This is a genomic window from Demequina aurantiaca (assembly GCF_050598105.1).
In the GTDB taxonomy this organism is placed as follows: Bacteria; Actinomycetota; Actinomycetes; order Actinomycetales; family Demequinaceae; genus Demequina; species Demequina aurantiaca_A.
Genome location: NZ_CP192436.1, coordinates 2,514,294 through 2,569,887, shown reverse-complemented (window position 1 = coordinate 2,569,887; position 55,594 = coordinate 2,514,294). Strand labels below are relative to the sequence as shown.

Annotated in this window: 66 protein-coding genes, 1 tRNA gene and 1 pseudogene (2 of these 68 only partly in view); 58 read left to right on the top strand and 10 right to left on the bottom strand. The window is 63.1% G+C overall.

The genetic code is table 11. The annotated features are described in order from the left end of the window. The 8 genes from ACQU6B_RS11805 to ACQU6B_RS11770 all read right to left on the bottom strand — a co-directional run. Nucleotides 1-1,060, bottom strand: the start of a protein-coding gene (locus ACQU6B_RS11805; protein ID WP_430867742.1) for an ABC transporter permease. It extends 1,445 nt beyond the left edge of the window; the window shows 1,060 of its 2,505 coding nt (coding positions 1-1,060); the start codon lies at nt 1,058-1,060; its stop codon lies beyond the left edge, outside the window. Between the two features lie 3 nt (nt 1,061-1,063). Beyond that, nucleotides 1,064-1,807, bottom strand: coding sequence for an ABC transporter ATP-binding protein (locus ACQU6B_RS11800; protein WP_430867741.1), 744 nt, complete (start codon nt 1,805-1,807; stop codon nt 1,064-1,066). A 180-nt stretch (nt 1,808-1,987) separates the two neighbouring features. Beyond that, nucleotides 1,988-2,689 (bottom strand): response regulator, encoded by a 702-nt coding sequence (locus ACQU6B_RS11795; RefSeq protein WP_430867740.1) that lies wholly within the window; start codon nt 2,687-2,689, stop codon nt 1,988-1,990. Then, entirely contained in the window at nt 2,686-4,065 is a 1,380-nt protein-coding gene (locus ACQU6B_RS11790) for a sensor histidine kinase (protein ID WP_430867739.1), read from the bottom strand. Before ACQU6B_RS11790 ends, ACQU6B_RS11795 begins: the two co-directional genes overlap by 4 nt. Nucleotides 4,066-4,227: 162 nt before the next feature. Next, nucleotides 4,228-5,073 (bottom strand): ABC transporter permease, encoded by an 846-nt coding sequence (locus ACQU6B_RS11785; RefSeq protein WP_430867738.1) that lies wholly within the window; start codon nt 5,071-5,073, stop codon nt 4,228-4,230. After that, entirely contained in the window at nt 5,070-6,026 is a 957-nt protein-coding gene (locus ACQU6B_RS11780; RefSeq protein WP_430867737.1) for an ABC transporter ATP-binding protein, read from the bottom strand. Before ACQU6B_RS11780 ends, ACQU6B_RS11785 begins: the two co-directional genes overlap by 4 nt. A gap of 12 nt (nt 6,027-6,038) precedes the next feature. Beyond that, nucleotides 6,039-6,449, bottom strand: coding sequence for a hypothetical protein (locus ACQU6B_RS11775; protein WP_430867736.1), 411 nt, complete (start codon nt 6,447-6,449; stop codon nt 6,039-6,041). Nucleotides 6,450-6,558: 109 nt separating this feature from the next. Further along, nucleotides 6,559-7,770: a pyridoxal phosphate-dependent aminotransferase gene (locus ACQU6B_RS11770; RefSeq protein WP_430867735.1), complete on the bottom strand. Its 1,212-nt coding sequence runs from the start codon at nt 7,768-7,770 to the stop codon at nt 6,559-6,561. A 328-nt stretch (nt 7,771-8,098) separates the two neighbouring features. On the opposite strand from ACQU6B_RS11770, the gene ACQU6B_RS11765 reads away from it, so the two are divergent. The 57 genes and pseudogenes from ACQU6B_RS11765 to ACQU6B_RS11485 all read left to right on the top strand — a co-directional run bounded on the left by ACQU6B_RS11765 (nt 8,099) and on the right by ACQU6B_RS11485 (nt 51,569). Continuing rightward, nucleotides 8,099-8,171 (top strand) — tRNA-Trp (locus tag ACQU6B_RS11765). A gap of 66 nt (nt 8,172-8,237) precedes the next feature. After that, the gene (gene secE / locus ACQU6B_RS11760) at nt 8,238-8,495 is read left to right on the top strand and encodes a preprotein translocase subunit SecE (protein ID WP_430867734.1); all 258 of its coding nucleotides are present in this window, start codon (nt 8,238-8,240) and stop codon (nt 8,493-8,495) included. 30 nt (nt 8,496-8,525) lie between these two features. Continuing rightward, the gene (gene nusG, locus ACQU6B_RS11755) at nt 8,526-9,374 is read left to right on the top strand and encodes a transcription termination/antitermination protein NusG (RefSeq protein WP_430867733.1); all 849 of its coding nucleotides are present in this window, start codon (nt 8,526-8,528) and stop codon (nt 9,372-9,374) included. A 61-nt stretch (nt 9,375-9,435) separates the two neighbouring features. Then, entirely contained in the window at nt 9,436-9,870 is a 435-nt protein-coding gene (gene rplK, locus ACQU6B_RS11750) for a 50S ribosomal protein L11 (RefSeq protein ID WP_430867732.1), read from the top strand. Between the two features lie 63 nt (nt 9,871-9,933). Continuing rightward, nucleotides 9,934-10,635 (top strand): 50S ribosomal protein L1, encoded by a 702-nt coding sequence (gene rplA, locus ACQU6B_RS11745; protein ID WP_430867731.1) that lies wholly within the window; start codon nt 9,934-9,936, stop codon nt 10,633-10,635. Between the two features lie 421 nt (nt 10,636-11,056). Further along, nucleotides 11,057-11,578, top strand: a complete 522-nt coding sequence (rplJ, locus tag ACQU6B_RS11740; protein WP_430867730.1) for a 50S ribosomal protein L10 — start codon at nt 11,057-11,059, stop codon at nt 11,576-11,578. Between the two features lie 57 nt (nt 11,579-11,635). Further along, the gene (gene rplL, locus ACQU6B_RS11735; protein ID WP_430867729.1) at nt 11,636-12,013 is read left to right on the top strand and encodes a 50S ribosomal protein L7/L12; all 378 of its coding nucleotides are present in this window, start codon (nt 11,636-11,638) and stop codon (nt 12,011-12,013) included. Between the two features lie 262 nt (nt 12,014-12,275). After that, entirely contained in the window at nt 12,276-12,602 is a 327-nt protein-coding gene (locus ACQU6B_RS11730) for a WXG100 family type VII secretion target (protein WP_430867728.1), read from the top strand. 257 nt (nt 12,603-12,859) lie between these two features. After that, nucleotides 12,860-13,270: a hypothetical protein gene (locus tag ACQU6B_RS11725; protein ID WP_430867727.1), complete on the top strand. Its 411-nt coding sequence runs from the start codon at nt 12,860-12,862 to the stop codon at nt 13,268-13,270. A 399-nt stretch (nt 13,271-13,669) separates the two neighbouring features. After that, nucleotides 13,670-14,437: a hypothetical protein gene (locus ACQU6B_RS11720; RefSeq protein WP_430867726.1), complete on the top strand. Its 768-nt coding sequence runs from the start codon at nt 13,670-13,672 to the stop codon at nt 14,435-14,437. Between the two features lie 187 nt (nt 14,438-14,624). Next, a complete protein-coding gene (locus ACQU6B_RS11715) occupies nt 14,625-15,353 on the top strand; it encodes a hypothetical protein (protein WP_430867725.1) in 729 nt (242 codons plus the stop codon). Nucleotides 15,354-15,581: 228 nt separating this feature from the next. Beyond that, nucleotides 15,582-19,061, top strand: a complete 3,480-nt coding sequence (rpoB, locus tag ACQU6B_RS11710; RefSeq protein ID WP_430867724.1) for a DNA-directed RNA polymerase subunit beta — start codon at nt 15,582-15,584, stop codon at nt 19,059-19,061. 15 nt (nt 19,062-19,076) lie between these two features. Beyond that, entirely contained in the window at nt 19,077-22,952 is a 3,876-nt protein-coding gene (locus tag ACQU6B_RS11705) for a DNA-directed RNA polymerase subunit beta' (protein WP_430867723.1), read from the top strand. 207 nt (nt 22,953-23,159) lie between these two features. Continuing rightward, complete coding sequence (rpsL, locus tag ACQU6B_RS11700) at nt 23,160-23,534, top strand: 30S ribosomal protein S12 (RefSeq protein WP_430867722.1); 375 nt, start codon at nt 23,160-23,162, stop codon at nt 23,532-23,534. Next, nucleotides 23,534-24,004, top strand: coding sequence for a 30S ribosomal protein S7 (gene rpsG / locus ACQU6B_RS11695; protein ID WP_430867721.1), 471 nt, complete (start codon nt 23,534-23,536; stop codon nt 24,002-24,004). Before rpsL ends, rpsG begins: the two co-directional genes overlap by 1 nt. Nucleotides 24,005-24,030: 26 nt before the next feature. Beyond that, nucleotides 24,031-26,133 (top strand): elongation factor G, encoded by a 2,103-nt coding sequence (fusA, locus tag ACQU6B_RS11690; protein WP_430867720.1) that lies wholly within the window; start codon nt 24,031-24,033, stop codon nt 26,131-26,133. 130 nt (nt 26,134-26,263) lie between these two features. Then, entirely contained in the window at nt 26,264-27,454 is a 1,191-nt protein-coding gene (gene tuf / locus ACQU6B_RS11685; protein WP_430867719.1) for an elongation factor Tu, read from the top strand. A 293-nt stretch (nt 27,455-27,747) separates the two neighbouring features. Next, on the top strand, nt 27,748-28,056 hold the full coding sequence (rpsJ, locus tag ACQU6B_RS11680) for a 30S ribosomal protein S10 (RefSeq protein ID WP_042213186.1): 309 nt from the start codon (nt 27,748-27,750) through the stop codon (nt 28,054-28,056). A gap of 25 nt (nt 28,057-28,081) precedes the next feature. Beyond that, the gene (rplC, locus tag ACQU6B_RS11675) at nt 28,082-28,744 is read left to right on the top strand and encodes a 50S ribosomal protein L3 (RefSeq protein ID WP_430867718.1); all 663 of its coding nucleotides are present in this window, start codon (nt 28,082-28,084) and stop codon (nt 28,742-28,744) included. 5 nt (nt 28,745-28,749) lie between these two features. Next, nucleotides 28,750-29,454, top strand: a complete 705-nt coding sequence (rplD, locus tag ACQU6B_RS11670; protein WP_430867717.1) for a 50S ribosomal protein L4 — start codon at nt 28,750-28,752, stop codon at nt 29,452-29,454. Then, nucleotides 29,451-29,756: a 50S ribosomal protein L23 gene (rplW, locus tag ACQU6B_RS11665; protein ID WP_430867716.1), complete on the top strand. Its 306-nt coding sequence runs from the start codon at nt 29,451-29,453 to the stop codon at nt 29,754-29,756. The genes rplD and rplW overlap by 4 nt, the downstream gene beginning before the upstream one ends. Nucleotides 29,757-29,775: 19 nt before the next feature. After that, on the top strand, nt 29,776-30,615 hold the full coding sequence (rplB, locus tag ACQU6B_RS11660; RefSeq protein ID WP_430867715.1) for a 50S ribosomal protein L2: 840 nt from the start codon (nt 29,776-29,778) through the stop codon (nt 30,613-30,615). Between the two features lie 12 nt (nt 30,616-30,627). Then, the gene (rpsS, locus tag ACQU6B_RS11655; protein ID WP_430867714.1) at nt 30,628-30,906 is read left to right on the top strand and encodes a 30S ribosomal protein S19; all 279 of its coding nucleotides are present in this window, start codon (nt 30,628-30,630) and stop codon (nt 30,904-30,906) included. 32 nt (nt 30,907-30,938) lie between these two features. Next, nucleotides 30,939-31,313, top strand: a complete 375-nt coding sequence (gene rplV, locus ACQU6B_RS11650; RefSeq protein WP_430867713.1) for a 50S ribosomal protein L22 — start codon at nt 30,939-30,941, stop codon at nt 31,311-31,313. Then, nucleotides 31,313-32,149 carry a 30S ribosomal protein S3 gene (gene rpsC / locus ACQU6B_RS11645; RefSeq protein ID WP_430867712.1) on the top strand — a complete coding sequence of 279 codons (837 nt, stop codon included), beginning with the start codon at nt 31,313-31,315 and terminating at the stop codon, nt 32,147-32,149. Before rplV ends, rpsC begins: the two co-directional genes overlap by 1 nt. Continuing rightward, a complete protein-coding gene (rplP, locus tag ACQU6B_RS11640; RefSeq protein WP_430867711.1) occupies nt 32,149-32,568 on the top strand; it encodes a 50S ribosomal protein L16 in 420 nt (139 codons plus the stop codon). The genes rpsC and rplP overlap by 1 nt, the downstream gene beginning before the upstream one ends. Continuing rightward, nucleotides 32,568-32,795, top strand: a pseudogene (gene rpmC / locus ACQU6B_RS11635) (50S ribosomal protein L29); the annotation flags it as partial. The gene rplP and the pseudogene rpmC, both read left to right, overlap by 1 nt. 27 nt (nt 32,796-32,822) lie before the next feature. After that, entirely contained in the window at nt 32,823-33,110 is a 288-nt protein-coding gene (gene rpsQ, locus ACQU6B_RS11630; protein ID WP_430867710.1) for a 30S ribosomal protein S17, read from the top strand. A 55-nt stretch (nt 33,111-33,165) separates the two neighbouring features. After that, nucleotides 33,166-33,540, top strand: a complete 375-nt coding sequence (gene rplN, locus ACQU6B_RS11625) for a 50S ribosomal protein L14 (protein WP_430867709.1) — start codon at nt 33,166-33,168, stop codon at nt 33,538-33,540. After that, nucleotides 33,540-33,878 (top strand): 50S ribosomal protein L24, encoded by a 339-nt coding sequence (gene rplX, locus ACQU6B_RS11620; protein ID WP_430867708.1) that lies wholly within the window; start codon nt 33,540-33,542, stop codon nt 33,876-33,878. Before rplN ends, rplX begins: the two co-directional genes overlap by 1 nt. Next, complete coding sequence (gene rplE, locus ACQU6B_RS11615) at nt 33,878-34,438, top strand: 50S ribosomal protein L5 (protein ID WP_430867707.1); 561 nt, start codon at nt 33,878-33,880, stop codon at nt 34,436-34,438. Before rplX ends, rplE begins: the two co-directional genes overlap by 1 nt. A gap of 2 nt (nt 34,439-34,440) precedes the next feature. Next, on the top strand, nt 34,441-34,626 hold the full coding sequence (locus ACQU6B_RS11610; RefSeq protein ID WP_061963574.1) for a type Z 30S ribosomal protein S14: 186 nt from the start codon (nt 34,441-34,443) through the stop codon (nt 34,624-34,626). A 57-nt stretch (nt 34,627-34,683) separates the two neighbouring features. Beyond that, complete coding sequence (rpsH, locus tag ACQU6B_RS11605) at nt 34,684-35,082, top strand: 30S ribosomal protein S8 (RefSeq protein WP_430867706.1); 399 nt, start codon at nt 34,684-34,686, stop codon at nt 35,080-35,082. Nucleotides 35,083-35,100: 18 nt separating this feature from the next. Continuing rightward, complete coding sequence (gene rplF / locus ACQU6B_RS11600) at nt 35,101-35,637, top strand: 50S ribosomal protein L6 (protein ID WP_430867705.1); 537 nt, start codon at nt 35,101-35,103, stop codon at nt 35,635-35,637. 3 nt (nt 35,638-35,640) lie between these two features. Further along, nucleotides 35,641-36,012: a 50S ribosomal protein L18 gene (gene rplR / locus ACQU6B_RS11595; protein WP_430867704.1), complete on the top strand. Its 372-nt coding sequence runs from the start codon at nt 35,641-35,643 to the stop codon at nt 36,010-36,012. 28 nt (nt 36,013-36,040) lie between these two features. After that, nucleotides 36,041-36,610, top strand: a complete 570-nt coding sequence (gene rpsE / locus ACQU6B_RS11590; protein WP_430867703.1) for a 30S ribosomal protein S5 — start codon at nt 36,041-36,043, stop codon at nt 36,608-36,610. Further along, nucleotides 36,610-36,792: a 50S ribosomal protein L30 gene (rpmD, locus tag ACQU6B_RS11585; RefSeq protein ID WP_430867702.1), complete on the top strand. Its 183-nt coding sequence runs from the start codon at nt 36,610-36,612 to the stop codon at nt 36,790-36,792. Before rpsE ends, rpmD begins: the two co-directional genes overlap by 1 nt. Beyond that, complete coding sequence (gene rplO / locus ACQU6B_RS11580) at nt 36,792-37,598, top strand: 50S ribosomal protein L15 (protein ID WP_430867701.1); 807 nt, start codon at nt 36,792-36,794, stop codon at nt 37,596-37,598. The genes rpmD and rplO overlap by 1 nt, the downstream gene beginning before the upstream one ends. An 81-nt stretch (nt 37,599-37,679) precedes the next feature. Beyond that, the gene (gene secY / locus ACQU6B_RS11575) at nt 37,680-38,978 is read left to right on the top strand and encodes a preprotein translocase subunit SecY (RefSeq protein ID WP_430867700.1); all 1,299 of its coding nucleotides are present in this window, start codon (nt 37,680-37,682) and stop codon (nt 38,976-38,978) included. After that, nucleotides 38,978-39,544, top strand: coding sequence for an adenylate kinase (locus ACQU6B_RS11570; protein WP_430867699.1), 567 nt, complete (start codon nt 38,978-38,980; stop codon nt 39,542-39,544). Before secY ends, ACQU6B_RS11570 begins: the two co-directional genes overlap by 1 nt. A 45-nt stretch (nt 39,545-39,589) precedes the next feature. Further along, a complete protein-coding gene (map, locus tag ACQU6B_RS11565) occupies nt 39,590-40,366 on the top strand; it encodes a type I methionyl aminopeptidase (RefSeq protein WP_430869246.1) in 777 nt (258 codons plus the stop codon). Nucleotides 40,367-40,563: 197 nt separating this feature from the next. Continuing rightward, nucleotides 40,564-41,298 carry a hypothetical protein gene (locus ACQU6B_RS11560; RefSeq protein ID WP_430867698.1) on the top strand — a complete coding sequence of 245 codons (735 nt, stop codon included), beginning with the start codon at nt 40,564-40,566 and terminating at the stop codon, nt 41,296-41,298. Between the two features lie 123 nt (nt 41,299-41,421). After that, the gene (locus tag ACQU6B_RS11555) at nt 41,422-42,183 is read left to right on the top strand and encodes a L,D-transpeptidase family protein (protein ID WP_430867697.1); all 762 of its coding nucleotides are present in this window, start codon (nt 41,422-41,424) and stop codon (nt 42,181-42,183) included. 134 nt (nt 42,184-42,317) lie between these two features. Further along, nucleotides 42,318-42,884 (top strand): hypothetical protein, encoded by a 567-nt coding sequence (locus ACQU6B_RS11550; protein ID WP_430867696.1) that lies wholly within the window; start codon nt 42,318-42,320, stop codon nt 42,882-42,884. Between the two features lie 153 nt (nt 42,885-43,037). After that, nucleotides 43,038-43,640, top strand: coding sequence for a hypothetical protein (locus tag ACQU6B_RS11545; RefSeq protein ID WP_430867695.1), 603 nt, complete (start codon nt 43,038-43,040; stop codon nt 43,638-43,640). Between the two features lie 144 nt (nt 43,641-43,784). Next, nucleotides 43,785-44,084 (top strand): hypothetical protein, encoded by a 300-nt coding sequence (locus tag ACQU6B_RS11540; RefSeq protein WP_430867694.1) that lies wholly within the window; start codon nt 43,785-43,787, stop codon nt 44,082-44,084. A 125-nt stretch (nt 44,085-44,209) separates the two neighbouring features. After that, on the top strand, nt 44,210-44,431 hold the full coding sequence (infA, locus tag ACQU6B_RS11535; RefSeq protein ID WP_061963594.1) for a translation initiation factor IF-1: 222 nt from the start codon (nt 44,210-44,212) through the stop codon (nt 44,429-44,431). Nucleotides 44,432-44,486: 55 nt separating this feature from the next. Continuing rightward, the gene (gene rpmJ / locus ACQU6B_RS11530; RefSeq protein WP_026917227.1) at nt 44,487-44,600 is read left to right on the top strand and encodes a 50S ribosomal protein L36; all 114 of its coding nucleotides are present in this window, start codon (nt 44,487-44,489) and stop codon (nt 44,598-44,600) included. A gap of 124 nt (nt 44,601-44,724) precedes the next feature. Then, the gene (gene rpsM, locus ACQU6B_RS11525; RefSeq protein WP_430867693.1) at nt 44,725-45,093 is read left to right on the top strand and encodes a 30S ribosomal protein S13; all 369 of its coding nucleotides are present in this window, start codon (nt 44,725-44,727) and stop codon (nt 45,091-45,093) included. 3 nt (nt 45,094-45,096) lie between these two features. Further along, nucleotides 45,097-45,486: a 30S ribosomal protein S11 gene (gene rpsK / locus ACQU6B_RS11520; protein ID WP_430867692.1), complete on the top strand. Its 390-nt coding sequence runs from the start codon at nt 45,097-45,099 to the stop codon at nt 45,484-45,486. Between the two features lie 185 nt (nt 45,487-45,671). After that, nucleotides 45,672-46,664, top strand: a complete 993-nt coding sequence (locus ACQU6B_RS11515; protein ID WP_430867691.1) for a DNA-directed RNA polymerase subunit alpha — start codon at nt 45,672-45,674, stop codon at nt 46,662-46,664. Nucleotides 46,665-46,682: 18 nt separating this feature from the next. Then, complete coding sequence (gene rplQ, locus ACQU6B_RS11510) at nt 46,683-47,264, top strand: 50S ribosomal protein L17 (protein ID WP_430867690.1); 582 nt, start codon at nt 46,683-46,685, stop codon at nt 47,262-47,264. A gap of 49 nt (nt 47,265-47,313) precedes the next feature. Next, nucleotides 47,314-48,186 (top strand): tRNA pseudouridine(38-40) synthase TruA, encoded by an 873-nt coding sequence (gene truA, locus ACQU6B_RS11505; RefSeq protein WP_430867689.1) that lies wholly within the window; start codon nt 47,314-47,316, stop codon nt 48,184-48,186. Nucleotides 48,187-48,337: 151 nt separating this feature from the next. Further along, nucleotides 48,338-48,781, top strand: coding sequence for a 50S ribosomal protein L13 (rplM, locus tag ACQU6B_RS11500; RefSeq protein ID WP_430867688.1), 444 nt, complete (start codon nt 48,338-48,340; stop codon nt 48,779-48,781). A gap of 22 nt (nt 48,782-48,803) precedes the next feature. Next, nucleotides 48,804-49,310 carry a 30S ribosomal protein S9 gene (gene rpsI / locus ACQU6B_RS11495; protein ID WP_430867687.1) on the top strand — a complete coding sequence of 169 codons (507 nt, stop codon included), beginning with the start codon at nt 48,804-48,806 and terminating at the stop codon, nt 49,308-49,310. 10 nt (nt 49,311-49,320) lie between these two features. After that, on the top strand, nt 49,321-50,682 hold the full coding sequence (gene glmM / locus ACQU6B_RS11490; RefSeq protein ID WP_430867686.1) for a phosphoglucosamine mutase: 1,362 nt from the start codon (nt 49,321-49,323) through the stop codon (nt 50,680-50,682). Beyond that, a complete protein-coding gene (locus ACQU6B_RS11485; protein WP_430867685.1) occupies nt 50,679-51,569 on the top strand; it encodes a DedA family protein in 891 nt (296 codons plus the stop codon). Before glmM ends, ACQU6B_RS11485 begins: the two co-directional genes overlap by 4 nt. Nucleotides 51,570-51,721: 152 nt before the next feature. Here ACQU6B_RS11485 and ACQU6B_RS11480 read toward each other — a convergent pair whose 3' ends face one another. Together ACQU6B_RS11480 and coaA are read right to left on the bottom strand one after the other, a co-directional pair. Next, a complete protein-coding gene (locus tag ACQU6B_RS11480) occupies nt 51,722-53,173 on the bottom strand; it encodes an MFS transporter (RefSeq protein WP_430869245.1) in 1,452 nt (483 codons plus the stop codon). Nucleotides 53,174-53,326: 153 nt separating this feature from the next. Next, nucleotides 53,327-54,280 (bottom strand): type I pantothenate kinase, encoded by a 954-nt coding sequence (gene coaA, locus ACQU6B_RS11475; protein ID WP_430867684.1) that lies wholly within the window; start codon nt 54,278-54,280, stop codon nt 53,327-53,329. Nucleotides 54,281-54,416: 136 nt separating this feature from the next. Here coaA and glmS point away from each other — a divergent pair, with 136 nt between their 5' ends. Continuing rightward, nucleotides 54,417-55,594, top strand: the 5' portion of a protein-coding gene (glmS, locus tag ACQU6B_RS11470) for a glutamine--fructose-6-phosphate transaminase (isomerizing) (protein WP_430867683.1). The gene runs 688 nt beyond the window's last position; the window shows 1,178 of its 1,866 coding nt (coding positions 1-1,178); its start codon is at nt 54,417-54,419; its stop codon lies beyond the right edge, outside the window.

Below are 55,594 nucleotides of genomic sequence, written 5' to 3'. Positions count from 1 at the left end.
GCGTCAGGACGCCAAAGATGTCGCCGACGAACAGCTTGGTAATCCCGGTGATGGCCAGCGCGAGCAGGTAGCCAAGCACCAGGCCGATGGTCGAGGCGACCAGCGCCACCACCAGCGCCTCCATCAGGATCATGCGGCGCACCTGTTTGCCGGTGACTCCCACGGCGCGCAGCAAGCCAAACTCGCGGGTGCGCTGAGTCACGATGATGCGGAACGTGTTGACGATGATGTAAGCGCCAACGAACAGTGAGATGAGCGCGAACGCGATGGCGAAGATGTCGACGTACTGCAGCACGCTGTTGAGGGCGTCGACGGACTCCGCCGCCTTGTCCTCGCCAGAGATGGCGCGGGTGCCGTCGGGAAGCTCCTCCCCGATGGCGGTCGCGACCGCAGCGGGGTCGGCGCCCTCGGCGGCGAACACGTTGATGGTCTCGTAGCCGGGAACGTCGCCGTTGAACGCGTGGACGTCGTCGGTGCTCATCCAGACGAACTTCGCGCCAAACGAGATGCCGCCCTCGAGTTCGACGGATCCCACCACGGTGTAGTCGGACGCGCCGTTCTCTCCGGCGATGGTGACGTCGTCGCCGAGCGCGTAGCCGGAGTCGAAGGTGGCCGAGTCGAGCACCACCTCGCCTGGCTGGGTCGGAGCGGAGCCGGTGAGGACCGCGCCGCCGTCGATGTCGGCGTTGGCGTTCCAGTTCTGCACGAACGTGGGGGGGCCGGGCTGGCTCGCCGTGGCATCGGCGCTGACGAGAGCGCCCTGACCTGTGACGACCCCGAAGGCCTGCGCGACGCCGTCAGTGGCCTCGATGGCCTCGAGGTCGGCGTCGCTGAGGGGCTGCTCGTCCAAGGGGACGAGCACATCGGAGTTCGGGTCGGCCTCGACCACCACGTCGATGCTCGAGTACGCCGAGGAGAACAGGTTGGAGAACCCGGACGACAGCGAGTTGGTGAAGATCTGCGTGGCGGCGACGAGCGAGACGCCCAGCGCGACCGCGACTGCGGTGAGGATCAGCCGCTTGGGGCTGTGTTTAAGTGACTTTAGTGCGAGACGGAACATGGATTAGTGCCCCATCTGCTTCATGCGGTCCAGCACCTTTTCCGACGTGGGGTCGCGCATCTCGTCGACGAACTTGCCGTCTTCGAGAAATAGGATCCGGTCGGCGTACGATGCGGCGGTCGGGTCGTGCGTGACCATCACGATGGTCTGGCCGAACTCCTTCACCGCGCGGCGCATGAAGCCAAGCAGCTCGGCGCCGGAGCGCGAGTCGAGGTTTCCGGAGGGCTCGTCGGCGAAGATAATCTCCGGGCGGGACACGAGGGCGCGCGCAACTGCCACACGCTGCTGCTGGCCGCCCGAGAGCTCGGCGGGCAGGTGGGTCAGGCGGTCGGCAAGCCCCAGGATGCCGATGATCTCGTCGAACCACACCGGGTCCGGCTTGGCTCCCGCGATGTCGATCGGCAGGGTGATGTTCTCCTTGGCCGTGAGCGAGGGGATGAGGTTGAAGGACTGGAACACGAAGCCAATGTTGTTGCGGCGGACCTCCGTGACCTGCGCCTCCGTGAGGCTGGTGATGACGATCTCCGAGATGGAGGACTCGCCCGCGGTGAGGCGGTCCAGGCCGGCGAGGGTGTGCAGCAGGGTCGACTTGCCGGAACCGGAGGGGCCCATGATCGCGGTGAATTCGCTGCGCGCGATGTCGACGCTCACGCCGTCGAGCGCGCGCACAGCGGTGTCGCCGAATCCGTAGTCCTTGTAGCCGTTGCGCATCGACGCGGCGAGCGTAGTCGTGTCAGTGGAGGTCATGGGAAGTGCCTTTCGCGGGTGATATCGGCGGCGCCAGAGCGGCGCGAAGTGCCTGCAGTCCATCGGTTGTCCGTGTCTAGTCTCGCGAAGAACCCTCGCGCGCGCCATCGGCCAAAAGTACGGTTTCTGCCGGCGCGGGCATGGGGGAGTGCCCGTCGGGGCGAGGGGGCGTGATTCCTCCTAGGGGCGGGGGATGACGATGCCCGAGTTATACGCCTCGACGACCGCCTGGACGCGGTCTCGCACCCCGAGCTTGGTCAGGATGTGGCTCACGTGGGTCTTGACGGTGGTGTTGGACACGAACAGTTCGCTCGCGATCTCCTGATTGGAGAACCCCCGGGCCATGAGCAGCAGCACCTCGACCTCTCGCTCCGAGAGGTCGCCTATCGCCTCAGCGGTCGGCACGTGGGCGTCGGGGTCCTCTCCCGGCGCTGCGGCGCCGGCGGAGCCGGGGAGCGAGAAGCCGGCCGCGAACTTCTCGATCACTCGTCGCGTGACCTCGGGCGCCAGCAAGGCCTCGCCGGCGGCGACGATGCGCACGGCGTTGACCAAGGTGTCTCCGTCCGCGCTCTTGAGGAGAAATCCCGAGGCGCCGGCGCGCAGCGCCTCGTACACGTACTCGTCGTCGTCGAACGTGGTGAGGATGACTACTCGCACGTCGGGGTGGGCGGCGAGAACCGCACGGGTCGCGGTGAGCCCGTCCATCCCGGGCATGCGGATGTCCATCAGCACTACCTCGGGCCGCGACTGGGCGACGAGCGCGACTGCCTCGGAGCCGTCGGCGGCCTCCCCGCACACCTCGATGTCTGCCTCGGACTCCAGGATCATCTTGAGCCCAACCCGGACCATGGCCTGGTCGTCGACGAGTCCTACGCGAATCATTCAGTTGCCTCCTGGCGCGCGGGCGCCGTACCGGGGCGCGGTCGTGTGGTGTGCACCTGGTCGTCGCCCGAGGGCAGCACGGCGTGGACGCGGTAGCCGCCTCCCGAGCGGGGCCCCACCTCCAGGACACCGCCCAGAGCCGCGATGCGCTCACGCATTCCGTCGATGCCGTGACCTCCGGAGTGCATCGCCTCCGAGATCACCCCGCGCCCGTCGTCCTCGACGGTGACGGTGACGGCTTTGGACTCGCGCACCACGGTCACGCTGGCGTTGGCGCCGGGTCCCGCGTGCTTCATCGCGTTGGTCAGCGACTCCTGCACTATCCGGAAGGCGCTGAGCTCGACGCCGGCGGGCACGTGGGCGGAGCCGGATACCTCGAGGGACACGGGCAGGCCCGCATCCTCGACCTGTTGGACCAGGTCGGGCAGGGCAGCGAGGGACGGCATCGGGAGGAGGTCGAACGCGGCACGGTTGACGGCGGAGTCTCGTTCGCTCGCGGTTTCCGAAGTCGCGGTCAGGCCACCGTTCGCTGCCCCAACGCGCTGGGGGCGAGAGCCGGGCGGGGTAGCGGGTTCGAGCCCCGCCGCCCCTCGGGCGGGTTCCTGGGCCGCGCCGTCGACGGCATCAGCCTCGGACGCGCGGAGCACGCCGATCATGCGCTGCATCTCCAGCAGCCCGGTTCGGCCCGACTCGCTGATGGTCTGCAGCGCCTCGACCACGCGCGGGTCGCCGTCCTTGGCGAGTCGTGCGGCGCCCTCGGCCTGCAGCGTCATGACCGTGACCTCGTGCGCGACGACGTCGTGGAGTTCCCGGGCGATACGTGCGCGCTCGGCCCGCACCGCATCGGCCGCAGCGTTCTTCCTCGCCTGCTCCTGTCGGGTGTGGGCGATTTCGAGTTCGGTCAGACGGGAGTGGCGGCGGTTGTCGGACAGGCCGATGCCGAGCGCGATGACCAGCGCAACGAGCGTCGAGGCGACGGCGGCGAGATGCACCTCGTCGCTAGTCATCACCCCCACCGCAGTCCAGCCGGCGACGACCACGATCGCGCCGACGCCGTGGGCGAGGGCGGAGCGCCGCGGTAAGTACAGGCCCACGCCGTAGAGCGCGACCACCAGACCGAGGATGCTCGCCCCATTCGGGTGGCCCGAGGCGACAAAGATCATCCACGCCCCGATCGCCACCCACAGGATGGTGCGCGGTGCACGGTGGCGCCACGCGAGCGGAAGGGTCATCAGCGCGATCAGCACGATGGCACTCGCGGGCACTGGCGGCCTGGAATCGGAGCTGTACTCCAGCGCGTATAGGCCGATCAGCCCGATCGAAAACAGGCCGACCGCGATCAGCGCGTCGCCCGCGCGGGGCATCTTTACTCTCACGTCCCCAAGAGTAGGACAGGCGGGCGCTCCCGGCATCGGCCACACGAACGATGCGCCCGGCTGGAGACGTTCATCCCGTGGAATTCAGGTGGAGAAGGTTGTCGCGCAAACGGTGCTGGGGCGCTCCAGGCGGAGTCTGCCTAGGTGATTCGGAGCGGATGCCTACCGGTCGCCAGGACGCTGCCAGCGGAAGGTCTTGATCGTGACGACGAGGCCGACGACGAACCAGATGCTCAGCACGATCGCCGTCGCGGGGTGCTGCCAACTTCCGGCGGCCTCCTGGGCTGCGAAGCTCTCCGGCAGGAACACGGACCGCATGCCCTGGGCGAGCCACTTCAGAGGGAAGATCTCCGCGATGTGCTGGAGCCACGTAGGCAGCTGCGTGAAGACAAAGAACACGCCGGAGATGAACTGCAGTGACAGGACGATGGGCGTGAGCACTGCGGGGGCGGAGCGGCCGCGGCGGGCGAGCGAGCTGAACGCGATGCCCAGCACGGTGGACGCCGCGGTTCCCAGCAGGAACACCCAGGTAAACGTGATCCAGTTACTGGCGGCGGTGGGGATGGGGATGTCGTAGACCAGGCCACCCACCAGCAACAGCAGCGCGATCTGGACGATCGACACCATCACCACGTGGACGATCTTGCCCATGAAGAAGGCCGACGCGGGCAGCGGGCTGCCGTGGATGCGCTTGAGGACGTCGTCGTCGCGGTCGATCGCGAGCGAGATGCCCAGCGACTGGAACCCGGTGTTCATGATGCCCGACGCGATCATTCCGGCCAGGAAGTACTGGCTGAAGTCCACGCCGTCGCCCACCTCGCCGTCGCCCATAATGGACGCGAACAGGACCAGCAGCAGGATGGGGAACGCGAAGATGAAGATCACCTGCTCGCGCGAGCGGCTGAACTCCTTGGTCTCCAGTACTGCCCGTTCCCACACTAGGTACGCGAAGGTGGGGCGGCGGTAGGTGGACGGGGCGGTGGCGGCCGATGCCGTAGGCGAGGTCACGATGCGTCCTCCGTTCCGGTGGTCGGGCCCTTGGGGGTAGTTCCGATGGCCACCGCGTCTGCGCCGCGCAGCGAGTCGCCGGCGTAGCCGGAACCCTCCGCGTCGCGGCCGATGAGGTCCAGGTATACGTCCTCTAGCGACGGGCGACGGATCTCGAGGTCGTTGATCTCGCCGTTGTGCGACGCGAGCAGGTCGCGGAGCGTGGCAGAGGGGGTCTTGGTGATCTGGGTGCGGGGCTTGGCCACGCCGTCGGCGCCGGGCTCGCTCCAGGCGACCACTGCATCGGCCGCGCGGGAACGCAGACCGGCCGGGGTGTCGAGCGCGACCAGCCTGCCGCGCGAGATGACGGCGAGTCGGTCCGCGAGGTACTCGGCCTCGTCTAGGTAATGGGTGGTGAGCACGATGGTGGTGCCGCCGTCCTTGAGGGACTCGATCAGGTGCCAGAACTGGCGGCGAGCTTCGGGGTCGAATCCGGTGGTGGGCTCGTCGAGGAACACCAGGTCGGGTCGGCCCACCACCGCGAGGGCGACGTCCAGGCGGCGGCGCTGGCCACCCGACAGCGTCGTGGAGCGGGCGGTGGCCTTCTCCTCGAGTCCCACCGCGGCGATGGTCTCCTCGACGTCGCGAGGGTTGGGGAAGAGGTGGCTCTGGTGGGTGACGGCTTCGCGCACCGTGAGCGGGGTGTTGGTCGAGGTCGACTGCAGCATGATGCCGAGGCGCTCGCGCCACTCGCGGGTGGGGTGCGCCGGGTCGATGCCCAACACGGTGGCCTCGCCGGACGTGCGCTTGCGGAACCCCTCGAGGATCTCAACTGTGGTGGATTTGCCTGCCCCGTTGGGTCCGAGAATGGCGAAGATCTCGCCGGTCTCGATGGTGAGGTCAAGGCCGTCGACGGCGTTGAGGCCCCCGTAGGTCTTGCGCAGGTCGCGGATAGTGATCGCGGGATCGGTCATGGTGCGACGGTATCAAGCGCCAGGCGTGGCCATCGACACAGTTATCGGTCGCCGCGCCAGGTAAAAACCTGCGACGGAGAGCGCCAGAGTGATGGGGGTGAAGATCAGCGTCTCAGTGAGCGTGGTCGCGGCGAGGTTGCCCACCGTGTTGAGCGCGAATAGCCCACCCATCGCCCACATGAATCCGCGGACAACGCGCGGTGACGGGCGGGATAGCCACTGTGCGCGCGCCGCAGTCATCCAGCCGAAGACCGACACCGTGACGAGTGCTCCGAACTCGCCGATGCGGGCCGCGGTCTCGTCCGGGTAGCGTCCGCCGCCGAGGTACTCAGAGGGGATGCCTCCGGCGAGGGCCACGATGTGGACCGCGCCCACGGCGCCGAGCACGCACGTGGCCGTCTTAGCGACATTTTGAGGATTCATTTCTCTCCCGTGGAATAGTGATTCCACGAGTATGGTCGCGACGCCGCAGGCGCTGCATCGGCCACAAGAACAAGAAGGGTGTCCGCCTAGCGAATGATTTGTACGGGAGTTAACCCTCGGCGAGCAAGCTTTGAATACGGCCGACGCCCTCGACCAGGTCGTCGTCGCCGAGCGCGTAGCTGAGACGCGCGTAGCCGCTGGGGCCGAAGGCCTCGCCCGGGACCACGGCGACCTCGACCTCTTCGAGGATGACGGCGGCCAAGTCGATCGACGAGGTGATCTTGCGGCCGCGGATGGTGCGACCGATCAGGCCCTCGACAGACGGGTAAGCGTAGAAGGCGCCCTTGGGGGTGGGGACCACCAGTCCATCGATCTCGCGGAGCATCGACACCATCGTCTTGCGACGGCGGTCGAAGGCGGTGCGCATCTCGTGGACCTCGTCGAGGCCGCCGTTCAGCGCGGCGATTGCGGCACGCTGCGAGATGTTCGCGACGTTGCTGGTGAGGTGGCTCTGGAAGTTGGTGGCGGCCTTGATGACGTCGGTGGGGCCGACCATCCAGCCCACGCGCCAACCGGTCATCGCGTACGTCTTGGCGACGCCGTTGACAACGATGCAGGTGTCGGCGAGGTCGGGAACTACCGACAGCATCGGCGTGAAGGTGGCGTCGTCATAGACCAGGTGTTCGTAGATCTCGTCGGTGACGACCCAGATGCCGTGCTCGAGGGCCCATTCCCCAATTTCCTTGGTCTGCGCCGCGGAGTAGACCGCACCCGTGGGGTTTGACGGCGAGCAGAACAGCAGCGCCTTGGTGGCGTCGGTGCGCGCGGCCTCGAGCTGATCGACGGTGACGAGGTAGTCCTGGTCGGCTCCGGCAAAGACCTCGACGGTGGTGGCTCCGGTCAGCGCGATGGCCTCGGGGTACGTGGTCCAGTACGGCGCGGGCAGGATGACCTCGTCGCCCGGGTCAAGAATGGACGCGAAGGCCTGGAAGACGGCCTGCTTGCCGCCGTTGGTGACCAGCGTGGTCGCCGGGTCGATCTCGTAGCCGGAGTCGCGCTTGGTCTTGTCCGCGATCGCCTGGCGCAGCTCCGGGAGTCCGGACGCGGGCGTGTAGCGGTGGTTCTTGGCCTCGTTCGCGGCGGCGATGGCCGCGTCGACGATGAACTGCGGAGTGGAGAAGTCGGGCTCACCGGCCCCGAACCCGATGACGGGCCGGCCGGCGGCCTTGAGGGCCTTGGCCTTCGCGTCTACGGCGAGGGTGGCTGAGGGTGCGATGGCACCTAGGCGGGCAGAGACGCGGCGGGGGCTTGAGGAAGTCACGCTTGTGATTCTTCCATGTCCGGGGGGTTGCCGCGCCACGTGGGCCCAGGCGCGTGCCCTCCCTGCGGGTTTGAGCCTAGACAAGGCGGAGTTCGGCTTCGCGCGGGGGAGCGCGTTAAGGTAGGTGCGACTGGCGATGCACTACCCAACTGCAGCCGTTCGCAGGCTTGATGGCGAACGGTGACACCGCGGATTGGGGCGTGGGTTCGCGTTACGCGCCGAAAGGTCGTAGCATTGCTAGTTGGTGATTGACATTCGCCATGATGACTTGTGCCCAAAACGCAGTCATCAGAGTGTCGGTCACTTAGGGAAACCAACCTTTCCCGATAGGGCAGTGGCGCAATTGGTAGCGCATCGGTCTCCAAAACCGGCGGTTGGGGGTTCGAGTCCCTCCTGCCCTGCAGTGCGTGGGTACTCGCCACGCGGTATTCAGTAAGCACGTCCCACATCAAGCAAAGGACATTTTGGTGAGTGAATCTGCCATGACCGAAGCCGGTGAGGACGACCCGCGCCACCAGAAGAGCGAGGGTCGATTCATCATCGGCCCCATCGTGCTTTTTGTGCGCCAGGTGCTCGCGGAATTGCGCCGCGTTGTCACTCCTACGCGTGAAGAGTTGATCCGCTACATCTGGGTCGTCGTCGGTTTCGTGGCGGTCATGATGGTGTTGGTCTTTATTTTTGATGTGGCATTCGGCTGGATGTCCCAGAGTATTTTCGGCGGCTAAGCGCCGTCGCGTAGAGGAAGTGGTGTACCGGTGAGTGACGACAAGATTGAAGACGCGAGCGATAAGGCTGAGGCCTTGGTTGCCGACGTCGACGCTGCCCCCGATGCAGAGGCCGCGGTTGCTAACGACGCCCCGCAGGTCCCCGTCGACGAGGCAGGCTTTGCCGACGCCCCGGTCGATGCAGTGATCGAGGGCGACGACGACACGATTCCAGGCGACGACGTCGCGGCACCTGCCGAAGAGGTAGCGGTCCACGAGGTCGGCGACGAGCCCATCGAGCCCGTCCTGGACCCCGCCGAGGAGTTCAAGTCCGACCTGCGCATGCGCGAGGGCGACTGGTACGTGGTCCACAGCTACTCGGGCCACGAGAAGCGAGTGAAGCAGGCCATCGAGCACCGCATCGCGAGCCTCAACATGGAGGACTACATCTTCCAGGTCGAGGTCCCGATGGAAGATGTCGCCGAGATCAAGAACGGCCAGCGCAAGCTCATCACCCGTGTGCGCATGCCCGGCTACGTCCTGGTTCGCATGTACCTGGGCGACGAGTCCTGGGGCACCGTTCGCAACACGCCCGGCGTCACAGGCTTCGTGGGCCACGCTCACCAGCCGGTCCCGCTCACCATCGACGAGGTCTACTCGATGCTGGTGACGCCCGAAACTGCTGCCGCCCTCGATGAGGACCAGCAGGCAAAGGCCATCCCCGTTGAGGTTGACTTCATCGTCGACGAAGCGATCACCGTCATCGACGGCCCCTTCGCTACCCTCCCCGGCACTATTTCCGAGATCAACGTGGAGAGCCAGAAGCTCCACGTCCTCGTGTCCATCTTCGGCCGGGAAACTCCGGTCGAACTGTCGTTCAACCAGGTCCAGAAGATCTAGGTTCCTGGCAGAACAACACCACGGCGGCGCCAGCCGCCACGAGCAATAGAAGGACCCTAAAATGGCACCCCCAAAGAAGAAGAAAGTCGCTGGTCTGATCAAGCTTCAGATCCAGGCAGGCGCTGCAAACCCCGCTCCGCCCGTGGGCCCCGCCCTCGGACAGCACGGCGTAAACATCATGGAGTTCTGCAAGGCCTACAACGCCGCGACCGAGTCGCAGCGTGGCAATGTGGTTCCCGTCGAGATCACGGTCTACGAAGACCGCTCGTTCACCTTCATCACCAAGACCCCTCCTGCTGCCGAGCTGATCAAGAAGGCTGCCGGCGTCGCTAAGGGATCTGGCGTACCTCACACGGAAAAGGTTGGCTCGATTACCGAGGCACAGGTCCGCGAGATCGCTACGACGAAGATGGAAGACCTCAACGCATTCGACCTCGACGCTGCGTCGAAGATCATTGCTGGCACCGCCCGCTCCATGGGTATCACCGTTAAGTAGTTTCACCCCAAGTGGGAGGGCCGCGCTGGCCCGCCACCACGACTGCAAAGGAAACATAAGCAGATGACTAAGCGCTCCAAGGCTTACAAAGATTCAGCTCAGTTGGTCGACCGCGACCACCTGTACACCCCGATCGAGGCCCTTCGCCTCGCTCAGAAGACGTCCTCCAAGAACACCGACTCGACCATCGATGCGGTTTTCAAGCTCGGCGTTGACCCCCGTCACGCGGACCAGTCGGTTCGCTCCACCGTCATCCTTCCGCACGGCACCGGCAAGACCGCTCGGGTCCTGGTCTTTGCCATTGGTGACAAGGCAGACGCCGCCCTCGCGGCAGGCGCAGACATCGTCGGTGGCGACGAGCTCATCGAGGAGGTGCAGAACGGTCGTCAGGACTTCGACTCCGTTGTTGCCACCCCCGACCTGATGGGCAAGGTGGGTCGTTTGGGTAAGGTTCTTGGTCCCCGTGGCCTCATGCCTAACCCCAAGACCGGCACCGTCACGATGGACGTGGCCAAGGCCGTGTCCGACATCAAGGGCGGAAAGATCGAGTTCCGCGTCGACAAGCACGCCAACCTCCACACCGTGGTCGGCAAGGCGTCGTTCGGCGACGAGAAGCTGATGGAGAACTACAAGACGATCGTGGACGAAATTGTCCGCGTGAAGCCCTCCGCTTCCAAGGGTAAGTACATCCTCAAGGCCGCTATCTCCGCGACCACTGGCCCCGGCATCCTCGTTGATGCACTGGCCAAGCCGGTCGAGTCGTAGAGCAGCACCTCAAACGCACTCGCGCTTGCCCGGCGATCCCGGGCCAAGCGCAGAGAGCACGTGACCCACGCGCCTTCTACCCCTAGGCGCATGTGTCACCCGGGCCGGTTCCCCTCAGGGGGAGCCGGCCCTTCTTTTTGCCCACCCGTGCATCGGCCGATGCGGAGGGCGACTCCCCGCGAGGCCGTCAGTTTGCGCCGGGGGAGGATTCCCCGTAAGATCGCCTACGCCCAAAGACCGCCGGTCGTCAGTGTTGGTGCCGCAAGGTGCCGACCAGAGCAAAGTTCCACAACAGTGGAAGCCAGCGTAGAGCGAGTACAGGTTTGTCAGATTAGTCTGATGCGCCCATGTGCCCCGCCTACGCGGGGCTTTTTTGTTGATCGGAACCCAGACCGTCGGTCGCATCAACGGAAGGACAACCATGGCGACGCCAGACAAGGTGTCAGCAGTCAAGGAACTCGCGGACCAGTTCCGTGACTCCGCAGCTGTTGTAATCACCGAGTACCGCGGTCTCTCGGTTCCGCAGCTCGCAGAGCTGCGTACCGCGATTCGCGCCTCAGCAACCTTCAAGGTTGCTAAGAACACTCTTGCGGCTCGCGCGGCTAGGGACGCTGGCGTAGAAGGTCTCGACGACCTTTTCGTTGGCCCCACAGCCATTGCATTCGTCACCGGTGACCCGGTGGAGGCTGCAAAGGGTCTGAAGGAGTTCAGCAAGGCAAACCCCGACCTCGTCCTTAAGGGCGGAGTTCTCGACGGCGTTGTGCTTTCTGCCGAAGAGATCAACAAGGTCGCAGACCTCGAGTCACGTGAAGTTCTGCTCGCCAAGACGGCAGGCGTCCTCAAGGCGTCGCTGCTCGGCGCTGCATACCTGTTCCAGGCACCGCTCTCTCAGGGAGTACGGACCTTCGACGCTCTGCGTGCGAAGCAGGAAGACGCAGCCTAACGGCTGCACCCCCCATACAAACCCTGCTATCCACGCAGACTTAGGAAGGAAGCCACCATGGCTAAGCTCACCACCGATCAGCTGATCGACGCGTTCAAGGAACTGACCCTCATCGAGCTCTCGGAGTTCGTTAAGGCATTCGAAGAGACCTTCGACGTCACCGCCGCTGCCCCCGTTGCCGCTGCTGCCGCTCCGGCCGCTGCTGCAGAAGAGGTTGAGGAGAAGACGGAGTTCGACGTCATCCTTGCTGCTGTTGGCGACAAGAAGATCCAGGTCATCAAGGAAGTTCGTGCACTCACGAGCCTCGGCCTTGGCGAAGCAAAGGCACTCGTTGACGGCGCTCCCAAGGCCGTCCTCGAAGGCGCAAAGAAGGAAGACGCTGAGAAGGCCAAGGAGGTCCTCGAGGCCGCTGGCGCCACCGTCGAGCTCAAGTAGTTTCGACTTCTCGCTAACGCGAAGGCCGGGACGATGCGCAAGCATCGGCCCGGCCTTTGCCGTTCCTGAGCCAATTCGGGTAGCGGGCAAAATCCTCAGGAGTCAGTGACGCGGCGGACACTGGAAGGTCATCGTCGTGACACCAAACCAGTAGAGTTGCTGGATTGTTGAGCGGTCCCGTCGTGTAGCCTTTGTCTACAACATTTTTCGCACTGTTTGACGTTATCGATGAAGCGCGCACCTCAAGCGCGAACGGAGGCAGATGGCAATCCCACCCGGCTCAGGTGAACGTACAAGTGTTCCCACCCGACGCATCGCGGCATCGTCGCCAGCCATGCGTTCTGCGGCGCAAGCGCTATTCGTCGCCAACCGCGCCATAGAGGAACACCTGTCAACTCTAGAGCGCGAAGTCAGCGACTTGAAGGTCTCGTGGGACGGAGATGCGCGCGCAGCTTATGCCGTGGCTCAGCAACAGTGGACAGCCAACCTTGCCGAGATGAACGCGGTGTTGGGCCGAGTGTCTTCTCGGGTGTCGGCGGTGGACGAGTCCTACCGCGCAACCTCAAGGAATATTGGACGGGCCACCTAGTGGCGGAGCTGATCGAACGTTTTGCTCCAGGCGGCCGCGCGGAACCCACGGGCCTGTCGAACCTTGACTCGTTAGTCTCTAACTACCCTTCCTTTGGGACGTTCGTTGGCGTAGGACCGGCTGGCGCGCTTACAGCGACCGTCCTCGGACGAGGATCCATCCAGGGTATCGAGGTCAACTCCGATTGGATCTCACTTACTCGGGCGTCTGGGTTAGCAGTGGAGCTCCGTGGGGCTCGCGACTCGGCGGCTCGGGCCATGATGGTGGAATTCAATCAGCGCATCGAGGTTGATGATGCGGTGAGCGTCGAGCATGAACCCGCCCCACCGCGGCGGTCCATGACGGAGTCAGTCTGGGTTGAAGACCCCATCGGCTACCTCAATGCTTTGAAGGCAGAGACTCAGCAAGTGCGCGCCGCTTTTGATGAGTTGGAGTTGTCTTTTACGGTCGCCAGCCCTCGCGGTTGGTTCGAAGCACTTGTCTCCCGTGGCATCGTCTCAAAAGTTTCATTCGATGCCGAAGCACTGGGTTACACCAGACCCCCCGAGATCGGCACTGAGTTGGTGGGCCTGTTGAAGGCGGTTGAGGCTAGGTACACCATTGGTGACGAAGAATTCGCGAAGCGGTTCCCCCTGACATTTTCAGCACGAGAGCACAGGTCACGATGATGAGTGATGACGTAGGTTTCGAGGTAGACCTAGATGATTTGGCATCGGATGCGGCTACGTGGTCCACGGTGTCTTCCACTCTGACGGAGGCAAAGTCGACGATCGCCTCCGTGCTTGATGTCCCGGTAGGAGGAACTGGGGGACCAGGTTATTTGGCCGGCCTCGAGACGGTTTACGAGGAGGTTACGCAAAGCATCTCCGACCTGTTGGGGGAAGGCGTGGCATCCATCGACACCGTGAGTAGACGTTTGTTGGAAGCTCAGCGTGAGTATGACCAGGCCGAGCAGGGTGCTATCCAATCCGCGCACGCGGAGGGGTGAAGGAAATGACGATCACTCAGTCGTGTTCCGAGCCAACCTCCGGCGGGGCGCTGCGCCGCTCAATCGAAAAGGAACTTGCATGAGCGTCCTTCCCATTACCGAGAGTGACTTCAACACCCAGACCGACGAGTTGAAGACCCAGCGCGCTGATTCCATTTCAGACTTCGAATCCTTCTTGAATAAGGCTGGCCACCTTGATTTCGGTTGCCTTGGCGACACTTGGTTCAGTGATGTGAAGGAGCGCGTTGACGCCGCGGTGATTGAGATGAGGGAACTCTTGGCGCAATTCGTTGAGGTCAGCCTTGAAATACTCTCGCCGGGCAACCCGTTCTGGTTTTACAATGCTTCAACCCAGTGGCGAGAGGCCAGGTCCACGCTGTCTTCGGAGCAGTTCTCCATCGTCAGCGCACGCTCTACCAACTTGCCGTCCACTGAGTCATGGCACGACGATCAGGTCAAGTGGTACGCCCCTATGCCCGACGCGCAAAACGCCACTATCGATTTGATGAAGTCCCGATGCCAGTCGGTTGAGAATGCGTCACTCGATCACACCAAGGCTCTCACTACGGGGTGGGTAAATCTATTGACGAGCTTCTCCGCTTTGCACAGTTGGGTCGTCACGACGGTGGCGACTTTCATCAGCGCGGATCCAATGAAGTGGTTGGATATCGTGTCGCAAGCAGTCAACTGTTTGGTCGACCTCAAGGATCTGATTGTCGGATTTGTTGCCGACATGGCCCTCGCTTGGTCTGATGCCCGCGATTTGGTTGCTCGGTTGCAGGGCGATTTTGTCGACAACGCTGCTCTTGACGGCGGCAAGTGGCCCACGATTGAAAGCTTTGCGTAGCGCGCGCGGCTTCGCCGTCAGTCTCATCGCGGTTGCGTCGGCAAGCCTTGCGGGTTGCAGTCTCACGGGCAACTCGGATGAGGCGGCCGCGCGCGAGGTTCTCGAGTCCTTCATAGAGCTGAGCGCGAGTGACGGTGATGCCGCCCTAGCGTTGTCCACGTTGAGCGGGCCAGCGGTGACGAGTTGCTTGGACCAATCGACGTGGTTGCGCTTTGCTGAGGTTGGCGATGTCACGGTCGACGGCGGGGAGGCCGAGGCTGTTCTTACCCCGACCACTGTGGAGGATGCAGCACCCGTGACCGTTCAACTGCACAAGGACGGTGGCGCGTGGGCAGTCGATCTGGATGACTCCATGACGGTGCATATCGCCGTATCCCCGGCAGGTGCGCCAGCAAGTATTCAGGTGGGAACCTGCGATGCCGCAGTGGTGGACGGGGTGTCGACTGTGGTGCTCCCACCGGGAGAATTCGATGTCGTGCTCGGGGATCCTTCAGGCGTGTTGGGCACGCAGTTTGCGGAAGAGATGACCAAGCCGGTCGAGCTTCCGGGGAGCGGGGATCTGTCGTTTGAGCTTGATGACCTTCCGCTGAGCGCCGCCTCTCTGGAGGCAATCAACGAGGCGGTGAGTGAGGCCGAGGAGTCGTGCGCGTCCCTCGACTTTGCAGGTTTGAATTGCCCCCCGGGCGCCGTGGGAGCCGTTGCCTTTGAGGGAGCACCCGGGCTAAGTCTGGGAGACCCAGTTGGCCACGAATTTGTTGACGGCACGTGGTCCTTCGCGACTGCGCCACAGGCCGTGAAGTACTCATTCGAAGGCGCAGAAACTTGGACCGACGTCATGGTTGCCTATTCAGGCATCTTGGTGAGTCCTCCAACTGCTGGGCAAGTCACCGCGAGCATCTTGGAAGTGACATCGTAAGAAAGCGCCCCAAGCGGGCGACTCGCGGGCGCCACCATTGACGACATCGAGTTTTAGGTGGACAATCCCGCATTTTTCCACTAATATTTGTAGTTGCGCTGTCTATTGCCCTGCCCTCAAATGCCTACCTGGTGTGCGTCCGCTCGAAAGTGGTTACGCCCCGGGATCCGGTGGAACTGTGGCTTGAGACTCGTGACCTGCACGAATTAAAAAGGGAAGGACCCACCCTTGGCTGCCTTGCGCACCCCCACGGCTTCGGCCATCGCTAACCGCTCCGCATCACGCCGCGTCTCGTTCGCTCAGATCGCTGAGCCGCTTGAGGTCCCAAACCTCATCGGTCTTCAGACGGAGAGCTTCGACTGGCTGCTCGGAAACGCCGCTTGGATTGCGCGCGTTGACGCAGCTAAGGAGGAAGGTCGCAATGACGTTCCTCTGACCGCCGGCCTGGTTGAGATCTTCGAGGAGATCTCCCCGATCGAGGACTTCGGACAGACCATGTCCCTGTCGTTCTCGGACCCCTACTTCGAGGAGCCTCGTCACACGCCTGACGAGTGCAAGGAGAAGGACTTCACCTTCTCCGCGCAGCTGTTCGTGACCGCAGAGTTCATGAACAACACCACCGGCGAGATCAAGTCGCAGACGGTCTTCATGGGCGACTTCCCGCTCATGTCCCCGCGCGGTACCTTCATCGTTAACGGAACCGAGCGCGTCGTCGTGTCGCAGCTGGTCCGTTCACCCGGTGTGTACTTCGAGCGCACGCCGGATAAGACCTCGGACAAGGACATCTTCACCGCGAAGATGATCCCGTCGCGTGGCGCCTGGCTCGAGTTCGAGATCGACAAGCGCGACGCAGTCGGCGTGCGCGTCGACCGCAAGCGCAAGCAGTCCGTGACGCTCTTCCTCAAGGCCCTCGGCCTGTCGGACGAGGACATCGAGCGGGAGTTCAAGGACTTCCCCGCCGTCCTCGAGACGCTCGCGAAGGACACCGTCCACACGCACGAGGAAGCCCTCGTCGACCTCTACCGCAAGCTTCGTCCGGGCGAGCCGCCCACCGTCGAGGCCGGTCAGAACCTGCTCGACAACTTCTACTTCAACTCCAAGCGCTACGACCTCGCGAAGGTCGGCCGCTACAAGCTGAACAAGAAGCTCGGCGTCGACAAGGCACTCAACGACTCAGTACTCAACGTCGACGACATCGTCGCCACCGTCAAGTACATCGCCGCAGCCCACGCAGGTCACAAGACCATGGAGGGCAAGAACGGCGACGTTCGCGTCGAGACCGACGACATCGACCACTTCGGCAACCGCCGTATCCGCGCCGTTGGCGAGCTCATCCAGAACCAGATCCGTACGGGCCTGTCCCGCATGGAGCGCGTGGTGCGCGAGCGCATGACGACTCAGGACGTCGAGGCCATTACGCCGCAGACCCTGATCAACACGCGCCCCGTGGTCGCCGCGATCCGCGAGTTCTTCGGCACCAGCCAGCTCTCGCAGTTCATGGACCAGAACAACCCGCTCGCCGGACTGACGCACAAGCGTCGCCTGTCCGCTCTGGGCCCGGGTGGTCTGTCCCGTGACCGCGCAGGCATGGAAGTTCGAGACGTTCACCCGTCGCACTATGGCCGCATGTGCCCCATCGAGACCCCGGAAGGCCCGAACATTGGCCTGATCGGTTCGCTGGCGTCCTTCGGTCGCATCAACCCGCTCGGATTCGTCGAGACGCCGTACCGCAAGGTCATCAAGGGCAAGGTCTCCGACGACGTCGACTACCTGACCGCCGATGACGAGGACCAGTACGTCATCGCTCAGGCAAACGCAGGCATCACCGACGACGGCTCTCTGACCGACGAGCGCGTGCTGGTGCGTGCCAAGGGTGGCGAGGTTGAACTCGTCGCGCCTGAGGCCGTTGACTACATGGACGTCTCCCCGCGCCAGATGGTGTCGGTTGGTACGGCCCTGATTCCGTTCCTCGAGCACGACGACGCCAACCGCGCACTCATGGGTGCCAACATGCAGCGTCAGGCTGTGCCGCTGGTCCGTTCCGAGGCACCCCTCGTGGGTACCGGCATGGAGCGCCGCGCCGCAATCGACGCTGGTGACGTCATCATCGCCACCAAGGCCGGCGTGGTCACCGAGGTCTCCTCGGACTTGATCACGGTTGCCAACGACGATGCCACCACCGGCTCGTACCGCGTTGCTAAGTTCCAGCGTTCCAACCAGGGCACGTCGTACAACCAGCGCGTGCTGGTCGACGAGGGTGACAAGGTCGTCGTGGGCTCCGTGCTCGCCGATGGTCCTGCCACCGACGAGGGCGACCTCGCGCTGGGCAAGAACCTGCTCGTTGCCTTCATGTGCTGGGAAGGTCACAACTACGAGGACGCGATCATCCTTTCGCAGCGCCTGGTTCAGGACGACACCCTCTCCTCGATTCACATCGAGGAGCACGAGGTTGACGCCCGCGACACCAAGCTCGGCCCGGAGGAGATCACTCGCGACATCCCGAACGCCTCCGAGGAGGTCCTTGCGGACCTCGACGAGCGCGGCATCATCCGCATCGGCGCCGAGGTTCGCGCCGGTGACGTGCTGGTGGGCAAGGTCACGCCCAAGGGTGAGACCGAGCTGACTCCGGAGGAGCGCCTCCTGCGCGCCATCTTCGGCGAGAAGGCCCGCGAAGTTCGCGACACGTCACTCAAGGTGCCCCACGGCGAGACCGGAACCGTCATCGGCGTCCGCGTCTTCACCGAGGACGACGGCGACGACCTGCCTGCAGGCGTGAACCAGCTGGTTCGTGTCTACATCGCTCAGCGACGCAAGATCCAGGAGGGCGACAAGCTCGCCGGCCGCCACGGTAATAAGGGCGTCATCTCGACGATCCTGCCCGTGGAGGACATGCCGTTCCTCGCGGACGGTACCCCCGTCGACGTGATCCTGAACCCGCTGGGTGTTCCCGGTCGCATGAACGTCGGCCAGGTCCTCGAGACCGCCACCGGCTGGCTCGCCAAGAACGGTTGGGATGCTACGGACGCCAAGGGCGACTGGACCTCTCAGCTGCCCAAGGGCGCCACCAAGTCGGAGCCCGGCCGCCCTGTGGCGACGCCGGTGTTCGATGGCCTCAAGGAAGCGACGATCGACGGACTTCGTACCGTCGTGAACCCGAACCGTGACGGCGACCGTTTGGTCGACGAACACGGTAAGACGCGACTGTTCGATGGTCGCTCGGGAGAGCCCTTCCCGGAGCCCGTCGCAGTCGGCTACAAGTACATCTTGAAGCTTCACCACCTGGTGGACGACAAGATTCACGCCCGTTCCACGGGTCCGTACTCGATGATCACGCAGCAGCCCCTGGGTGGTAAGGCCCAGTTCGGTGGCCAGCGCTTTGGTGAGATGGAAGTGTGGGCCCTCGAGGCTTACGGTGCCGCTTACGCGCTGCAGGAACTGCTCACCATCAAGTCGGATGACGTGCTCGGCCGCGTGAAGGTCTACGAGGCCATCGTTAAGGGACAGAACATCCCTGAGCCTGGCTTGCCGGAGTCGTTCCGCGTGCTCATGAAGGAGATGCAGTCACTGTGCCTGAACGTTGAGGTTCTCAACGCAGAGGGTCAGCTAGTCGAGATGGGCGAGTCGGAAGACGACGTCTATCAAGCAGCCGAGTCACTCGGTATCTCCCTGTCCAGCCGTCCCGACGCTTCTAGCGTCGACGAGATTTAAGGAAGAGGACTGACTGTGCTAGACGTAAACGAATTCAGTGACCTCCGCATCGGCCTCGCGTCCGCCGAGGACATCCGCGAGTGGTCTCACGGCGAAGTCAAGAAGCCCGAGACGATCAACTACCGCACCCTGAAGCCGGAAAAGGACGGACTCTTCTGCGAGAAGATCTTCGGCCCGACTCGCGACTGGGAGTGCGGCTGTGGCAAGTACAAGCGTGTCCGTTACCGCGGCATCATCTGCGAGCGTTGTGGCGTTGAAGTCACCCGCTCGAAGGTGCGTCGTGAGCGCATGGGACACATCGAGCTCGCCGCTCCCGTGACCCACATCTGGTACTTCAAGGGCGTTCCGTCGCGCTTGGGTTACCTGCTGGACCTCGCCCCCAAGGACCTCGAGAAGGTCATCTACTTCGCCGCCTACATGGTGACCGAAGTCGACGTCGACGGCCGCCACGAAGATCTTCCTCAGCTCCGCAACGAGATTGAGGTCGAGAAGAAGGCGATCGCAAACCAGCGCGACAACGACATCAACACCCGCGCCGAGAAGCTCGAGAAGGACATCGCCGAGCTCGAAGCCGAGGGTGCCAAGTCCGACGTCAAGCGCAAGGTCAAGGACGGCGCCGAGCGCGAGATGGCTAACCTGCGCAAGCGCGCAGACGCTCAGATCGACCGTCTCGATGCAGTCTTCGACCGTTTCGCGACCCTCAAGGTCCAGGACCTCGAAGGCGACGAGCTGCTGTACCGCGAGCTTTCGCGTCGCTACGGCTCGTACTTCAAGGGTTCGATGGGTGCCGAGGCTATCCAGAAGCGCCTGCAGACATTCGACCTTGAGGCAGAGGTTGAGTTGCTACGCGACATCATTGCCAACGGCAAGGGGCAGCGCAAGACGCGTGCGCTCAAGCGCCTCAAGGTAGTCATGGCGTTCATCACGACCACCAACTCTCCCGTGGGCATGGTCCTCGAGGCCGTTCCGGTCATTCCGCCGGACCTGCGCCCGATGGTGCAGCTCGACGGTGGCCGTTTCGCGACCTCCGACCTCAACGACCTCTACCGTCGTGTGATCAACCGCAACAACCGCCTCAAGCGTCTGCTTGACCTCGGTGCTCCCGAGATCATCGTGAACAACGAGAAGCGCATGCTTCAGGAGGCTGTTGACGCGCTGTTCGACAACGGCCGCCGCGGTCGTCCGGTCACCGGTCCAGGTAACCGCCCGCTCAAGTCCATCTCGGACATGCTCAAGGGCAAGCAGGGTCGTTTCCGCCAGAACCTCCTCGGCAAGCGCGTCGACTACTCGGGCCGTTCGGTCATCGTGGTCGGTCCGCAGCTGAAGCTGCACCAGTGTGGTCTGCCCAAGCAGATGGCGCTCGAGCTCTTCAAGCCGTTCGTGATGAAGCGCCTGGTTGAGCTCAACCACGCGCAGAACATCAAGTCGGCCAAGCGCATGGTGGAGCGTTCGCGCTCCGAGGTTTGGGACGTCCTCGAAGAGGTCATCACCGAGCACCCCGTATTGCTGAACCGTGCACCCACGCTTCACCGTTTGGGTATCCAGGCCTTCGAGCCCCAGCTGGTGGAGGGCAAGGCAATCCACCTGCACCCGCTGGTCTGTGGCGCGTTCAACGCCGACTTCGACGGTGACCAGATGGCAGTTCACCTGCCGCTGTCCGCCGAGGCGCAGGCCGAGGCACGTGTGCTGATGCTCTCGAGCAACAACATCCTGAAGCCGTCTGACGGCCGCCCCGTGACCATGCCCTCACAGGACATGATCATCGGTCTGTACCACCTTTCGCTGCACAAGCCGGGCGTCAAGGGCGAGGGGCTGGCGTTCGCGTCGACCTCGGAGGCCCAGATGGCGTTCGACGCCGGCACGATCGCGCTTAACGCGGAGATCCTGCTGCGTGTCGATGGCACCACCGTGCCGCCGGCAGACGTGACGTTGGACGAGGACCGCGTCGCGGGCGCCCCGTTCACCCTCACGACCACGCTGGGACGCGCGCTCTTCAACGAGCTGCTTCCCGTGTCGTACCCCTACGTCAACCGCAACGTTGACAAGAAGGTGCTGGGCGACATCGTCAACAACCTCGCCGAGCGTTACCCCAAGGTTGAGGTCGCCGCGTCGCTCGACGCACTCAAGGCGGCTGGCTTCTACTGGGCGACGCGCTCGGGCGTGACCATCGCCATCTCTGACGTGGTCACCCCCAAGGGCAAGCAGGCGATTCTGGACCGCTACGAGGCGCTCGCCGCCAAGGTGCAGGACCAGTACGACACCGGTCTGATCACCGACGACGAGCGTCGTCAGGAGCTCATCGAGATCTGGACGCAGGCTACTAACGAGGTCGACAAGGCCATGCGTGCGGCATTCCCCGAGTACAACACCGTTCACACCATGGTGGGATCGGGTGCTCGTGGTAACTGGATGCAGGTCCGTCAGATCGCAGGTATGCGTGGACTGGTGGCAAACCCCAAGGGTGAGATCATCCCGCGTCCGATCAAGTCGAACTACCGCGAGGGCCTGTCGGTTCTCGAGTACTTCATCGCTACCCACGGTGCCCGTAAGGGCCTGGCCGACACCGCCCTGCGTACCGCCGACTCGGGTTACCTAACCCGTCGCCTGGTGGACGTGTCGCAGGACGTCATCGTGCGCGAAGACAACTGTGGCACCGAGCGTGGCCTGGTCATGCCGATCATCGAGGTGGACGCTGCGGGCAACCGTCAGCTCCACGATCGCGTGGAGACCTCGGTCTTCGCCCGTAACCTCGCGACGGACGTCCAGGACGCCTCAGGCACCACGATCGGCAAGGCAGGCGAGGACATCGGCGACGCGCTGATTGACGCGCTTATCGAGTCGGGAGTGGAAGAGGTCAAGGTCCGCTCCGTACTCACCTGTGAGTCTGCGGTCGGCACCTGTGCCCGTTGCTACGGTCGCTCGCTGGCCACGCGTGAACTGGTCGACATCGGTGAGGCGGTCGGTATTGTTGCCGCACAGTCCATCGGTGAGCCCGGAACGCAGCTGACGATGCGTACGTTCCACACCGGTGGTGTGGCATCGGCAGATGACATCACGCAGGGTCTTCCCCGCGTCCAGGAGCTCTTCGAGGCACGTACCCCCAAGGGTGTGTCGCCGATCTCCGAGGTCGCAGGAAAGCTCAACGTCGACGACTCGGAGGCCACGCGCCGCCTGGTCGTGACGCCGGACAACGGCGACGAGGTCATCGAGTACCCCGTCACCAAGCGTTCGCGCTTGCTGGTGCAGGATGGCGAGCACGTTGAGGTGGGGCAGAAGCTAATCGCTGGCGCCGTAGACCCCAAGAGCGTGTTGCGCATCCTCGGCCCCCGCGCCACCCAGAAGCACCTGGTGGACGAGGTCCAGCAGGTGTATCGCTCGCAGGGTGTGGAGATCCACGACAAGCACATCGAGGTCATCGTGCGGCAGATGCTGCGTCGCGTGACCGTGCTTGACTCGGGAGAGACCTCGCTGCTGCCGGGCGAACTGGTAGCGCGTTCGCGCTTCGAGTCGGCCAACCGTGAGACCGTGACGAAGGGCGGTAAGCCGGCATCGGCTCGCCCCGAGCTCATGGGAATCACCAAGGCCTCGCTTGCAACCGAGTCGTGGCTGTCGGCGGCCTCCTTCCAGGAGACCACCCGCGTCCTCACCGAAGCTGCGATGTCCGGAAAGTCGGACCCGCTGCTCGGGCTCAAGGAAAACGTCATCCTCGGAAAGCTCATCCCCGCTGGTACTGGTCTTCACCAGTACCGTACGGCGACGGTCGAGCCCACCGAAGAGGCAAAGTCGAATCTGTTCCCGACCTTCGGATACGAAGAATGGGACGGGCAGTTCTTTAGCGAGGGCACAGGCGAGGCTGTGCCGCTCGAAGAGTTTAAGATTCCTCGCGACTAGCAACATGTCAGGGTCAGCGTTGGAAACTTCGCTTTGACGCGGACGCGGGTGACGGGTATCTTAGATACTCGTGCCCGCGTCAGCGGGCCCCTTGTGCGCGCCTGCAAAGGTGCGGCACGTTTATGGACGACACGCCCGAGCGCGGGGGTCGGACATGACACTTAAGATTTTCATCAGATTTCACACGAACTAAACGACGGAGAAGCAGTGCCTACGATTCAGCAGCTGGTCAGGAAGGGTCGCCACCCAAAGGTGACCAAGACCAAGACCCCGGCTCTCAAGTCGAGCCCCCAGCGTCGCGGAGTGTGCACCCGCGTGTACACGACCACGCCCAAGAAGCCGAACTCGGCACTGCGTAAGGTCGCACGCGTGCGCCTCTCGACTGGTATCGAGGTCACCGCGTACATCCCCGGAGAGGGACACAACCTCCAGGAGCACTCGATCGTGCTCGTACGCGGCGGTCGTGTGAAGGACCTCCCCGGTGTCCGCTACAAGATTGTGCGCGGCTCGCTTGACACCCAGGGTGTCAAGGACCGCAAGCAGGGTCGCAGCCTGTACGGCGCGAAGAAGGAGAAGAAGTAATGCCTCGCAAGGGACCGGCGCCTAAGCGCCCCATCATCAATGACCCGGTATACGGCGCACCTGTCGTCACCCAGCTGATCAACAAGATCCTGCTGGACGGCAAGAAGTCCGTCTCCGAGGCAATCGTCTACGGCGCGCTCGAAGGCGTGAAGGAAAAGTCCGGTCAGGACCCCGTCACGGTTCTCAAGCGTGCGCTTGAGAACATCCGCCCCGCGCTTGAGGTCAAGTCTCGCCGCGTTGGTGGAGCTACCTACCAGGTGCCCGTGGACGTTCGTCCCGTGCGTCAGACCACCCTCGCGCTGCGCTGGTTGGTCGACTTCTCTCGCCTGCGTCGTGAAAAGACCATGACCGAGCGTCTGATGAACGAGATCCTCGACGCCTCTAACGGCCTCGGCGGCGCAGTCAAGCGTCGCGAAGACATGCACAAGATGGCGGAGTCCAACAAGGCCTTCGCGCACTACCGCTGGTAAACAGAAAAGTTTAGGGAGAACCACTCGTGGCACAGGACGTGCTTACGGACCTTACAAAGGTCCGCAACATTGGCATCATGGCTCACATCGATGCAGGCAAGACCACTACCACCGAGCGCATCCTGTACTACACGGGCGTGAACTACAAGATCGGTGAAACCCACGACGGTGCGTCGACGACTGACTGGATGGAGCAGGAGCAGGAGCGCGGCATCACCATTACGTCCGCGGCCGTCACTTGCTTCTGGGACAACAACCAGATCAACATCATCGACACCCCCGGGCACGTTGACTTCACGGTCGAGGTGGAGCGTTCGCTCCGCGTCCTCGACGGTGCTGTCGCGGTGTTCGACGGCAAGGAGGGCGTTGAGCCCCAGTCCGAGACCGTGTGGCGTCAGGCCGACAAGTACAACGTTCCGCGTATCTGCTTCGTCAACAAGATGGACAAGCTGGGCGCTGACTTCTACTACACGGTGCAGACGATCATCGATCGACTGAAGGCCACCCCGCTTCCCCTGCAGATCCCCATCGGCGCTGAGAACGACTTCATCGGCGTTGTCGACCTGGTCGAGATGAACGCCAAGGTGTGGCGTGGCGAGACCGGCTTGGGCGAGGCGTACGAGACGGAAGAGATCCCCGAGGACCTCAAGGAGAAGGCTGCTGAGTACCGCAACCAGCTTCTCGAGGCCGTTGCCGAGACGGACGATGCGCTCATGGAGCGTTTCTTCGCCGGCGAGGAGATCACCGTTCCGGAGATCAAGGCTGCGATTCGCAAGCTGACGGTCGCCGGCGAGGCGTACCCGATCCTCTGCGGTTCGGCGTTCAAGAACAAGGGCGTCCAGCCCATGCTCGACGCAGTCATCGACTACCTCCCGAACCCGCTTGACGTGGGCGCGATCGAGGGCAAGGACGTCCGCGACGAAGAGAAGATCATCGAGCGTCACTCCGACGCCACGGAGCCCTTCTCTGCGCTGGCGTTCAAGGTTGTTTCCCACCCGTTCTTCGGCAAGCTCACGTATGTGCGCGTCTACTCGGGACACCTCGAGTCCGGCGCCGCCATTCTGAACGCCACCAAGGACAAGAAGGAGCGCATCGGAAAGCTTTTCCAGATGCACTCCAACAAGGAAATGCCCGTCGAGACCATCTCAGCCGGTCACATCTACGCCGTTATCGGCCTCAAGAACACGACGACAGGCGACACGCTTTGCGACCCCGCGCACCCGTTGGTGCTCGAGTCCATGACGTTCCCCGAGCCGGTCATCGACGTCGCCATTGAGCCGAAGACCAAGGCCGACCAGGAGAAGCTGTCGCTAGCAATCCAGAAGCTCGCTGAGGAAGACCCCACGTTCCGCGTCAAGCTGGACGAGGACACCGGTCAGACCGTCATCGGCGGAATGGGCGAGTTGCACCTGGACATCCTGGTTGACCGTATGCGTCGTGAGTTCAACGTCGACGCAAACGTCGGTAAGCCGCAGGTTGCCTACCGCGAGACCATCAAGGGCATCGCGGAGAAGGTCGACTACACCCACAAGAAGCAGACGGGTGGATCCGGCCAGTTCGCAAAGGTTCAGGTCAGGTTCGAGCCGCTCGAGTCGGAAGAGGGCGAGCTCTACGAATTCGTCAACGCCGTCACCGGTGGTCGCGTTCCCCGCGAGTACATTCCTTCGATCGACGCCGGAATCCAGTCGGCCATGGAGCTCGGTGTTCTTGCCGGTTACCCCATGGTTGGCGTGAAGGCGACGCTTCTCGATGGCGCGTATCACGACGTTGACTCGTCCGAAATGGCATTCAAGATTGCCGGATCCATGGTGTTTAAGGAAGGCGTCAAGCGCGCCAAGCCCGTCATCCTGGAGCCCGTCATGGCCGTCGAGGTCCGTACGCCCGAGGAGTACATGGGCGAGGTCATCGGCGACATCAACTCACGTCGTGGTCAGATCCGCCAGATGTTGGAGGCCACCGGCGTGAAGGTGATTGATGCCCTCGTGCCACTGTCAGAGATGTTCGGCTATGTTGGCGACTTGCGTTCAAAGACGCAGGGTCGCGCGGTGTACTCGATGAGCTTCGACAGCTACGCTGAGGTCCCCAAGGCAGTCGCCGAGGAGATCATTGCAAAGACCCGGGGCGAGTAGTCCCACCGGTTGAAGTCAGAATAACCAAACGACCAGTAGGGAAGCTGCACGCCCCGTGATAGCCAACGGCTAGCACTAGACGTTAAGATTCACTACCCGAGTCTCTAAAACTAATCAGGAGGAAGCCCAAATGGGTAAGGCCAAGTTCGAGCGGACCAAGCCGCACGTCAACATCGGAACCATCGGTCACGTCGACCACGGTAAGACGACGCTGACCGCCGCCATCTCGAAGGTCCTGCACGATAAGTACCCGGACCTCAACCCCTTCACGCCTTTCGACCAGATCGACAAGGCTCCTGAAGAGCGCGAGCGTGGTATCACGATCAACATCTCGCACATTGAGTACGAGACCGCGACGCGTCACTACGCACACGTCGATGCCCCCGGCCACGCCGACTACATCAAGAACATGATCACCGGTGCTGCGCAGATGGATGGCGCAATCCTGGTGGTTGCCGCGACTGACGGTCCTATGGCCCAGACGCGCGAGCACGTTCTTCTTGCCAAGCAGGTGGGTGTTCCCTACCTGCTCGTCGCCCTGAACAAGGCCGACATGGTTGATGACGAAGAAATCCTCGAGCTCGTCGAGTTCGAAGTTCGCGAGCTGCTTAGCTCGCAGGGCTTCGACGGAGACAACGCTCCCGTCATCCAGGTGTCCGCACTCAAGGCACTTGAGGGCGACGAGGCTTGGGCTCAGAAGGTCTCCGACCTGATGGACGCGGTGGACGAGTTCGTCCCCGTTCCCGAGCGCGACATGGACAAGCCGTTCCTCATGCCGATCGAGGACGTCTTCACGATCACTGGTCGTGGAACCGTCGTCACCGGCAAGATCGAGCGCGGCAAGCTCAAGATCAACTCCGAAGTCGACATCATCGGCATCAAGGACACCCAGAAGACCACGGTCACGGGTATCGAGATGTTCCACAAGCAGATGGACGAGGCGTGGGCCGGCGAGAACTGTGGCCTCCTACTCCGCGGCACCAAGCGCGAAGATGTTGAGCGCGGACAGGTTGTGGTTGCTCCTGGCAGCACGACCCCGCACACCAACTTCCAGGGCAAGGCGTACATCCTCGACAAGAGCGAGGGCGGCCGTCACAACCCGTTCTACACGAACTACCGCCCTCAGTTCTACATTCGTACGACTGACGTCACCGGCGTCATCACGCTGCCCGAGGGCACCGAGATGGTTATGCCTGGCGACACCACTGAGATGACCGTTGAGCTGATTCAGCCCATCGCCATCGAAGAGGGTCAGGGCTTTGCAATCCGTGAAGGTGGCCGTACCGTCGGCTCCGGCACGGTGACCAAGATCATCAAGTAGATCGCTTAATTGCGTTCCCCAGATGCGGGGTCCGGCCTTCGCCGGGCCCCGCATCTGCGCGCTAACTGAAAGACGCCACCCTTCGTGTGAGGGGAGTTCGGGGTCACGGTTGGTGTGTCAGGAGGTTTTCTGGCATAATATTCAGGTTGCCTATTGCAGGCAGCCATCACACTCACCAACGACTCGTCGAGAGATCGACAAACCGCGCGTGCGAAGCAAATGAGCGACACGCCCGAGCGCGGGGGTCGGTGGTGATGACCACAGTTTTACGAGAGAAAAGGCAGAACCACGACATGGCGGGACAAAAGATCCGCATTCGACTGAAGAGCTACGACCACGAGGTCATTGACTCTTCAGCTCGCAAGATCGTCGAGACGGTCACGCGCGCCGGTGCTTCAGTAGTGGGACCCGTCCCGCTGCCCACCGAAAAGAACGTGTTCTGTGTAATTCGTTCGCCCCACAAGTACAAGGACAGCCGCGAGCACTTCGAGATGCGCACTCACAAGCGCCTCATCGACATCGTGGACCCGACGCCCAAGGCAGTCGACTCGCTCATGCGTCTCGACCTTCCGGCCGACGTCAACATCGAGATCAAGCTCTAACGAGCGTTTAAGGACTTCACTCATCATGACTACGACTTCCAATGCCCAGCGCACTGTTACCGCGCTGCTAGGTACGAAGCTGGGCATGACGCAGGTGTGGGACGCCGAGGGACGAGTTATTCCCGTCACGGTTGTTCAGGTAGACACCAACGTTGTGACTCAGGTACGGAACGCAGAGAAGGACGGCTACAGCGCCGTCCAGCTCGCTTTCGGTGCCGTTGACCCTCGCCGCGTTACCGCGCCGCTGAAGGGCCACTTCGACAAGGCAGGCGTTACGCCTCGCCGTCACGTCGCCGAAGTTCGCACTGCGAACGCGGCTGATTACACGCTCGGCCAGGAAATTGCTGCCGACGTGTTCGAGGTCGGCCAACTGGTCGACGCAACCGGCACCAGCAAGGGAAAGGGAACCGCGGGCGTTATGAAGCGCCACGGATTCCACGGCGTAGGCGCCTCCCACGGTGCTCACAAGAACCACCGCAAGGCCGGATCGATCGGTGGCGCTTCCACGCCGTCGCGTGTGTTCCAGGGCATGAAGATGGCCGGACGCATGGGTAACGACCGCAAGACCGTGCAGAACCTGCAGGTCCAGGCGATCGACCTCGAGCGTGGCCTGGTGCTGCTCAAGGGTGCCGTTCCCGGCAACAAGGGCGGCGTCGTACTCATCCGCTCCGCAGTGAAGGGCGCGTAACTGACATGTCAAACACTCAAACTGTCGATGTTGTCGACGCGAAGGGCAAGAAGGCCGGCACCGCCGAGCTTCCCGCCGAGATCTTCGACGTCGTCACCAACATCCCGCTGATCCACCAGGTTGTCGTCGCCCAGCGCGCCGCAGCCCGTCAGGGTACGCACGCCACTAAGACACGCGCACAGGTGTCCGGTGGTGGCCGCAAGCCTCACAAGCAGAAGGGAACCGGTCGCGCTCGTCAGGGCTCGATCCGTGCACCTCAGTTTGCCGGCGGTGGAATTGTCCACGGCCCGCAGCCGCGTGACTACTCGCAGCGCACTCCTAAGAAGATGAAGGCCGCCGCCCTGCGCGGTGCCCTCTCTGACCGGGCCCGTGCCGACCGCGTGCACGTGATCAAGAGCATCGTCTCCGGCGACGCTCCCTCGACCAAGAACGCTATCGCCGCAATCGCTGCGGTGACGGCCGGACGCCGCGCACTCATCGTGCTCGAGCGGACTGACGAGCTCGCCTGGATATCGTTGCGCAACGCGCCCGATGCTCACGCAGTCTCGGTCGGTCAGCTCAACACGTATGACGTGCTGATCAACGATGACATCGTGTTCACGGCAGCCGCGCTCGAAGCGTTCCTCGCAGGCCCCGCCAAGGGAGCATCGGCTAAGGCCGTTGCGACCGAGTCCGAGGCAGCCGCTCTCGAAGCGGAGGAGACCAAGTGAGCACTCTGAACAAGAACCCACGCGACATCCTTATCCGACCCATCGTGTCGGAAAAGAGCTACTCGCTCATGGACATGGGTAAGTACACCTTTGAGGTGGACCCCCGTGCCAACAAGACCGAGATCAAGATTGCCGTAGAGAAGATCTTCGGCGTGAAGGTGTCGTCGGTGAACACTATTAACCGTAAGGGCAAGACGCGCCGCACGCGCTTCGGCCTTGGCAAGCGTAAAGATGTCAAGCGCGCAATCGTCACCGTTGGTGGCGGCGAGGCGCTCGACATCTTCTCCGGCCAGGTCGGCTAGGTAAGGACAGGAATCACTCATGGCTATTCGTAAGTACAAGCCGACAACTCCGGGCCGTCGTGGCTCGTCTGTTGCCGACTTCGTTGAGGTGACTCGTTCCGAGCCCGAGAAGTCGCTGGTCCGCCCCCTTCACAAGAAGGGTGGCCGTAACAACACCGGTCGCATCACCACCCGTCACCAGGGTGGTGGCCACAAGCGTGCCTACCGCGTGATCGACTTCCGTCGTCACGACAAGGACGGCGTGCCCGCGAAGGTTGCTCACATCGAGTACGACCCGAACCGGACCGCCCGCATCGCGTTGCTGCACTACGCAGACGGCGAGAAGCGCTACATCATTGCTCCCGACAAGCTCCGTCAGGGTGACGCGATTGAGGCCGGCGCAGCAGCCGACATCAAGCCGGGTAACAACCTGCCGTTGCGCAACATCCCCGTCGGTACCGTGATCCACGCCGTTGAGCTCAAGCCCGGTGGCGGCGCAAAGATGGCGCGCTCCGCTGGCGCCTCGGTGCAGCTCGTTGCTAAGGAAGGCGTGTACGCCCAGTTGCGTCTGCCCTCCGGCGAGATCCGCTACGTCGACGCGCGTTGCCGTGCGTCGATCGGCGAGGTCGGTAACTCCGAGCAGTCGAACATCAACTGGGGTAAGGCTGGCCGCATGCGTTGGAAGGGCAAGCGCCCTACCGTCCGTGGTGTCGTCATGAACCCGGTGGACCACCCGCACGGTGGTGGTGAGGGTAAGACGTCCGGTGGACGTCACCCCGTCAGCCCTTGGGGAAAGCCGGAAGGCCGCACCCGTCGCAAGGGCAAGGAGAGCGACAAGCTCATCGTCCGTCGCCGTCGTACTGGCAAGAACAAGCGTTAAGGAGCCTGACTAATGCCACGCAGTCTAAAGAAGGGCCCCTTCGTAGACGACCACCTGCAGAAAAAGGTGGACGCCCAGAACGAGGCCGGAACGAAGAATGTCATCAAGACCTGGTCACGCCGCAGCGTGATCACGCCCGATTTCCTGGGACACACCTTTGCAGTGCACGACGGTCGCAAGCACGTTCCTGTGTTTGTGACGGAGTCGATGGTGGGACACAAGCTCGGCGAGTTTGCACCCACCCGCACGTTTAGGGGCCACATCAAGGACGACCGCAAGGGCCGCCGCTAAGGCGCCCCAGCGAAGGTAAGAGGAGTTTAGAGATGGAAGCCAATGCGCAAACGCGATACGTTCGCGTCACCGCTCAAAAGGCTCGCCGCGTCGTGAACCTGGTTCGTGGCAAGAACGCAGTCGAGGCTGTTGCCTCGCTGAAGTTCCAGCCCCAGGCTGTGTCCGAGGACGTGCGCAAGCTCATCCAATCGGCCATTGCAAACGCACGTTTTGGGGCCGAAAAGGCCGGCGAGCGTTTCGACGAGAACGAGCTATACATTAAAGCAATCACCGTGGACGAGGGTCCGACCATGAAGCGCATCATGCCGCGTGCTCAGGGTCGTGCCAACCGCATCCTGAAGCGGACGAGTCACCTCAACGTAACCGTGGCCACCCGTCAGGGCGCCGTTAAGGAAGGGGCCAACTAATGGGTCAGAAGGTTAACCCACACGGCTACCGCCTGGGCATCACGACCGACCACCGTTCGCGCTGGTTCTCGGACTCGACCAAGAAGGGCGAGCGCTACAGCGACTACGTGGGCGAGGATGTCAAAATCCGCAAGCTCATGTCAGAAGGTCTCGAACGCGCTGGTGTTTCGAAGGTTGAAATCGAGCGCACCCGTGAGCGTGTACGTGTGGACCTCCACACTGCTCGCCCCGGCATCGTCATCGGCCGCCGCGGCGCCGAAGCCGACAAGCTCCGTTCCAACCTGGAGAAGCTCACCGGCAAGCAGGTGCAGCTCAACATCCTCGAAGTCAAGAATGCAGAGATCGACGCTCAGCTCGTCGCACAGGGCATCGCAGAACAGCTCGCTTCGCGAGTTTCGTTCCGCCGCGCCATGCGCAAGGGCATGCAGTCCGCTCTCCGCGCCGGAGCTAAGGGCATCCGTGTCCAGTGCTCGGGTCGTCTGGGTGGCGCTGAAATGTCGCGCTCGGAGTTCTACCGCGAGGGTCGTGTGCCCCTGCACACGCTCCGTGCGAACATCGACTACGGCTTCTTCAAGTCCAAGACCACGTTCGGCATCATCGGCGTCAAGGTCTGGATCTACAAGGGCGATATGACCGAGAAGGAATGGGCTGCCGAGCAGGCCAAGAACCCTCGTCCGCAGCAGCGCGGTCGCGGCGACCGAGGCGGAGACCGTGGTCCCCGCACCGGCGGCGACCGAGGCCCTCGTTCGAGCGCACCCCGCACTGAAGCCCCCAAGGCTGACGCGCCCGCAGCAGCAGAGGCTCCTAAGGCCGACGCTGGGAAGGAAGGCAAGTAATGCTGATCCCTCGTCGTGTTAAGCACCGCAAGCAGCACCACCCCGGTCGTTCGGGACACGCTACCGGCGGTACCGAAGTTTCGTTCGGTGACTATGGAATCCAGGCCATCGAGCCGGCTTACCTGACCAACCGTCAGATTGAAGCAGCTCGTATTGCCATGACTCGTCACATCAAGCGTGGCGGAAAGGTGTGGATTAACGTCTACCCCGACCGTCCCTTGACCAAGAAGCCTGCCGAGGTCCGCATGGGCTCCGGTAAGGGTTCGACCGAGTGGTGGATCGCCAACATCAAGCCGGGTCGCGTTCTCTTTGAGATCGCCGGCGTTGATGAATCTCTTGCTCGCGAGGCTCTCAGCCGCGCGCAGCACAAGCTGCCCATGAAGACCCGCTTTGTGACCCGTGAGGGTGGTGACATCTAATGGCTATCGGTACCAAGAACCTCGCTCCGAGCGAGCTGGACGCGATGGAGAACGAGCGTTTGCTCGAGGAGCTCAAGAAGTCGAAGGAAGAGCTGTTCAACCTGCGCTTCCAGTCGGCAACCGGGCAGCTCGAGAACCACGGACGCCTCAAGGCGGTCAAGCGTGATATCGCCCGTATTTACACGATTCTGCGCGAGCGCGAGCTCGGCATTCGGACCGCTCCCGCGGCGAAGTCCGAGTAAGGATAAGAGACTATGTCGACTGAGAAGCAAACGACAGAGACGGAAGACCAGCGCGCGTTCCGCAAGACGCGCCGTGGCTACGTCACGTCGGACAAGATGGAAAAGACGATCACCGTCGAAGTTGAGGAGCGCGTCAAGCACCCTCTCTACGGTAAGGTGCTTCGTCAGACCACCAAGCTAAAAGCGCACGATGAGGCCAACACGGCCGGCATCGGCGACCTCGTTGTGGTGATGGAGACCCGCCCGCTATCCGCTTCAAAGCGGTGGCGCCTGGTCGAGATCGTCGAAAAGGCCAAGTAACTACGTTCGACCAGGCTCGCTTTAACGAGCGAGAACCAGACGACAGGAGACAGACATGATTCAGCAGGAGTCGCGACTTCGCGTCGCTGACAACACCGGTGCTAAGGAAATCCTTTGCATCCGTGTTCTCGGTGGCTCTAAGCGCCGCTACGCAGGCATCGGTGACACCATCGTTGCTACCGTCAAGGACGCAATTCCGGGCGGAAACGTTAAGAAGGGCGATGTGGTCAAGGCCGTCATCGTGCGCACCACCAAGGAGCGCCGCCGTCCCGACGGTTCCTACATCAAGTTCGACGAGAACGCTGCCGTGATCCTTAAGGGAGCCGACAGCACCGATCCTCGTGGAACTCGCATCTTCGGCCCGGTGGGCCGCGAGCTGCGCGACAAGAAGTTCATGAAGATCATTTCTCTGGCACCGGAGGTCATCTAATGGCGAAGATTAAGAAGGGCGACCTCGTTGTCGTCATCGCCGGCCGTGACCGCGGTCAGCAGGGCCGTGTGCTCGAGGTCAACACCGACACCGACCGCGTGATCGTGGAGGGTGTGCAGCGCGTTACTAAGCACATCAAGCCCGGCACGCGTCGTGACAACCAGGAGGGTGGCATCGTCTCAGTCGAGGCGCCGCTGCACATCTCGAACGTCATGCTCGTTGACCCCGAGACCAAGAAGGGAACCCGCGTGGGTTACCGTTCCGAAGAAGTCGAACGTGATGGCCGCAAGCGCACCCAGCGTGTGCGTGTTGCCAAGCGTTCCGGTAAGGACGTCTAATGGCTACCGAAACAACGATGCCGCGTCTCAAGGTCAAGTACCGCGAGAACATTGTGTCGACGCTCCAGGAGGAGTTCGCACACGCCAACGTCAACCAGGTTGCAGGCCTCACCAAGGTCGTCGTCAACATGGGTGTTGGCGACGCAGCCAAGGACTCCAAGCTGATCGTCGGAGCCATCGCGGACCTCACGGCCATCACCGGCCAGAAGCCGCAGGTCACGAAGGCACGCAAGTCGATCGCACAGTTCAAGCTGCGCGAGGGCCAGGAGATCGGCGCTCACGTGACGCTGCGAGGCGACCGCATGTGGGAGTTCCTCGACCGCCTGCTGTCAACCGCACTTCCCCGTATCCGCGACTTCCGGGGGCTTAGCCCCAAGCAGTTCGACGGCCAGGGCAACTACACGTTCGGTCTTACGGAGCAGTCGATGTTCCACGAGATCGACCAGGACAAGATCGACCGCGTGCGGGGCATGGACATTACCATCGTCACGACCGCGTCGACCGACGCCGAGGGCCGCTCGCTGCTGAAGCAGCTGGGCTTCCCCTTCAAGGAGAAGTAGACATGGCCAAGACTGCGCTGAAGAACAAGGCCGCGGGCAAGCAGAAGTTTGCCGTTCGCGCCTACACCCGATGCCAGAAGTGCGGACGTCCGCACTCCGTTTACCGTAAGTTCGGCCTCTGCCGCATTTGCTTCCGCGAGATGGCTCACGCAGGTGAGCTTCCCGGAATCACCAAGAGCAGCTGGTAACTACTACGCCGCAGGTCCGCTGGCGCGGAAACCACGACGAGGAAGAGTAAATCACTCATGACAATGACTGACCCCATCGCAGACATGCTGACGCGTCTGCGCAATGCAAACTCGGCTTACCACCAGACAGTGTCGATGCCGCACTCCAAGCTCAAGGCGAACATCGCCACGATGCTTGAATCAGAGGGCTACATCGCCGGTTCTACGGTTGCCGATGCGGAGGTGGGCAAGACGCTCACGCTCACGCTGAAGTACGGCCCCAACCGCGAGCGTTCGCTTGCTGGTCTCCGCCGTGTTTCGAAGCCCGGTCTGCGTGTATACGCAAAGTCGACGAACCTGCCTAAGGTTCTCGGCGGACTCGGCGTAGTCATCCTGTCCACCTCCTCCGGTCTGCTCACAGACCGTCAGGCTGAAAAGAAGGGCGTTGGCGGCGAAGTCGTCGCGTTCGTCTGGTAACCAGAAAGGTATTTAGCTATGTCACGCATTGGCAAAATCGCCGTTCCGGTTCCCTCCGGAGTGGACATCAACATCGACGGCTCAGCCGTGACGGTCAAGGGCCCAAAGGGCACCCTGAACCTGAACGTCAAGCAGCCCATCACGGTCGAGAAGGGCGAGGACGGCATCGCCGTTAAGCGCCCCAACGACGAGCGCATCTCTAAGTCGCTTCACGGTCTTACCCGCACGCTGATCGCCAACATGGTGACCGGAGTGACGCAGGGCTACGAGAAGAAGCTTGAGATTGTCGGTACCGGTTACCGCGTCGTTCTCAAGGGCACGGACCTAGAGTTCGCGCTCGGCTTCTCGCACCCGGTCATCGTGCCGGCACCCGAAGGCATCACCTTTGCGGTCGAGGCCCCCACCAAGTTCTCGGTGGCAGGCATTGACAAGCAGCAGGTGGGCGAGGTCGCCGCCAACATTCGCAAGATTCGCAAGCCTGAGCCTTACAAGGGCAAGGGTGTCCGCTACGCCGGCGAGCAGGTTCGCCGCAAGGCCGGAAAGACGGGTAAGTAAGCCATGGGTATTGCAATCAAGGGCAAGGGCAAGTCGGTTCAGCGTAAGCGCCGCCACTTCCGCCTTCGCAAGAAGATTTCCGGCACGACCGCGCGTCCCCGCCTCGTGGTGACGCGCTCCTCGCGCCACATGGTCGCCCAGATTGTCGACGACACCGTCGGCAAGACCCTGGTGTCCGCATCGACCCTCGAGGCCGATGTTCGTACGCTGGACGGCGACAAGACCGCTAAGGCTTCCAAGGTTGGTCAGCTTGTTGCTGATCGTGCCAAGGCTGCCGGCATCGACACTGTTGTGTTCGACCGTGGCGGAAACCAGTACCACGGCCGCGTTGCCGCGGTTGCAGACGGCGCCCGAGAGGGTGGCCTGGCTCTGTAGCCGGGACCACAACATTTAAGGAAATTTGATGGCTGAACAAAACAGCGGTCGCCGCGACAACAACCGTCGCGGCAATGAGCCGGAAAACAAGTTCATCGAGCGCGTCGTCACCATTAACCGCGTCTCCAAGGTCGTAAAGGGTGGTCGTCGCTTCAGCTTCACCGCTCTGGTGGTCGTTGGAGATGGCGAAGGTAACGTCGGCGTCGGTTACGGCAAGGCCAAGGAAGTGCCCGCCGCAATCTCGAAGGGTGTCGAAGAGGCGAAGCGCGCGTTTTTCCGCGTGCCTCGTATCCAGGGCACCATCCCTCACATCGTGCAGGGTGAGGCCGCCGCTGGCGTGGTCTTCCTCCGTCCGGCGTCTCCGGGTACCGGTGTAATCGCGGGTGGACCCGTGCGCGCCGTACTCGAGTGCGCAGGCATTCACGATGTGCTGTCCAAGTCTCTCGGTTCCTCGAACGCGATCAACATCGTCCACGCAACTGTGGACGCGTTGAAGCGCCTCGAGCGCCCCGAGGCCGTTGCCGCACGTCGCGGCAAGACGGTTGAAGAAGTAGCGCCTGCAGCCATGCTGCGTGCGCAGGCGGCGGGGTCGAAATAATGACTACTCTCAAGGTCACTCAGAAGAGGTCGGGCATCGGCACCAAGCCGCAGCACCGTGAAACTCTTCGCTCGCTGGGCCTTAAGCGCATCGGCGACACTGTCGTAAAGGAAGACCGTCCGGAAATTCGCGGCATGGTCGTAGCGGTGCGCCACTTGGTCACCGTGGAGGAGGTTGACTAATGGCTGACGAGAAGAAGCCCGCCGACAAGGCTGAGGCGACGAAGAAGCCTGCGGCTAAGACCGCTGCTGCTAAGAAGCCTGCGGCTTCGAAGGCTGCAGCTGACAAGCCCGCTGCCAAGAAGGCGCCTGCAAAGGCCGCTGCCAAGACTGAGGCTAAGAAGCCGGCTGCCAAGAAGGCTGCCGCCGACAAGCCCGCTGCGGAGAAGAAGGCACCTGCAAAGGCTGCCGCTTCGAAGGCTGCGGACAAGCCCGCTGCGGAGAAGAAGGCACCTGCAAAGGCTGCCGCTTCGAAGACCGCGGACAAGCCCGCTGCTAAGAAGGCTGCCGACGCTAAGGCCGAGGACGCTGCAGAGAAGGTCTCCACGCTGAAGATGCACCACCTGCGTCCCGCAGCTGGTTCACACAAGCGCAAGATCCGCGTTGGTCGCGGTGAGGGCGGTAAGCGCGGTAAGACCGCTGGTCGCGGTACCAAGGGAACCGGTGCTCGTTACCAGGTCCCCGAGCGCTTTGAGGGCGGTCAGACGCCCATCCACATGCGTATCCCGAAGCTGCGAGGCTTCCGGAGCCCGTTCAAGATCTATTACCAGGTCGTGAACGTGTCGCAGATCGAGGAGCTGTTCCCCAAGGGTGGCAAGATCACCAAGGCGGACCTCGTCGAAGCAGGCGCAGTGCGTAAGAACCAGCCCGTCAAGGTGCTGGGCGAAGGCCAGATCTCCGTCAAGGTGAACATCGTCGACGCAGAAAAGGTTTCGCAGTCCGCGAAGACCAAGATCGAAGCCGCTGGCGGCTCGGTCAACGAGGGCTAGAGTCGAGGCTGGGCCCGCTCCACGTGAGCGGGCCCGCTTCGGCTTTCTTCGTATTCCCTAGCCCGATATTGTGGAGGATTCATGCTAAGTGGCTTCTTGAGTGCCTTCCGCACTCCAGACTTGCGGAAGAAGATTCTCTTCACGCTGGGCATTATTGCTGTCTACCGGCTGGGTGTGGCTATTCCCACCCCCGGTGTTGACTACGGAAACGTGCAAGAGTGCATCAACTCGACTGCATCTAACAGCGCGTTCGCGATCCTGAACCTGTTCTCGGGCGGCGCGCTCCTACAACTTTCGATCTTCGCGCTCGGCATCATGCCGTACATCACCGCGTCGATCATCGTGCAGCTTCTGCGCGTGCTGATCCCTCACTTCGACTCGCTTCACCGCGAGGGCGCTGAGGGTCAGGCCAAGCTGACGCAGTACACGCGTTACATCACGGTCGGATTTGCAGCGTTGCAGTCCGCCTCGTACGTGACGCTGGCCAGAAACGACGTGTTCTTCCCTGGCTGCGCCCTGCCGATTATCCCGAATGACTCGTGGCAGATCATCGCGATGATGGTGCTGACCATGACCGCCGGAACTGTGTTTGTGATGTGGCTCGGCGAACGCATCACCGAGCGTGGCGTTGGTAACGGAATGTCGCTGCTGATCTTCACCTCGATCGCAGCCTCCTTCCCCGGCACCGTCAGTGCCATCTGGAACTCCTCCAACGGCGTGAGCAACATGGTCATCGTGGCGATCATGGTGGCTGTGGTGATCTCCGTGGTGGTGTTCGTGGAACAGTCCCAGCGACGCATCCCGGTCCAGTACGCGAAGCGTATGGTCGGCCGAAAGATGCTGGGTGGATCCTCCACGTACATCCCGTTGAAGATCAACATGGCGGGTGTGATCCCGGTGATCTTCGCTACGTCGCTGTTGACGCTTCCCACTGTGATCATTCAGTTCTCGGGCGACGACCCCTCGAACTGGGTCATTTGGTTGCGCGATAACCTCGCAGCCCCAGGAACGCCGCTCAACATCGCGTTCTACACGTTGCTGATCGTCTTCTTCGCGTACTTCTACACGGCCATCACGTTCAATCCGGACGAGGTTGCGGACAACATGAAGAAGTACGGTGGTTTCGTGCCAGGGATCCGTCCCGGCAAGCCGACCGCCAACTTCCTGAGCTACGTGCTTTCGCGCATCACCAGCGCCGGCGCGCTCTACCTCGCGATCATTGCGTTGATCCCGACCATCATGTTTGTCACGATGGGCCTCAACACCAATATTCCGTTTGGTGGGGCCTCGATCCTCATTCTGGTCGGCGTCGGACTGGACACGGTCAAGCGCATCCAGTCCCAGCTCGAGCAACGTCACTACGAAGGGTTCTTGAAGTAATGAGAGCAGTCCTACTCGGTCCCCCCGGAGCAGGCAAAGGAACGCAGGCCGCTCGGTTGGCTGAGCGTTTCGGTATTCCCGCGATTTCGACCGGAGATATCTTCCGCGCGAATGTCAAGGGCGGCACCGAACTCGGGCGCGCAGCGCAGGAGTACATGTCGGCCGGAGCTTTGGTCCCCGACGAGGTGACGAACGCAATGGTTCGCGATCGGCTCGCTCAGGACGACGCGCGCAAGGGCTTCCTTCTCGACGGTTATCCCCGTAACCCGGACCAGGGCGTAGAGCTCGACACGATGCTCAGCGACTTAGGCGTCAGGCTCGACGCGGCGATCGAGATCACCGCGGATATCGACGAGGTGACGAAGCGACTGTTGAAGCGCGCTCAGATCGAAGGACGTGAGGACGACACCGAGCCGGTGATTCGCAAGCGACTCGAGATCTACGCGACATCCACCGCCCCGTTGACCGCGTACTTCGAGGGACGCGGCCTGTTAGTACAGGTTGACGGCATGGGCGACGTCGACGACGTCACCGCGCGCTTGATCGCCGCAGTCGACAGCGAGTAGCTTCTCAGCGTGAGCGACCGGATCGAGTACAAGACGCCGGCTCAGATGCGCGTGATGGCGCGCGCGGGCCTCGTGGTCGAGAGCGCGTTGGCGGCCGCGAAACAGGCGGCAGTAGTAGGCGCGTCCACCTTCGATATTGACGCCGCAGCCGCAATGGCCATCGCCGATGGTGGCGCTACTTCCAATTTCCTGGGCTATCACGGCTTCCCAGCATCGTGCTGCGTCTCGGTGAACGACGAAGTTGTCCACGGGATACCGGGGACGCGCGTCATCGAGGACGGCGACGTGGTGTCGATCGACTGCGGCGCGATCATTGACGGTTGGCACGGCGATAGCGCCGTCTCGTTTATCGTGGGAACTCCCAAGTCAGAGCGCGACGTGTCGCTCGTCGAGCAGACGCGCCGTTCCCTTTTTGCCGGAATCGCCGCCCTCGCAACCGCTTCGCGGCTGGGCGAAGTCTCCGCCGCGGTAGAGGACGTGGCCGAGGCCGCGGGTCTCTTCCCCCTCGAGGGGTACGTCGGCCATGGCATCGGGACCGCGATGCATCAGGCCCCCGACGTCATGAATTACCGGACGCGCTCTCGCGGCGCCAAGGTAAAGCCCGGGATGTGCATCGCGATAGAGCCGATGCTGGTCGTCGGCACCGGGGACTCAAACACGCTCGCAGACAACTGGACCGTGATCTCTGCCGACGGCACTCGCGCGGCACACTGGGAACACTCCATTGCGGTTCATGAGGACGGCATCTGGGTCCTCACTGCGACTGACGGCGGCGCGGCCGGTCTCGCGGAGTTCGGCGTAGTACCCACACCCCTGCCGTAGTCCTGGAAGTAAACTCAACAGTCGCTTTGGCTAGCCTCTGAGCAAGAGACTATACGTGGGTGGTTCCGCACAAAAAATCCCTGGTTGAAGTCTAGAAGTCAACTCGCTGGCCTGCTAATGTTTGTAGGGTTGCGACTGTGTTCGCGCGACATCTATTCCTAAAAAATCATCAACCACTCCAATGAGGGACGTCTCAAATGAAGATTTACCGTATCCCGGCTGCCGCTGCCGCGATTGCACTTGGCTTGTCGGCATCCGTCGCGATCGCGTTCCCGGCCGCGGCCGCTGACAATTACGTGGTGGACGGTGACATCAGCACCGAGGGCGACAGCTACCCCAGTTACCCCGACGCTACCTGGTTCACCGGGAACCCGCAGCCCGCCGTCGCGCCTGCATTCACGGAGGATGGCTTAGTGCTGACCGGCCAGACTCAGCTCCTCTACGGGGATGCGGCTGAGCCCATCACGGGTGATGACTTTATTGCGCTGGTTGCCGGCGCAGCCGTGGTTGCTGACGGGACCTGGAACTTCCAGATTCCCGTCTTTTTCGATGGTGAGACTCCTGACTACTTCACTACGTTCCGCCCGACGGCGCCCAACACGATCGGCGACGAGTGGATCACTAGCCAAGATCTGCCGGACTTCGACGCGGGATCCACTATGACCACGGATGAAATTGCCTACCTGATCGACGACGCTATTGAGTTTGGGTTGACTCCCGTGGTGCTCGCGCACGGTGTATTCGTGGATGAAGGGTCAACCGCGACAGTAAAGTCCATCACTTGGGCTGGCAACACCAGCTTTTTCACACCCGAGTCCGAGACCCCCGTGGCGACGCCCTCTCCTGAGGCCCCCGTGGTGACGCCACCTGCATCTGGAACCCCTGCCCCCCCCGCGTCTGCGGTCGAGGGCGAGGCGACGTTCACCGGCTAGTCGAAATAGTTTCATGCGCCGGGGGCGCCCGTTCCGTCGACGACGGGCGGGCGCCCTCGCCATGTGAGAATGTCAAGGTATCGCGTCGAGCCGTGAGGGCACTCCAACAACAAAGGACTAACCGTGTTTATCCAACGACACCTGCTGGTCATACCGCTCGGCTTTGCTCTCTTGTTGGCCGGATGCTCGTCATCCATTCCTGAGCTTGCCGCGACGGCCACGGCCGTACCGACGCCCGTCGCTACGCCTATCTCTGATGCGCCTTCACCGTCACCATCGGCAACGGTTGCCATCAACACCGCGGGCCAGGTCGCGACGGTGCTCGGGGACTCCATCGTTCCGCTCGACGCGCCGGACGGTGAACCCGTCACTGAGCTCACCAACCCCATGCGCGAAGGGGTGCCGCTCGTTTTCTACGTTGTGCAGCAGGACGGCGACTGGATTGAGGTCCAACTCCCCATCCGCCCCAACGGTGCCACGGGCTGGGTGCGAGCCTCCGACGTGACTCTCAACTCACTCACATATGCGCTGACCGCATCGATCGACGATCGCACCGTTACTCTCACCAAGGACGGCGAGGAGGTCCGGACGTTTGACGTTGCGATCGGTACGGGGGATACGCCCACCCCTACGGGCGACTTCTTCATTACCGAGTTACTTATCCCCACGAACGAGGGCTACGGCCCCTACGCGTTCGGCCTCTCGGCGTTCTCAGATGTCCTCAATAGCTTTGGCGGAGGACCGGGACAGATTGGCTTGCACGGGACGCCGGATGCGGACAGCATCGGGCGGGCGGCAAGCCACGGATGCATTCGTCTGTACAACGAGGACATCACGTATCTCGCGGAGATTCTTCCCCTCGGGACACCAATCACCATCGCCTGATGAAAATGCGCCCCTGCGAGGGCGCGTGACTTCGAATGTTTACATGCCCGCGACGCGGGCGCAATCCCGATGCCCTAGATTGCGTATCAAGACGGACTTACGATCCGACGTGCCGCGACTTGGGGGGTGTGGGGATGGCAAGAGGCTTCTCCTACGCGCCAGGCTCGAGTCCGGACGTCGTCGCAGCGCAAGCGGAGGAAGTTTCGCGGGCCGACATCCTTGAGTTCGGCTCGTCAAATAACAAGTTGGTGCGGGAGGCGATCGCCGCGCGTGCCGACTGCCCGCTGGGAGTGTTGGTGGGGCTAGCCCACGATCATGTTGGCGCGGTGCGCGTCGCGGTGGCGTCGAACCCGACCGCGTCGCAGACCATCCTCGACTATCTGAGCGCGGACCGCAGCGTCGATGTGCTGATGGCGCTGCTGTCGAACCCGAGCATCCCCACGGACTTGGTCAGGCAACTCGCCCTGCACCGTAAGTCAGCCGTGCGCAGGGCTGCAACGGAGCGGCTCAACTCCCCGGAACACGCAGCTGACGCAGTGGAGGACGAACACAACCCAGAGCTGCGCGACCGCGGGTTCGAACCCCTTGGCGGTGGGGACCAGGTGCCGCCCGCGCTGGCACTCCCGGCGGCTGAGGGAGCGCCGGGAATCTGGGCGACGGTACAAGAGCCACCTGCCGGGGCATCGTCCTTCCACCCGTGAGGTGGGGCGACACCGCCCGCTAGAGCGCGAGGCGGAGCGACCAGCGTCCGTCCGAACTTGTCGCCGTATCTTCACTCGGCGTCTATGTCGCCGCAACCGGAGATTCACCTGGGCCTCGTAACGTCGTGAGCCACGGACCCGGGAGTGGTGACAATGGCGCACGACACAGGCTCATGGTCGCGCGCCTTCATGGCGAGCACGGGCATGTCCCTTAGCCAGAATGCCGACAATCAGCGAGCGACGAGCCCCGAGTGGCACGAAGCCATCAACCCCGACCTCGACAGGGCCCGGCTCATGGAACTAGCGACGTCCCGCAGTACCGCCATCAGAGAGGCGATCGCGAGCAGGAGCGACTGTCCGCTGGGGGTGTTAGCCGCGTTGGCCCACGACCACCGCACGTCGGTGCGCTGCGAGGTAGCCGCTAACCCCAGCATGCCGCGGGCGATCGCCGAGGTCCTCATGAGGGATCGCGACGCGAGCGTTCTGAAGGCGATCGCCCGTAACGACGCGGCGCCGCAGGACGTAGTCGCGTTCCTGGCCGCGCATCGCAAGGAGGATGTGCGGCGGGTGGCCTCCAAGCGGCGCACTGCGGAGGAGGCGGCAGAGACTCTTACCCACCTCACGATGCCGGAGCCAGAAGGGCGCCCGGAGCGCCCGGCAGCTACCTTTGCGCCGCGCCCTGACGTGCGAGCAACCGTGCCCGGCGTGTCGGCCGGGGCGCGTAGAAGTACTTCGTTTCTGCCTGTTACTCGCTGACCCACGATCTGGCCAGCGGGCCTATAAGGGAACGCGGTATGCGTGCTATGTCGGAAATTTCACACCAATTCTGATTTGTCGGCCCATGCGGCGTATGATGGATCTACCTGCAGCGGAGGGGGAGCAACGATGGTCTTGGACTACATGTCTACGCGCGACGCATCGGAAGATGTCCTGCGCGCCCGCGACCCTCAGATCACCGGCCCGGAATTGATGCCCCTCGCGGTACACCGGGATCCACTGGTGCGCGCCGCAGTCGCGGCTCGCAGTGACTGCCCCCCCGGCGCACTGATCTCGCTTGGGCACGACCACCAGTTGGTAGTGCTCGAGGCGCTTATCTTGAATCCCAAGACCCCGTCTTCGGTGATCAGGAACCTCGCGGACAGCCGCACCCAGCGAGTTGCGGACCTAGCCGTTCAGCGTCTTCGCAACAGTTTTCGCTAAAATCCAGAGCGGATGTCCCGGTAGCCGGGACCTCGAGGTTGAGCAGTGCTCCCGCATGCCGTATAGTTATTCCTCGGGTGTTTTTGCGCGCCCGAATGCACTGTCAACCAACGTTAGCGGAGTTTATGGCCAAGAAAGACGGCGTCATTGAGGTCGAAGGCAGCGTGGTCGAGGCATTGCCGAACGCGTCGTTCCGTGTGGAACTGACAAACGGTCACCTCGTCCTAGCCCACATCTCAGGCAAGATGCGACAGCACTACATCCGGATCCTCCCAGAGGACCGCGTGGTGGTCGAGTTGAGCCCCTACGACCTGTCCCGCGGCCGTATCGTCTACCGCTACAAGTAATCGTCGTCGCTGGCGTGTTCAACACGTTTGCGTCCCGACGGCGAAGGAAAGAACCATGAAGGTTAAGCCCAGCGTCAAGCCCATCTGCGAAAAGTGCAAGGTGATTCGTCGTAATGGCCGAGTTATGGTCATCTGCGAGAACCTGCGCCACAAGCAGCGTCAGGGCTAGACAAAAAAGAAGACCGCGTTTAGTCACCGTCCTCGGACGGAACCCCCGGCTCGGAGGCCGAGGCCCGCAATAGAAAAGCGGGAGGACTAGGCGTCAGACCTCCGACTACTAATGGAGTAGAAGAATGGCACGTATCGTTGGTGTCGACCTTCCGCGCGACAAGCGCATGGAGATCGCCCTTACTTATATCTATGGCATCGGCCACACCCGTTCACTGCAGATCCTCGCCGCCACTGGCGTGAGCGCTGATCTGCGAGTGAAGGATGCTGGCGACACCGAGCTGGTCGCGCTTCGCGAGTACATCGAAGCGAACTTCATGGTTGAGGGTGACCTCCGCCGCGAGACCGCAGCCGACATCCGCCGCAAGGTGGAAATCGGTAACTACCAGGGCCTGCGCCACCGTCGCGGCATGCCGGTGCGCGGTCAGCGCACCAAGACCAATGCGCGTACCCGCAAGGGCCGCAAGAAGACCGTCGCCGGAAAGAAGAAGTAAGCCATGGCAGCTCCCACGCGCAAGCCGCGCAAGAAGATCAAGAAGACAGTTGCTCACGGTCAGGCTCACATCAAGTCGACCTTCAACAACACGATCATCTCCATCACGGACCCCTCGGGTGCTGTGGTGTCGTGGTCGTCGTCCGGCCAGGTTGGCTTCAAGGGTTCGCGCAAGTCGACCCCTTACGCCGCTCAGATGGCAGCAGAGGCCGCAGCTCGCCGCGCACAGGATGCCGGTATGAGCAAGGTCGACGTCTTCGTCAAGGGCCCCGGCTCAGGCCGCGACACCGCGGTCCGTTCGCTGACGGCAGCCGGCCTCGAGGTGACTTCCATCAAGGACGTCACTCCTCAGGCTCACAACGGTTGCCGCCCGCCCAAGCGTCGCCGCAACTAGTCGTGTCGTTTAGGGACGCCTCGCGGCGACCCTAAGCAATCGTCGGGGCAGGGCCGCCGGTGCTGTTCGTCAGTGCCGGCGCCCCTCGCCCCAACCTCCAACTTCAGAACTTAGACCCTGACTGAGACAGATCCTCGGCAGGAACCTCGAGCATCAAATAGCGGGTGCTCGGAAAGGAAAGAACCGTGCTGATCGCACAGCGTCCAACGCTGACCGAAAAGGTCATTTCGGACAACCGTTCGCAGTTCTCCCTCAAGCCGCTCGAGCCGGGCTTTGGCTATACCCTCGGAAACTCCCTCCGCCGCACGCTGCTGTCGTCGATTCCTGGCGCAGCAGTCACGTCGGTTCGTTTCGATGGCGTTCTCCACGAGTTCACCACGATCGAGGGTGTGAAGGAAGATGTCACCGAGATCCTCCTGAACCTCAAGACCCTGGTTGTCTCCTCGGAGAACGACGAGCCCGTAGTGATGTACCTGCGTAAGTCCGGCGCTGGCGCCGTGACCGCAGCAGACATCGCGCCCCCGGCCGGCGTTGAGATTCACAACCCCGAACTACACATCGCAACCTTGAACTCGAAGGCGAAGTTCGAAGTCGAGCTCACCGTTGAGCGTGGACGTGGCTACGTGCCCGCCGCTCTCAACAAGAGCTACGACGCAGAGATCGGACAGATTCCGGTCGACTCGATCTACTCGCCCGTTCTCAAGGTGACGTACAACGTGGTGGCGACTCGCGTCGCTCAGCGCACCGACTTCGACGAGCTCATCATCGACGTGGAGACCAAGTCCTCCATCTCGGCACGTGACGCGCTCGCTTCGGCCGGCTCGACGCTGGTAGAGCTCTTCTCCCTCGCACGTGGCCTCAACGAGGCCGCTGAGGGTATCGAGATTGGCCCGTCGGATTCCGATGAGTCGCTCGAGGAGGACTACAACCAGCCCATCGAGGAGTTGAACCTGACTCAGCGTTCGTACAACTGCCTCAAGCGCGAGGGCATCCACACCGTGGGCGAGCTCACTGCACGTAGTGAGACTGACCTCATGGACATCCGTAACTTTGGTCAGAAGTCGATCACCGAGGTGAAGGAAAAGCTCGCAGAGCTGAGCTTCTCCCTCAAGGACGGTGGCGTCGAGTATGACGGCACCTCCGCGGCCGGTGTGTACTTCTCCGGTAGCGAAGAATAATCAAGGAGAACACCCAACATGCCTACCCCCACTAAGGGCGCCCGCCTCGGCGGCAGCCCGGCCCACCAGCGTCACATGCTGGCGAACCTGTCGCAGAGCCTGTTTGAGCACGGTCGCATCACGACCACGCTCACTAAGGCGAAGCGCCTTCAGCCCCACGCTGAGCGTCTTGTGACGTTTGCTAAGCGGGGCGACCTCGCGTCGCGCCGCAAGGTGATGGGAGTTATCCCGGACAAGTCCGTGGTGCACACCCTGTTCACCGAGATCGGCCCCGGCTTCGCCGACCGTGACGGCGGTTACACCCGAATCACCAAGATTGGTTTCCGCAAGGGCGACAACGCTCCCCTCGCAGTGATCGAGCTCGTTGAATTCGGCACGCCCGCCAAGAAGGCAGTCTCCAAGGAGGCCGAGAAGGCCACCAAGAAGGCTGCTCCCAAGAAGGCAGCCAAGAAGGACGACGCAGTCGCTCCCGAGGCCGCGCACGCCGACGCTCCCGCTGAGGGCGCTGAGGACGTGACGGCTCCCGTGACGGACATTGCAGCCGACCACGCCGAGGCACCCGCTGAGGGCGCCGAGGTTGCCGAGGGCAACGAAAAGTAACAACGATTACGCGCGGCGTTAGTCGCATGTTCGTACAAGGCGGATTCTCATGACCGAGCTGGATTCCAGTGACGTCGTGAGGGTCCGCCTTGACTTTTCTTACGACGGTTCAGACTTTCAGGGCTGGGCTGCCCAGCCCGACTACCGGACCGTCCAGGGCGTCATGGAGGCTGCGCTGGCCCAGGTAATCCGGCGCACCGGCCCTCTGCGACTCACCGTGGCCGGCCGCACCGACGCGGGCGTTCACGCTCGCAACCAGGTGGCTCACGTGGACATGCCGCGGTGGGCGTGGGAGCGCTGCACGAGCCGCACGGTCACCGACCCCATCGTGGCGCTGCGCTACAAGCTGTGGAGCGTGCTTCCTCGGGACATCGTGATTAACACCATCTCCATCGCGCAGCCGGGCTTCGACGCACGGTTCTCCGCCATGGCGAGACGCTATACCTACCGGATCAGCGATCGGCCGGATACTCGCGACCCCCTGCGTCGCAGCCACGTCTATTGGAACCGCAAGGCGCTCGACATAGACCGCCTCAACACCGCGGCACTGGCGGTCACCGGGCTACGTGACTTCGCCCCCTACTGCCGCCCCCGCGATTTCGCGACGACCATTCGCGAGCTGCACCGGTTCTCGTGGGAACGACCGGAGGCGGGACCGGACGAGGGGCTCGTGGTGGCCACTCTCGAAGCAGATGCTTTCTGCCACTCCATGGTGCGCTCGCTCGTGGGCGCGGTCAAGGACGTCGGCTCCGGTCGCCGTGACCTGGCCTGGCTGGCCTCTCACGACGAGTACAGCGAGCGCTCGCCGGCGGTATCCGTCGTGCCTCCGCACGGCCTGATCCTCGAGTCGGTGCAGTACCCAGACGACGCTGAAATGGCGGCGAGAGCAGAGGCTACTCGCCGCAGACGGGTCCTGGATTGACCGACTCGCGATTCAACCGGTATGCTAGACCCTCGTTGTGCGTTCTACGTGGAATGGTGTGAATCCCACTCGCCTACCCCTCGGACCCGCCGACCGGAAACTTGCGGTAATTCGTTACCGCCCCTCAGATCAGATAAGAGAAGGCTCTCAAGTGCGCACGTATTCTCCCAAGCCGGGTGACCTTACCAAGAACTGGTACGTCATCGACGCTACTGACGTGGTCCTCGGTCGTCTGGCCTCCCAGGCCGCTACGCTGCTCCGCGGCAAGCACAAGGCGACTTTTGCCCCCCACGTTGACTCAGGTGACTTTGTCATCGTCATCAATGCCTCAAAGGTGTCCCTCTCGGGCGCCAAGCTCACGGACAAGATGGTTTACCGCCACTCTGGTTTCCCGGGCGGCCTTAGCGCTGTTCCGATCGGTGAGCTCCTCGAGAAGAACCCACAGCGCGTAATCGAGAACGCGGTCAAGGGCATGTTGCCCAAGACCAAGCTCGGTGACGCTCAGCTGACCAAGCTCAAGGTCTACGCAGGCTCCGACCACCCCCACGCCGCGCAGCAGCCGCAGGCATTCGAGATTTCCCAGGTCGCGCAGTAGCGCGGAGAAGAAGGACTGACTAGTGGCAGAAGACACGACGACCGACGTCGAGACCGTGACCGAGAACGAAGCCGAGACTGACGCGCCTACCGAGTACACCTCGGAATCCGCGCCCGAGCGTGGAAAGGGCACTTCAAACATTGCCCCCGGCGCAGCTGTCGGCCGTCGTAAGCAGGCAATCGCCCGTGTACGCCTAGTTCCCGGTACCGGGCTCTGGGTGATCAACGGTCGTGACCTCGCTAACTACTTCCCCAACAAGGTGCACCAGCAGATCGCGAACTCACCGTTCGCGCTGCTCGACATCGAGGGTAAGTTCGACGTGCACGCACGTATCGGCGGCGGTGGACCCTCGGGTCAGGCCGGAGCCCTTCGCCTCGGCGTCGCTCGTTCGCTGAACCAGATCGACGAAGAGACCAACCGCGCGGCTCTTAAGAAGGCTGGCTACTTGACTCGCGACGCTCGCGTCGTAGAGCGCAAGAAGGCCGGTCTCAAGAAGGCCCGTCGCGCACCTCAGTACTCGAAGCGCTAACCAACAGCGCATGCCGCGCTTATTCGGAACCGACGGAGTTCGGGGACTCGCTAACCGCGATATCACCGCCGAACTCGCCGTCGACCTCGCCGTCGCTGCCGCCCACGTATTGGCGGAGCGCGGCGAGTTTTCCGGACACCGTCCCCGAGCCATTGTTGGCCGGGACACGCGTGTATCCGGGCAGTTCCTGAGCGCGGCGGTGTGCGCTGGACTCGCGTCGGCAGGTATCGACGTCCTGGACGTTGGAGTACTTCCAACTCCGGGCGTCGCCTACCTCACGGGCGCGCTGGAGGCCGACTTGGGCGTAGTGCTCTCGGCCTCTCACAACCCGATGCCGGACAACGGCATCAAGTTCTTCGCCCGCGGCGGACACAAACTCGACGACGCGGTCGAGGAGTCAATCGAGGGTCGCCTTGGTGAAGAGTGGGACCGCCCGACTGGCGCGGACGTAGGCACCATCGCCGACGCGAGCGAGTACGGCAGCCGCTACGTGAACCACCTTGTGGGCGCGGTTGCGACTTTTGCCGGCGCCCCGAACCCGCTCGATGGGCTATCCATCGTCGTGGACGCGGCTCACGGAGCCGCGAGCGTGGTGGGTCCCGCAGCCCTTACGGCAGCAGGCGCGACTGTGCACCTGATCAATGCCGAGCCCGATGGCTACAACATCAATGACGGGGTCGGATCGACGCACCTCGAGGGCCTCCAGTCCGCAGTGCGCGAGCACGGCGCGGACTTTGGCGTGGCCTTTGACGGCGACGCGGACCGCTGCCTCGCGGTAGACGGCGAAGGCGACGTCGTCAACGGCGACGAGATCATGGGCCTGCTAGCCCTCGCCATGAACGCCAACGGCACCCTCTACCACTCCACTCTGGTCGCTACCGTAATGAGCAACCTCGGCCTCCACCGCGCGATGCGCGAGGCGGGGATCGACATCGTGGAGAGCGCGGTGGGAGACCGGTACGTTCTCGAGGCGATGCGCGAGGGCGGATACACGCTCGGTGGCGAGCAGTCCGGACACGTGATCGTGTCAGAGTTTTCGACTACGGGCGACGGAGTCCTCACCGCGCTGCTGATGGGCGCTCAGGTCAGGGCCGGCGGGTCGCTGCGCGAGCAGTGCTCGACGATTCTCGCGCTTCCGCAGGTATTGGTCAACGTGCCAGGCGCGGACCGCTCCCGAGTGAACACAGACGTGGTGTTGCAGGACGCGGTAGCCGCGGTTCGCAAGGAGCTAGGCCTCGACGGGCGCGTGCTGTTGCGCTCATCCGGCACCGAACCGCTCGTGCGCGTCATGGTCGAAGCGGCCACCAAAGTGGACGCTCAACGTCACGCCGACACGCTTGCCGCGGTTGTTGCTGACAGACTGTGCGTGTGAATAACCTCTGGGACTGGATGATCCACTTCGGCTCGAAAGTCGAAGTGTTGGTGCTGACGTGGAGTGAGTCACTCTGGATCTATCCCGGTCTCTTTATGGTGTCCCTCATCGACGCCATTTTCCCCTTGGTGCCGAGTGAGTCCGTGGTCATCGCCACCTCCGTCACCGCCGCATCGGAGGGCAACCCGCTCCTCATCGGCATTTTCCTGGCCGCGGCCTGCGGGGCCTGGTGCGGAGATCAGATTGCCTACCTTATTGGGGCCAAGATCGACGTTCGCAAGATCGGGCTCTTTAAGCGTGAGCGCTGGCGACGCAGCCTGGACTGGGCGGAGACAAAGCTCGAGACGCGCGGATCCACCTTCATTATTGCCGCCCGTTTCATACCGATGGGCCGCGTGGTCGTGAACCTGATGGCCGGCGCCCTCCACTACCCCCACCGTCGCTTCATGGCGATCGACGGCGTGGCGGTAGTCATCTGGGCCGGCTGGGGAATCCTGCTCGGCACCGTTGCCGCTTCCATCTTCAAGGACAAGCTGCTGCTATCGATTGTCGTGGGAATCGTGGGCGGAACAGTGCTCGGGATTCTTGTCGACAAGTTGCTGAGCAAGCTCGGCTTCGGCACCGCTGCGCTACCGGACCTGGCGGGCCAGATCGAGGTCGAGACCGAGGAACAGCGGGTGGCGAGGATTGCGGCTCGTCGGGAGGCTCGCCAGGAGAATCGCGCTCGCCGCCACGACGGCAGCGTACGGGACGACGTGGGCGACGATGCCCCTGCTCGCGACGGTGAACCTGGTGCCCACGACGACGACCGGCCGATGGACGAGTCGGTCGACGCCGACCTGCCTGGGGACGAGCGCCCCGGCGACGATCCGGATCCGCGCCAGTAGCCCAGGGCCACACCCTCGGAGCCAGTACCGCATCGCGGGTGGTTCGGACGAGATAGCGCAAACCAAGGCCGGGAGGCTCAGCGCCGCATCGGTTGTCGGGAAGCTACGAACTGCGGCTAGCGCCGCGCTGGCCGGCTCGACGCAGGCTGCCGTCAGTTGGTGTTGGACTCGCGCCCGACTGCCGCGTTTTCCTGCTCTGCGGCGGGCGGCCGAAGCGGCCGGAGGTGCGCCGGCTTGACGAAGAAGAACGCCATCACGGCTCCGAGCACGATGACGGCAGCGGGCAGGTAGAGCGTCTCGCTCATCGCGGTGGTGAAGCCGTCCTTGAGCGCGTCCGGCAGCTCGCCGAGTCCTGAGGACTCTCCCGCCAGCGAGGGCGAGGGCAGGTTCGCCGCTAGCCTGCTGGCCATTAGTGTGGCGATGGCCGCGGACCCGAGCACCGCTCCCACCTGACGCGTGGTGTTGTAGACGCCGGATCCCGCGCCCGCGGCCTCCATCGGCAGGTTGCGGGTCGCTGTAGAGGAGATCGGCCCCCACATGAACGCGCTGCCTATCCCCAGGATGGTGGGCGGGATGAGGAGCCAGCCAATCTCGATGGTGGGGGAGAACATCGCCGCCGTCAGCCACAGCGACAGGGCGACTAACAGCATGCCTGGCACCACCAGGTAACGCGGGTGGACGGCGTCGGTCAGTTTGCCTGCGAGGCGTGCGAGCACCAGCGTCATGAGGGCTGTGGGCACGGTCATGAGGGCGGTCTGAGTGGGGGACAGGCCGCGTACTACCTGGAAGAAGTAGACCATCGGAATGAACATCGCCGTGATGGAGAAACCCACGGTGCTGATGGTGGCGTTCGCGAGCGAGAAGTTGCGGTCCTTGAATAGGCCCAGCGGCAGCAGGGGCTCATTTTTGTTGACCCGCTGCCACCAGATGAACAGGGCGATGGTCACCAACCCGGTGCCGATCGAGGCCCAGACCCAGCCGTTCCAGTCGTTCTCGGTGCCCTCTTGCAGCCCGAACACCAGCAGGAACATTCCCGCCGACGACAGGGCGATGCCCAGCCAGTCCATCCTGTGCACGTGTGTCTCCAGGTTGGGGACCAGGCGCCAGGCGAGGACAAACGCCACCACGCCGATGGGCACGTTGACGAAGAAGATCCACTCCCAGCCGGGTCCGTCGACCAGCACGCCACCCAGCAGCGGACCCACCAGAGTGGCCACGCCAGCTGTCGCGCCCCACAGGGCCATCGCGGTGCCGCGCTTAGCGGACGGGAAGGTGCGGGTGATCACCGCCATGGTCTGCGGCGTCATCAGGGCGGCACCCAGGCCCTGTACGGCGCGCGCCGCGATGAGGTTGCCGATTCCGGAGCCGGGCAACGAGTCGGCGAACCCGCACCACAGCGACGCGAGAGTGAAGACCGTGAGCCCGATCAGGTAGATCCGCTTGGGGCCGAACATGTCCCCGAGTCGCCCGGTGACGAGCAGGGGCACCGCGTACGTCAGGAGATAGGCGCTGGTCACCCAGATCACGCCGGTCGTCGTGGTGCCCAGGCCCTGCTGAATCGAGGGGTTCGCGACGGACACGATGGTGGTGTCGATCAGGATCATGAAGAACCCCACGACCAGGGCCCACAGCGCTGGCCACGGATTTCTGACTTCGGTCACGTCGCTACCTTTGCTCGTGTCGGCGTGGGCTGTCCAGAACACGCGCCGGCGTTCTCGCCCCTTGCCATCATGCCGCGAAGCGCGTCTCGAGGAAGGTCAGAGCTTGCGCAACTGGACTGACTCGACCTGGTGGTTCGCGCCCTTGTGCAGGATGATCGTCGCACGGGAACGTGTGGGAGCGATGTTCTGCTCGAGGTTGGGCGCGTTGATCGAGTCCCAGATCTGGCCGGCTCGGTCGCGGGCAGCGTCGTCGCTGAGCGTCGAGTACGACCTGAAGTATGAGTCCGGACGGGCGAAGGCGGTCTGGCGCAGCGCGAGGAAACGGTCAACGTACCAGCGCCGCACGTCTTCCTGCTTGGCGTCGACGTAGATGGAGACGTCGAAGAAGTCGCTCACCGCGTGCGCCGCGCCGCCGGGTGCGCGCTGGGTTGCGGGCTGAAGAACGTTCAGGCCCTCGACTATCAGCACCTCGGGCTGTCGAAGAGTGACGACCTTGCCGGGCACGATGTCGTAGGTGTGGTGGGAGTAGACCGGGGCCTCGACGACGGGCTCGCCAGATTTTACGGCGGCGATGAAGTGGTGAAGCGCGCGGCGGTCGTAGGACTCGGGGAATCCCTTGCGCTCCAGCAGGCCGCGCTTGCGTAGGGTCTCGTTGGGCAGCAGGAACCCGTCGGTGGTGACCAACTCGACGTGGGGCGAGTGCGGCCAACGTGCCATCAGCTCACGCAGCACCCGCGCCGTGGTCGACTTACCCACGGCGACCGACCCCGCGACACCGATCACGTAGGGCGTGCGCGAGGCGCGCTCGCCAAGGAACCGGCTCGATGCATCGTGGAGGTGGCCCACCGCCTCCGAGTACATGTCTAGCAGGCGCGAGAGAGGGCGATAGATCTGGTCGACCTCCGCGAGGTCAATGGGGTCGCCGAGCCCACGCACGCGTGCGATGTCGTGCTCGGTCAAGGGCAGCGGCGTGGAGAGGGCCAGTGCGGCCCACTCATCACGAGACAGCGTGATGAACGGGCTGGCGGAACTGTCGGTCACGCCACCCATTGTGTCTCACCCCTGGGTTCGCGCGTAACCGGACTGCGGCGGCTGTTCGTGCGGCCGATGCCGGCGGCCAGAGGGGCCGCGGGGTCGGGAGAGCCTCGTACCTCTCCAGCACGGTAGTCCGAGTACACTCGTGCGCATGTGTGGAATCGTCGGATACGTAGGTTCAGGGGTCGCTAGCACCCGCCCGCAGGAAGTCGTGATGGGAGGGCTCGCAAGGCTCGAGTATCGCGGCTACGACTCCGCGGGTCTGGCCGTGGTGACGGACAGTCGCGACCGCGTAGCGATGGCCAAGAAGGCCGGCAAGCTCAAGAACCTCGAGGCCGAGTTGATCTCGAGGCCGCTGTCCCCGGGCACCGCCGCGATCGGCCACACGCGCTGGGCGACCCACGGTGCCCCCACAGATGCCAACGCGCACCCGCACTTGGCTGCCGGCGGACGCGTCGCGATTATTCACAACGGCATCATCGAGAACTTCTCCAAGCTCCGCGCGGAGCTCGCGGCTGACGGCATCGACTTTTTGTCCGATACCGACACCGAGGTGGCCGGCCACCTGCTGGCGCGCGAGATCGAGCGCGGGCAACTTCTTCCAGACGCGATGCGGTCCGTCGCGACCCAGCTCGAGGGCGCGTTCACGCTGCTAGCCGTTGACGCTCTCGAGCCCACCACCGTCGTGGGCGCGCGCCGCAACTCGCCGCTAGTCGTGGGCATCGGCGAAGGGGAGAATTTCCTGGGTTCGGACGTCGTTGCCTTCATCGAGCACACGCGCACCGCGCTCGAGCTCGGTCAGGACGAGGTCGTCGTCATTACCCCCGACTCGGTCGTCGTCACTGACGCCAGCGGCGCCGTTGTCGATCGCGAGCCCTATCACGTGGACTGGGACGCGGAGGCGGCTGAGAAGGGCGGCTTCGCGTCGTTCATGGACAAAGAGATTCACGACCAGCCGCAGGCCGTCGCGGACACCCTGCGCGGACGGATCGACGAGCGAGGAAAGCTCAAACTGGATGGCGGAATGATCGCCGAGACAGTGCTGAACTCGGTCGACAAGATCGTCATCATCGCGTGCGGCACCGCGTCGTACGCGGGCCTGGTGGCTCGCTACGCGATCGAACACTGGTGCCGGATCCCGGTCGAGGTCGAGCTCGCGCACGAGTTCCGTTACCGCGATCCCGTGGTGAACGTGAAGACCCTCGTCGTCGCTATCTCACAGTCGGGCGAGACCATGGACACCATCATGGCCGTCCGGCACGCCCAGCAGCAGGGCGCCAACGTGATCGCAATCGTGAACACGCAGGGCTCGACCATTGCCCGTGAGGC

Coding starts and splice junctions, on each gene's coding strand:
- secY (WP_430867700.1), top strand. CDS start 37,680: ATGCTAAGTGGCTTCTTGAGTGCCTTCCGCACTCCAGACTTGCGGAAG.
- rplL (WP_430867729.1), top strand. CDS start 11,636: ATGGCTAAGCTCACCACCGATCAGCTGATCGACGCGTTCAAGGAACTG.
- ACQU6B_RS11795 (WP_430867740.1), bottom strand. CDS start 2,689: ATGATTCGCGTAGGACTCGTCGACGACCAGGCCATGGTCCGGGTTGGG.
- rpsQ (WP_430867710.1), top strand. CDS start 32,823: ATGTCGACTGAGAAGCAAACGACAGAGACGGAAGACCAGCGCGCGTTC.
- rplV (WP_430867713.1), top strand. CDS start 30,939: ATGGAAGCCAATGCGCAAACGCGATACGTTCGCGTCACCGCTCAAAAG.
- rpsH (WP_430867706.1), top strand. CDS start 34,684: ATGACAATGACTGACCCCATCGCAGACATGCTGACGCGTCTGCGCAAT.
- ACQU6B_RS11775 (WP_430867736.1), bottom strand. CDS start 6,449: ATGAATCCTCAAAATGTCGCTAAGACGGCCACGTGCGTGCTCGGCGCC.
- rplN (WP_430867709.1), top strand. CDS start 33,166: ATGATTCAGCAGGAGTCGCGACTTCGCGTCGCTGACAACACCGGTGCT.
- rplR (WP_430867704.1), top strand. CDS start 35,641: ATGGGTATTGCAATCAAGGGCAAGGGCAAGTCGGTTCAGCGTAAGCGC.
- rpsK (WP_430867692.1), top strand. CDS start 45,097: ATGGCAGCTCCCACGCGCAAGCCGCGCAAGAAGATCAAGAAGACAGTT.
- rplF (WP_430867705.1), top strand. CDS start 35,101: ATGTCACGCATTGGCAAAATCGCCGTTCCGGTTCCCTCCGGAGTGGAC.
- ACQU6B_RS11480 (WP_430869245.1), bottom strand. CDS start 53,173: ATGATCCTGATCGACACCACCATCGTGTCCGTCGCGAACCCCTCGATT.
- rplP (WP_430867711.1), top strand. CDS start 32,149: ATGCTGATCCCTCGTCGTGTTAAGCACCGCAAGCAGCACCACCCCGGT.
- rplX (WP_430867708.1), top strand. CDS start 33,540: ATGGCGAAGATTAAGAAGGGCGACCTCGTTGTCGTCATCGCCGGCCGT.
- ACQU6B_RS11730 (WP_430867728.1), top strand. CDS start 12,276: ATGGCAATCCCACCCGGCTCAGGTGAACGTACAAGTGTTCCCACCCGA.
- rpsC (WP_430867712.1), top strand. CDS start 31,313: ATGGGTCAGAAGGTTAACCCACACGGCTACCGCCTGGGCATCACGACC.
- rpsE (WP_430867703.1), top strand. CDS start 36,041: ATGGCTGAACAAAACAGCGGTCGCCGCGACAACAACCGTCGCGGCAAT.
- rplO (WP_430867701.1), top strand. CDS start 36,792: ATGGCTGACGAGAAGAAGCCCGCCGACAAGGCTGAGGCGACGAAGAAG.
- rpmJ (WP_026917227.1), top strand. CDS start 44,487: ATGAAGGTTAAGCCCAGCGTCAAGCCCATCTGCGAAAAGTGCAAGGTG.
- ACQU6B_RS11780 (WP_430867737.1), bottom strand. CDS start 6,026: ATGACCGATCCCGCGATCACTATCCGCGACCTGCGCAAGACCTACGGG.
- ACQU6B_RS11570 (WP_430867699.1), top strand. CDS start 38,978: ATGAGAGCAGTCCTACTCGGTCCCCCCGGAGCAGGCAAAGGAACGCAG.
- ACQU6B_RS11545 (WP_430867695.1), top strand. CDS start 43,038: ATGGCGCACGACACAGGCTCATGGTCGCGCGCCTTCATGGCGAGCACG.
- coaA (WP_430867684.1), bottom strand. CDS start 54,280: ATGGGTGGCGTGACCGACAGTTCCGCCAGCCCGTTCATCACGCTGTCT.
- glmM (WP_430867686.1), top strand. CDS start 49,321: ATGCCGCGCTTATTCGGAACCGACGGAGTTCGGGGACTCGCTAACCGC.
- ACQU6B_RS11540 (WP_430867694.1), top strand. CDS start 43,785: ATGTCTACGCGCGACGCATCGGAAGATGTCCTGCGCGCCCGCGACCCT.
- rpsG (WP_430867721.1), top strand. CDS start 23,534: ATGCCTCGCAAGGGACCGGCGCCTAAGCGCCCCATCATCAATGACCCG.
- ACQU6B_RS11550 (WP_430867696.1), top strand. CDS start 42,318: ATGGCAAGAGGCTTCTCCTACGCGCCAGGCTCGAGTCCGGACGTCGTC.
- truA (WP_430867689.1), top strand. CDS start 47,314: ATGACCGAGCTGGATTCCAGTGACGTCGTGAGGGTCCGCCTTGACTTT.
- ACQU6B_RS11800 (WP_430867741.1), bottom strand. CDS start 1,807: ATGACCTCCACTGACACGACTACGCTCGCCGCGTCGATGCGCAACGGC.
- ACQU6B_RS11720 (WP_430867726.1), top strand. CDS start 13,670: ATGAGCGTCCTTCCCATTACCGAGAGTGACTTCAACACCCAGACCGAC.
- rpsM (WP_430867693.1), top strand. CDS start 44,725: ATGGCACGTATCGTTGGTGTCGACCTTCCGCGCGACAAGCGCATGGAG.
- rpsS (WP_430867714.1), top strand. CDS start 30,628: ATGCCACGCAGTCTAAAGAAGGGCCCCTTCGTAGACGACCACCTGCAG.
- rplQ (WP_430867690.1), top strand. CDS start 46,683: ATGCCTACCCCCACTAAGGGCGCCCGCCTCGGCGGCAGCCCGGCCCAC.
- map (WP_430869246.1), top strand. CDS start 39,590: ATGCGCGTGATGGCGCGCGCGGGCCTCGTGGTCGAGAGCGCGTTGGCG.
- rplB (WP_430867715.1), top strand. CDS start 29,776: ATGGCTATTCGTAAGTACAAGCCGACAACTCCGGGCCGTCGTGGCTCG.
- rplA (WP_430867731.1), top strand. CDS start 9,934: ATGACTAAGCGCTCCAAGGCTTACAAAGATTCAGCTCAGTTGGTCGAC.
- ACQU6B_RS11725 (WP_430867727.1), top strand. CDS start 12,860: ATGATGGTGGAATTCAATCAGCGCATCGAGGTTGATGATGCGGTGAGC.
- rplC (WP_430867718.1), top strand. CDS start 28,082: ATGACTACGACTTCCAATGCCCAGCGCACTGTTACCGCGCTGCTAGGT.
- infA (WP_061963594.1), top strand. CDS start 44,210: ATGGCCAAGAAAGACGGCGTCATTGAGGTCGAAGGCAGCGTGGTCGAG.
- rpmD (WP_430867702.1), top strand. CDS start 36,610: ATGACTACTCTCAAGGTCACTCAGAAGAGGTCGGGCATCGGCACCAAG.
- ACQU6B_RS11610 (WP_061963574.1), top strand. CDS start 34,441: ATGGCCAAGACTGCGCTGAAGAACAAGGCCGCGGGCAAGCAGAAGTTT.
- rplD (WP_430867717.1), top strand. CDS start 28,750: ATGTCAAACACTCAAACTGTCGATGTTGTCGACGCGAAGGGCAAGAAG.
- rplK (WP_430867732.1), top strand. CDS start 9,436: ATGGCACCCCCAAAGAAGAAGAAAGTCGCTGGTCTGATCAAGCTTCAG.
- rpsJ (WP_042213186.1), top strand. CDS start 27,748: ATGGCGGGACAAAAGATCCGCATTCGACTGAAGAGCTACGACCACGAG.
- ACQU6B_RS11560 (WP_430867698.1), top strand. CDS start 40,564: ATGAAGATTTACCGTATCCCGGCTGCCGCTGCCGCGATTGCACTTGGC.
- rplJ (WP_430867730.1), top strand. CDS start 11,057: ATGGCGACGCCAGACAAGGTGTCAGCAGTCAAGGAACTCGCGGACCAG.
- rplE (WP_430867707.1), top strand. CDS start 33,878: ATGGCTACCGAAACAACGATGCCGCGTCTCAAGGTCAAGTACCGCGAG.
- tuf (WP_430867719.1), top strand. CDS start 26,264: ATGGGTAAGGCCAAGTTCGAGCGGACCAAGCCGCACGTCAACATCGGA.